The 56,315-nt window shown below is 67.3% G+C and carries 52 protein-coding genes and 1 riboswitch; of the genes, 25 read left to right on the top strand and 27 right to left on the bottom strand.

Annotated elements, in window-relative coordinates; all coding sequences use genetic code 11:
- Nucleotides 1-47 precede the first annotated feature (47 nt).
- A complete protein-coding gene (locus ACFXHA_RS25290; protein ID WP_379360819.1) occupies nt 48-410 on the bottom strand; it encodes a hypothetical protein in 363 nt (120 codons plus the stop codon).
- A gap of 152 nt (nt 411-562) precedes the next feature.
- Nucleotides 563-2,719, bottom strand: coding sequence for an ATP-dependent DNA helicase UvrD2 (locus tag ACFXHA_RS25285; protein WP_379361596.1), 2,157 nt, complete (start codon nt 2,717-2,719; stop codon nt 563-565).
- A 90-nt stretch (nt 2,720-2,809) separates the two neighbouring features.
- Between ACFXHA_RS25285 and ACFXHA_RS25280 the strand changes: the two genes are divergently transcribed.
- From ACFXHA_RS25280 to ACFXHA_RS25270, 3 genes are all read left to right on the top strand, one after another.
- Nucleotides 2,810-4,105, top strand: a complete 1,296-nt coding sequence (locus ACFXHA_RS25280) for a low temperature requirement protein A (RefSeq protein WP_379360817.1) — start codon at nt 2,810-2,812, stop codon at nt 4,103-4,105.
- Between the two features lie 106 nt (nt 4,106-4,211).
- A complete protein-coding gene (locus ACFXHA_RS25275; protein WP_379360815.1) occupies nt 4,212-4,748 on the top strand; it encodes a hypothetical protein in 537 nt (178 codons plus the stop codon).
- Between the two features lie 131 nt (nt 4,749-4,879).
- The gene (locus ACFXHA_RS25270) at nt 4,880-5,575 is read left to right on the top strand and encodes a hypothetical protein (protein WP_379360813.1); all 696 of its coding nucleotides are present in this window, start codon (nt 4,880-4,882) and stop codon (nt 5,573-5,575) included.
- A gap of 2 nt (nt 5,576-5,577) precedes the next feature.
- Here ACFXHA_RS25270 and ACFXHA_RS25265 read toward each other — a convergent pair whose 3' ends face one another.
- The 3 genes from ACFXHA_RS25265 to ACFXHA_RS25255 are packed head-to-tail and all read right to left on the bottom strand — an operon-like array spanning nt 5,578 to nt 6,886.
- Complete coding sequence (locus ACFXHA_RS25265; RefSeq protein ID WP_379360811.1) at nt 5,578-6,048, bottom strand: MarR family winged helix-turn-helix transcriptional regulator; 471 nt, start codon at nt 6,046-6,048, stop codon at nt 5,578-5,580.
- Entirely contained in the window at nt 6,045-6,467 is a 423-nt protein-coding gene (locus ACFXHA_RS25260) for an EVE domain-containing protein (protein ID WP_379360809.1), read from the bottom strand. Before ACFXHA_RS25260 ends, ACFXHA_RS25265 begins: the two co-directional genes overlap by 4 nt.
- On the bottom strand, nt 6,464-6,886 hold the full coding sequence (locus tag ACFXHA_RS25255) for an SRPBCC family protein (RefSeq protein WP_379360807.1): 423 nt from the start codon (nt 6,884-6,886) through the stop codon (nt 6,464-6,466). Before ACFXHA_RS25255 ends, ACFXHA_RS25260 begins: the two co-directional genes overlap by 4 nt.
- 109 nt (nt 6,887-6,995) lie before the next feature.
- Between ACFXHA_RS25255 and ACFXHA_RS25250 the strand changes: the two genes are divergently transcribed.
- A complete protein-coding gene (locus tag ACFXHA_RS25250; protein WP_369638003.1) occupies nt 6,996-7,247 on the top strand; it encodes a mycoredoxin in 252 nt (83 codons plus the stop codon).
- A gap of 83 nt (nt 7,248-7,330) precedes the next feature.
- On the opposite strand, the gene nudC is transcribed toward ACFXHA_RS25250, so the two are convergent.
- The 4 genes from nudC to ACFXHA_RS25230 all read right to left on the bottom strand — a co-directional run bounded on the left by nudC (nt 7,331) and on the right by ACFXHA_RS25230 (nt 16,871).
- Nucleotides 7,331-8,257: an NAD(+) diphosphatase gene (nudC, locus tag ACFXHA_RS25245; RefSeq protein ID WP_379360804.1), complete on the bottom strand. Its 927-nt coding sequence runs from the start codon at nt 8,255-8,257 to the stop codon at nt 7,331-7,333.
- A gap of 27 nt (nt 8,258-8,284) precedes the next feature.
- The gene (locus tag ACFXHA_RS25240; protein WP_379360802.1) at nt 8,285-9,343 is read right to left on the bottom strand and encodes a potassium channel family protein; all 1,059 of its coding nucleotides are present in this window, start codon (nt 9,341-9,343) and stop codon (nt 8,285-8,287) included.
- 134 nt (nt 9,344-9,477) lie between these two features.
- A complete protein-coding gene (locus tag ACFXHA_RS25235) occupies nt 9,478-13,152 on the bottom strand; it encodes an ATP-dependent helicase (RefSeq protein WP_379360800.1) in 3,675 nt (1,224 codons plus the stop codon).
- Nucleotides 13,149-16,871: an ATP-dependent helicase gene (locus tag ACFXHA_RS25230; protein ID WP_379361594.1), complete on the bottom strand. Its 3,723-nt coding sequence runs from the start codon at nt 16,869-16,871 to the stop codon at nt 13,149-13,151. The genes ACFXHA_RS25235 and ACFXHA_RS25230 overlap by 4 nt, the downstream gene beginning before the upstream one ends.
- A 130-nt stretch (nt 16,872-17,001) precedes the next feature.
- On the opposite strand from ACFXHA_RS25230, the gene ACFXHA_RS25225 reads away from it, so the two are divergent.
- Genes ACFXHA_RS25225 through ACFXHA_RS25215 form a run of 3 tightly spaced genes read left to right on the top strand, consistent with a single transcriptional unit; the run spans nt 17,002 to nt 18,890 of the window.
- Nucleotides 17,002-17,808: an alpha/beta fold hydrolase gene (locus ACFXHA_RS25225; RefSeq protein ID WP_379360798.1), complete on the top strand. Its 807-nt coding sequence runs from the start codon at nt 17,002-17,004 to the stop codon at nt 17,806-17,808.
- Between the two features lies 1 nt (nt 17,809).
- Nucleotides 17,810-18,112, top strand: coding sequence for an MGMT family protein (locus ACFXHA_RS25220; protein ID WP_379360796.1), 303 nt, complete (start codon nt 17,810-17,812; stop codon nt 18,110-18,112).
- A 34-nt stretch (nt 18,113-18,146) separates the two neighbouring features.
- Entirely contained in the window at nt 18,147-18,890 is a 744-nt protein-coding gene (locus ACFXHA_RS25215; protein WP_379360794.1) for a VOC family protein, read from the top strand.
- Between the two features lie 64 nt (nt 18,891-18,954).
- On the opposite strand, the gene ACFXHA_RS25210 is transcribed toward ACFXHA_RS25215, so the two are convergent.
- Together ACFXHA_RS25210 and ACFXHA_RS25205 are read right to left on the bottom strand one after the other, a co-directional pair.
- Nucleotides 18,955-19,233, bottom strand: a complete 279-nt coding sequence (locus tag ACFXHA_RS25210) for a WhiB family transcriptional regulator (RefSeq protein WP_379361592.1) — start codon at nt 19,231-19,233, stop codon at nt 18,955-18,957.
- 56 nt (nt 19,234-19,289) lie between these two features.
- Nucleotides 19,290-19,724 (bottom strand): hypothetical protein, encoded by a 435-nt coding sequence (locus ACFXHA_RS25205; protein WP_379360792.1) that lies wholly within the window; start codon nt 19,722-19,724, stop codon nt 19,290-19,292.
- Between the two features lie 220 nt (nt 19,725-19,944).
- On the opposite strand from ACFXHA_RS25205, the gene ACFXHA_RS25200 reads away from it, so the two are divergent.
- Nucleotides 19,945-20,844, top strand: a complete 900-nt coding sequence (locus ACFXHA_RS25200) for an alpha/beta fold hydrolase (RefSeq protein WP_379360790.1) — start codon at nt 19,945-19,947, stop codon at nt 20,842-20,844.
- 73 nt (nt 20,845-20,917) lie between these two features.
- Here ACFXHA_RS25200 and ACFXHA_RS25195 read toward each other — a convergent pair whose 3' ends face one another.
- On the bottom strand, nt 20,918-21,718 hold the full coding sequence (locus ACFXHA_RS25195; RefSeq protein WP_379360788.1) for a helix-turn-helix transcriptional regulator: 801 nt from the start codon (nt 21,716-21,718) through the stop codon (nt 20,918-20,920).
- Between the two features lie 354 nt (nt 21,719-22,072).
- Here ACFXHA_RS25195 and ACFXHA_RS25190 point away from each other — a divergent pair, with 354 nt between their 5' ends.
- A complete protein-coding gene (locus ACFXHA_RS25190; RefSeq protein ID WP_379360786.1) occupies nt 22,073-23,821 on the top strand; it encodes an NTP transferase domain-containing protein in 1,749 nt (582 codons plus the stop codon).
- A gap of 73 nt (nt 23,822-23,894) precedes the next feature.
- Here the strand turns inward: ACFXHA_RS25190 and ACFXHA_RS25185 are convergent, their stop codons facing one another.
- The 5 genes from ACFXHA_RS25185 to ACFXHA_RS25165 form a co-directional block, all read right to left on the bottom strand.
- A complete protein-coding gene (locus ACFXHA_RS25185; RefSeq protein WP_379361590.1) occupies nt 23,895-24,614 on the bottom strand; it encodes a helix-turn-helix domain-containing protein in 720 nt (239 codons plus the stop codon).
- A gap of 272 nt (nt 24,615-24,886) precedes the next feature.
- Nucleotides 24,887-26,599 carry a dipeptide ABC transporter ATP-binding protein gene (locus tag ACFXHA_RS25180; protein WP_379360785.1) on the bottom strand — a complete coding sequence of 571 codons (1,713 nt, stop codon included), beginning with the start codon at nt 26,597-26,599 and terminating at the stop codon, nt 24,887-24,889.
- Entirely contained in the window at nt 26,596-27,471 is an 876-nt protein-coding gene (locus tag ACFXHA_RS25175; RefSeq protein ID WP_379360784.1) for an ABC transporter permease, read from the bottom strand. The genes ACFXHA_RS25180 and ACFXHA_RS25175 overlap by 4 nt, the downstream gene beginning before the upstream one ends.
- Nucleotides 27,468-28,427: an ABC transporter permease gene (locus ACFXHA_RS25170; RefSeq protein ID WP_379360783.1), complete on the bottom strand. Its 960-nt coding sequence runs from the start codon at nt 28,425-28,427 to the stop codon at nt 27,468-27,470. Before ACFXHA_RS25170 ends, ACFXHA_RS25175 begins: the two co-directional genes overlap by 4 nt.
- Complete coding sequence (locus ACFXHA_RS25165) at nt 28,424-30,010, bottom strand: ABC transporter substrate-binding protein (RefSeq protein ID WP_379360782.1); 1,587 nt, start codon at nt 30,008-30,010, stop codon at nt 28,424-28,426. The genes ACFXHA_RS25170 and ACFXHA_RS25165 overlap by 4 nt, the downstream gene beginning before the upstream one ends.
- Before the next feature lie 137 nt (nt 30,011-30,147).
- Here ACFXHA_RS25165 and ACFXHA_RS25160 point away from each other — a divergent pair, with 137 nt between their 5' ends.
- On the top strand, nt 30,148-32,484 hold the full coding sequence (locus ACFXHA_RS25160) for an arylsulfatase (RefSeq protein WP_379360780.1): 2,337 nt from the start codon (nt 30,148-30,150) through the stop codon (nt 32,482-32,484).
- A gap of 829 nt (nt 32,485-33,313) precedes the next feature.
- On the opposite strand, the gene ACFXHA_RS25155 is transcribed toward ACFXHA_RS25160, so the two are convergent.
- Nucleotides 33,314-35,011, bottom strand: coding sequence for a DUF222 domain-containing protein (locus ACFXHA_RS25155; protein ID WP_379360778.1), 1,698 nt, complete (start codon nt 35,009-35,011; stop codon nt 33,314-33,316).
- A 425-nt stretch (nt 35,012-35,436) separates the two neighbouring features.
- Here ACFXHA_RS25155 and ACFXHA_RS25150 point away from each other — a divergent pair, with 425 nt between their 5' ends.
- Nucleotides 35,437-35,784 (top strand): hypothetical protein, encoded by a 348-nt coding sequence (locus tag ACFXHA_RS25150; RefSeq protein WP_379360776.1) that lies wholly within the window; start codon nt 35,437-35,439, stop codon nt 35,782-35,784.
- Here ACFXHA_RS25150 and ACFXHA_RS25145 read toward each other — a convergent pair.
- A complete protein-coding gene (locus tag ACFXHA_RS25145) occupies nt 35,768-36,211 on the bottom strand; it encodes a YdeI/OmpD-associated family protein (protein ID WP_379360774.1) in 444 nt (147 codons plus the stop codon). The genes ACFXHA_RS25150 and ACFXHA_RS25145 overlap by 17 nt on opposite strands.
- 323 nt (nt 36,212-36,534) lie before the next feature.
- Between ACFXHA_RS25145 and ACFXHA_RS25140 the strand changes: the two genes are divergently transcribed.
- From ACFXHA_RS25140 to ACFXHA_RS25115, 6 genes are all read left to right on the top strand, one after another.
- Nucleotides 36,535-40,275 carry a nitrate reductase subunit alpha gene (locus ACFXHA_RS25140; RefSeq protein WP_379360772.1) on the top strand — a complete coding sequence of 1,247 codons (3,741 nt, stop codon included), beginning with the start codon at nt 36,535-36,537 and terminating at the stop codon, nt 40,273-40,275.
- 11 nt (nt 40,276-40,286) lie between these two features.
- Nucleotides 40,287-41,987, top strand: a complete 1,701-nt coding sequence (gene narH / locus ACFXHA_RS25135) for a nitrate reductase subunit beta (protein WP_379361588.1) — start codon at nt 40,287-40,289, stop codon at nt 41,985-41,987.
- The gene (locus tag ACFXHA_RS25130) at nt 41,984-42,202 is read left to right on the top strand and encodes a hypothetical protein (RefSeq protein WP_379360770.1); all 219 of its coding nucleotides are present in this window, start codon (nt 41,984-41,986) and stop codon (nt 42,200-42,202) included. The genes narH and ACFXHA_RS25130 overlap by 4 nt, the downstream gene beginning before the upstream one ends.
- Nucleotides 42,199-42,879, top strand: a complete 681-nt coding sequence (narJ, locus tag ACFXHA_RS25125; RefSeq protein WP_379360768.1) for a nitrate reductase molybdenum cofactor assembly chaperone — start codon at nt 42,199-42,201, stop codon at nt 42,877-42,879. Before ACFXHA_RS25130 ends, narJ begins: the two co-directional genes overlap by 4 nt.
- Nucleotides 42,876-43,610, top strand: coding sequence for a respiratory nitrate reductase subunit gamma (gene narI, locus ACFXHA_RS25120; protein WP_379360766.1), 735 nt, complete (start codon nt 42,876-42,878; stop codon nt 43,608-43,610). The genes narJ and narI overlap by 4 nt, the downstream gene beginning before the upstream one ends.
- A 105-nt stretch (nt 43,611-43,715) precedes the next feature.
- Nucleotides 43,716-44,015 carry a hypothetical protein gene (locus ACFXHA_RS25115; protein WP_379360764.1) on the top strand — a complete coding sequence of 100 codons (300 nt, stop codon included), beginning with the start codon at nt 43,716-43,718 and terminating at the stop codon, nt 44,013-44,015.
- Nucleotides 44,016-44,031: 16 nt separating this feature from the next.
- On the opposite strand, the gene ACFXHA_RS25110 is transcribed toward ACFXHA_RS25115, so the two are convergent.
- The 6 genes from ACFXHA_RS25110 to ACFXHA_RS25085 form a co-directional block, all read right to left on the bottom strand.
- Nucleotides 44,032-44,610: a hypothetical protein gene (locus ACFXHA_RS25110; protein WP_379360762.1), complete on the bottom strand. Its 579-nt coding sequence runs from the start codon at nt 44,608-44,610 to the stop codon at nt 44,032-44,034.
- A gap of 98 nt (nt 44,611-44,708) precedes the next feature.
- Nucleotides 44,709-46,013, bottom strand: coding sequence for a DoxX family protein (locus ACFXHA_RS25105; RefSeq protein ID WP_379360760.1), 1,305 nt, complete (start codon nt 46,011-46,013; stop codon nt 44,709-44,711).
- 134 nt (nt 46,014-46,147) lie between these two features.
- Nucleotides 46,148-47,491, bottom strand: a complete 1,344-nt coding sequence (locus tag ACFXHA_RS25100) for an acyltransferase family protein (RefSeq protein ID WP_379360758.1) — start codon at nt 47,489-47,491, stop codon at nt 46,148-46,150.
- Nucleotides 47,488-48,426, bottom strand: a complete 939-nt coding sequence (locus tag ACFXHA_RS25095; RefSeq protein ID WP_379360756.1) for an SGNH/GDSL hydrolase family protein — start codon at nt 48,424-48,426, stop codon at nt 47,488-47,490. The genes ACFXHA_RS25100 and ACFXHA_RS25095 overlap by 4 nt, the downstream gene beginning before the upstream one ends.
- 93 nt (nt 48,427-48,519) lie before the next feature.
- A complete protein-coding gene (locus ACFXHA_RS25090) occupies nt 48,520-49,431 on the bottom strand; it encodes an SGNH/GDSL hydrolase family protein (RefSeq protein WP_379360754.1) in 912 nt (303 codons plus the stop codon).
- Nucleotides 49,432-49,442: 11 nt separating this feature from the next.
- Complete coding sequence (locus ACFXHA_RS25085; RefSeq protein ID WP_379360752.1) at nt 49,443-49,832, bottom strand: hypothetical protein; 390 nt, start codon at nt 49,830-49,832, stop codon at nt 49,443-49,445.
- A gap of 260 nt (nt 49,833-50,092) precedes the next feature.
- A riboswitch (cobalamin riboswitch) is annotated at nt 50,093-50,230 on the top strand.
- 39 nt (nt 50,231-50,269) lie between these two features.
- Between ACFXHA_RS25085 and ACFXHA_RS25080 the strand changes: the two genes are divergently transcribed.
- From ACFXHA_RS25080 to ACFXHA_RS25055, 6 genes are all read left to right on the top strand, one after another.
- On the top strand, nt 50,270-50,482 hold the full coding sequence (locus ACFXHA_RS25080; protein WP_379360750.1) for a CbtB-domain containing protein: 213 nt from the start codon (nt 50,270-50,272) through the stop codon (nt 50,480-50,482).
- A gap of 22 nt (nt 50,483-50,504) precedes the next feature.
- Nucleotides 50,505-51,344 carry a CbtA family protein gene (locus ACFXHA_RS25075; RefSeq protein ID WP_379360748.1) on the top strand — a complete coding sequence of 280 codons (840 nt, stop codon included), beginning with the start codon at nt 50,505-50,507 and terminating at the stop codon, nt 51,342-51,344.
- Entirely contained in the window at nt 51,341-51,913 is a 573-nt protein-coding gene (locus ACFXHA_RS25070; protein ID WP_379360746.1) for a histidine phosphatase family protein, read from the top strand. The genes ACFXHA_RS25075 and ACFXHA_RS25070 overlap by 4 nt, the downstream gene beginning before the upstream one ends.
- 535 nt (nt 51,914-52,448) lie before the next feature.
- Nucleotides 52,449-52,955 (top strand): hypothetical protein, encoded by a 507-nt coding sequence (locus ACFXHA_RS25065; RefSeq protein ID WP_379360744.1) that lies wholly within the window; start codon nt 52,449-52,451, stop codon nt 52,953-52,955.
- Nucleotides 52,956-52,986: 31 nt separating this feature from the next.
- Nucleotides 52,987-53,361 carry a hypothetical protein gene (locus tag ACFXHA_RS25060; protein ID WP_379360742.1) on the top strand — a complete coding sequence of 125 codons (375 nt, stop codon included), beginning with the start codon at nt 52,987-52,989 and terminating at the stop codon, nt 53,359-53,361.
- Between the two features lie 12 nt (nt 53,362-53,373).
- Complete coding sequence (locus ACFXHA_RS25055; protein ID WP_379360740.1) at nt 53,374-53,739, top strand: hypothetical protein; 366 nt, start codon at nt 53,374-53,376, stop codon at nt 53,737-53,739.
- Nucleotides 53,740-53,749: 10 nt separating this feature from the next.
- On the opposite strand, the gene ACFXHA_RS25050 is transcribed toward ACFXHA_RS25055, so the two are convergent.
- Nucleotides 53,750-54,286, bottom strand: a complete 537-nt coding sequence (locus tag ACFXHA_RS25050) for a hypothetical protein (protein WP_379360738.1) — start codon at nt 54,284-54,286, stop codon at nt 53,750-53,752.
- A gap of 140 nt (nt 54,287-54,426) precedes the next feature.
- Here ACFXHA_RS25050 and ACFXHA_RS25045 point away from each other — a divergent pair, with 140 nt between their 5' ends.
- Nucleotides 54,427-54,927 carry a hypothetical protein gene (locus ACFXHA_RS25045; protein ID WP_379360736.1) on the top strand — a complete coding sequence of 167 codons (501 nt, stop codon included), beginning with the start codon at nt 54,427-54,429 and terminating at the stop codon, nt 54,925-54,927.
- On the opposite strand, the gene ACFXHA_RS25040 is transcribed toward ACFXHA_RS25045, so the two are convergent.
- Entirely contained in the window at nt 54,924-55,352 is a 429-nt protein-coding gene (locus tag ACFXHA_RS25040; RefSeq protein WP_379360734.1) for a hypothetical protein, read from the bottom strand. The two genes, ACFXHA_RS25045 and ACFXHA_RS25040, sit on opposite strands and share 4 nt — an antisense overlap.
- A 106-nt stretch (nt 55,353-55,458) precedes the next feature.
- Between ACFXHA_RS25040 and ACFXHA_RS25035 the strand changes: the two genes are divergently transcribed.
- Nucleotides 55,459-56,313 (top strand): aldo/keto reductase, encoded by an 855-nt coding sequence (locus ACFXHA_RS25035; RefSeq protein WP_379360732.1) that lies wholly within the window; start codon nt 55,459-55,461, stop codon nt 56,311-56,313.
- The last annotated feature ends 2 nt before the right edge of the window (nt 56,314-56,315 follow it).

Raw genomic sequence — 56,315 nt, 5'->3', positions numbered from 1 at the left:
GGTTTCGCTTTTCGCGATCCGTGGCCAGGAGGTCTGGGAAGAGTTCCCTACCTGAGTCGACTTCGGTGTCGACTCCTGATCACGGTCGCTGGGTCGGTGGTGTGGGGGCGGACTGCCGGCAGATGGACCGGACGCTCGGTTCCGGCCAGGACTGCCGTGGCTTCGACGGCCGCATAAACGGCTGCCGACTGCCAGTCACCCTTGGGCTTGTCCTGCTTGATCACGATCTGCTGATCCGCTTGGGCTTTGCTTGCAAAGACCTGAAGACCAAGATCGGCGCTCACGCCGGACATACGAATCCCCTGCAATGCGAGGATCCCCCGGGAGGCGGAGGCCATGGACATGACAGGTGACGTCGCGAAACTGCCGGCGATATTGCCGGTCACGATGCTGTTCACGGTGTTGTTCATTGGTCTGCCTCCCTCCTTCACTCGTTGCGATCAGTGCTTGTGCACACGGGTTCTTCCCCGGTGCATGAGAAACACACTAGGTAGTCATACGGATGCACACAACCTATTTTTGACCTGCGCTTTTAGGGGCTTGCCCACATTTCCGGTAAGGACTAGGAAGAGTCGCGGAGCCGCGCGCGAACGATCGCGAGCACGTCCGCCCCGTATGTCTGCAGCTTCTTGGCCCCGATGCCCGGGATCGCCACCAGTGCCCGATCGTCGGTCGGCCGCTGTTCGGCGATGGCGGTCAAGGTCGTATCGCTGAACACCACAAAATGTGGCAGCTTCTGCGCGTCCGCCTTCTCACGACGCCAATCCTGCAGTGCGGTGAGCAGTTCGACGTCGACGTCCGCGGGGCAGCGGGCGCAGCGGCCGAGCATGGTGGCCTGGGTGTTGAGCAGCGGGCGGCCGCAGATGCGGCAGGTCGGGTGCACCCGCTTGGGACCGGCCTTGCGGTCGGTGGTGTGAGCGGCGATGCGGGAGGCCGGGGAATCGTCGGGGACCAGGCCGATGAGGAAGCGCGAACGCCGACGCACCTTGCGCCCGCCCGCGGAACGCGCCAGCGCCCAGGACAATTGGAGGTGCTCGCGCGCGCGGGTGACGCCGACGTAGAGCAGGCGGCGTTCCTCCTCCAGCGCGGACTCGTCGGAAACCGTTGCGTCGGGCCCGAGTACGTGCTGGATCGGCAGCGTGCCGTCGGCCAGGCCGACCAGGAACACGGCGTCCCATTCCAGGCCCTTGGCCGCGTGCAGCGAGGCGAGGGTGATGCCCTGCACGGTCGGTGGGTGCCGGGCCTCGGCGCGGGCTGCCAGTTCCCGCAGCAGACCGCTCAGGTCGAGTTCCGGTTCCTGTTCGGCGAGTTCCTCGGTGAGCTGGACCAGCGCCACCAGCGAGGCCCATTTCTCCCGCGCCTGCACGCCGACGGGCTCTTCCTTGGTCAACCCGACGCCCGCGAGGGCCGCGCGGACCAGGGTGACGAGCTTGTCGCCGCGGGCATCGGGGAGATCATCGCGGTTGGCGGCGGTGCGCAGCGCGGAGACCGCCTGCCGCACCTCGGGCCGGTTGAAGAACCCCTCGCCGCCACGCACCTGATACGGAATGCCCGCTTCGGTGAGCGCCTGCTCGTATACCTCGGACTGCGCGTTGATGCGGTAGAGGATCGCGATTTCCGCTGCGGGAACACCGTTTCCGAGGAGTTTGGCGACCGCCTTGGCCACCGCGGCGGCCTCGGCGGGCTCATCGTCGAATTCGGCGAAGGTGGGTTCGGGTCCGTCGGGGCGCTGGCCGATGAGGGCCAGCCGGGTGCCCGCGATGCGACCGCGAGCCGCGCCGATCACCCGGTTGGCCAGCGACACCACCTGTGGGGTGGAGCGGTAGTCGCGTTCGAGACGGACCACGGTGGCGTCCGGGAAACGGCGGGAGAAGTCGAGCAGATGGGTGGGGCTGGCCCCGGTGAAGGAGTAGATGGTCTGGTTGGCGTCGCCGACCACGGTCAGATCGTCGCGATCACCCAGCCAGGCGTCGAGCACCCGCTGCTGGAGCGGGGTGACGTCCTGATACTCGTCGACCACGAAGCTGCGGTAGCGGCCGCGGAACTCCTCGGCCACCGAGGTGTAGTCCTCGAGCGCGGCGGCGGTGTGCAGCAGCAGGTCGTCGAAGTCGAGCAGCAGACCGTCGGGTGTGGTCTTGAGCGCCTCGTAATAGGTGTAGACCGCCGACACCTTCTTGGCGTCGTAGGGCGCGTCGCGGTGACGGCGGCCGATCTCGCCGGCGTAGTCCTCGGGCGCGATGAGCGAGCCCTTGGCCCATTCGATCTCGCTGATCAGGTCGCGCAGGCTGTCGGTATCGGTGGGCAGGCCCGCGCGCCCGGCGGCCTGCGCGACGATGGGGAACTTGCCGTCGATCAGCCGCCACGGCACGTCACCGACGACCTGGGGCCAGAAGTACTTCAGCTGCCGCAGCGCCGCGGCGTGAAAGGTGCGGGCCTGAACCTGCCCGGCCTCACCACTCAAACCCAAGGCGCGCAACCGATTCCGCAGCTCACCCGCCGCGCGGGCGGTGAACGTCACCGACAGCACCTGATCTGCCCGCACATGTCCGGCGGCGACCAGGTGCGCGATGCGATGGGTGATGGTGCGGGTCTTGCCGGTGCCCGCGCCTGCCAGGACGCACACCGGTCCCCGGGGCGCGCGTACGGCCGCGGCCTGCTCGGCGTCGAGGTCGTCGAGCCGGAGCGGGGTCTGGGTGGGCGCGGCAGTCACGGGCTCCATCATGACAGCGCCCTCCGACAGGCGGGCCGGGCCTCGGCGTGGCGGCTTGGAAAGTGGGTGCGATCCGGTCGGTCGGATTAGCGTGCTGCTGTGGTCGATGAGACACCTGAGGCGAACTGCGCCGAGACGACGGAAACCCACGAGCGCCATGCCAGCTGGATAGAGCTGTTTTTCGACCTGGTCGCGGTGGCCGGGATCGGGTCGCTGACCCACCTGCTGCACCGGGGGCCATCGCTCGGCGATTTCGGCCTGTATCTGGTGCTGTTCCTGGCCTTCTGGATGGTGTGGGCCTGCGTCACGCTGTACGGCAATATCGCACGTGACCAGACACGAGTACCACTGATGCTGACCGCCATGCTGGGCCTGGGCCTGATGGCGGCGGCCGTGCCCGGCATCCCGGACCGGCACTCCACCACCTTCGCGGCGGTCTACGTGCTGGTGCGGCTGGGCTCCGAACACCTCTGGGGGCGCGGCAAGATCGTGGTCGACTGGCCTGCGGTCCAACTCACCATCGGCGTGTACCCGTGGATCATCTCGCTGTGGGTGCCCGAACCGGCGAAGTACTGGCTGTGGGTGGCCGGTCTGGCCCTGGATCTGTGGATCATGTTCGCGGTGAGCGGCGATCAGGTGCTGGCCGAGGCCCGCAAGCGGTTGCAAGCCGGAATCCGCCGCTTCCAGCAGAACCCACGCTTCGATCCGGAGCGCTTCGACCCGGACCGAGTACCGACAATGGAAGCGCTGCACGCTGATCCGGCGCACCTGGGTGAACGCCTGGGCCTGTTCGTGATCATCGTGCTCGGCGAGGGGGTCATCGGCATCATCACCGCTCTCGGCGACCAGTCCTGGACCGCCGCGGTCCTGGGCCTGGCCTTCGCCGCCTTCGTGATCCTGGCCGGGATGTGGGCTCTCACCCTGTTGTTCGGCTTCGTGCCGCGCTTGATCGCCGAAACCGGCACCGCGGAGGGCGAGCCCTGGCAGCGCATCATGCTCACCCACTGCGGCATCACCGGCGGCCTGGCCGCCCTAGCCGCCGGGCTGGGTCTGGCCATGGGGCACGCGCACGGGCATCTGAGCACCGGGGTCGGCTGGGCGCTGTGTGGCGGTGCCGCAGCCTATTTCGTGGTTGTCGGGTTGAGCGGCGTGCGCAGCGGTGGAGGCTGGCGGCGACAGCTGATCTGGCCGCTGCCCTGCGCGGTGCTGGCCGTGGCCCTCGGGTTCGCCGCGTCGCATCTCACCGCGCTGCCGCTGGTCTGCGCGGTGGCGGTGCTGGTGATCTGGCCGCTGCTGTGGGAGACGTGGTCGGCGGGCAAGTGGCGCAACGGCTCCGGCCCGGACCGGCCGCGGCGGCGTGCATCCCACCATGGCAGCACATCCGCAAATCAATAGCTCTCGCAAAAGGAGCGTTTGATACAGGCTTCAACTGCACCAAAATTGGCAAGTTGAGTCAATTCCTCATCCTGCGAGATTTTCAGCTACCGATTAGCATTCAAGAATGCTCACCGCGGCCGACCGGACCAGCGCAGGACTGCGCGGGCTGGCGGCCGGGTCGGTCTCGGGGGCGGTGGCGGTGCACGGCTGGTCGGTGGAGACCGCGAGCCCGAACCTGATTTCGGTGCCACTGCTCGCCCTGTCGTCGGCAGGGGTCGGCGCGCTGGTCACCGGCTGGGGCCCAGTGCGCCGCAGCCGCCTCGGCCTCATCGTCGCGCTGATCCTGGGGCAGACCCTCGGACACGTGGTGATCGGCCTGGAATCCGGTCACGCGCGCACCCACGAGTTGTGGCCGTCGACGACCTCGATGCTCGTGCACCTGTGCGCCGCCATCGCTTTGGCGCTGGTGATCTGCGGCATGGAGGCCGCCTACCGGTTCGCGAGTGCCGCCCTGTCGCGTGCGCTGCCGCTGCGCTATCACCCGCCCGCCATTCCGGAAGCACTGCGGCCGTTCACGATTCACCGTGACCGTGTCATTCTGCGCATTTTCGGTGTCGCGGCGCTGTACGGTCGTGCGCCCCCGCGCCTCGCACACGTCTGATCTTTTCGCCTCTCCCCATTTCTTGCGAGGTGGTGCCGCCGCATGCGCGCGGACCGCCGGACGCGTATGCAGCCATGGATCCGGCCGTGGCCGATACCGCTGCCGGACAACGCGATTCAAGGATCATTCCGATGAGAATCAATACCCTGGCCGCGGTCGCGGCCTTCATCTCCACGTCACTGGCCATGACCGCCCCGGCGGCCGCGAACTCCCCCGACCCCGATGTGATCGGCTTCAACGCCCACATCCGGGACAACTCCGCCGTCATCGTGACCGATGGCGGCTCGATGGCCGTGGAGGACGGCACCTTCACCATCCGCGCCGACGACGGCACCGTCCTCACCGGCACCGAATTGGCCTTCCGCGTCGACGATTTCGAGTTCCCGATCGACGCGAGCATCACCGGCCGCACCGCCACCCTCACCCCCGCCCTGGATATGACCCGGGCGGTATACAAACCGGTGGCCATGCCGTTCGAGGACAAGGCGGATTGGGACAGTCCCTACGATCGCGAGCAGGACGCCTGGAACCGCATGACCAGCACCATCGGCCTGGGCTTGTCGATCGGCGCGCTCGGCGGGGCACTCGGTGGCGCGGCCGTCGGTTGTGTCCTCGGCGGCCTCGCGGGCGCGGGCATCGCCTCGGCCACCCTGATCGGTCTGTTCGGCCCGTTTCTGCCGGCCGCGGTCATCGGCTGTATGGCGGGGGTCATCGCCCTCGGCGTCCTGGGCAGTGTCGCCGGGACGATCCTGATCAGCACCCCGATCGCGATCGCCGCCGCCGTCCAGTACTTCACCACCATCAATGAGCCGATGCGGGTGAGCTGAGCTCAGCTCTCGGAGTCGCGGTCTCGCAGTTGGCGGAGCGCAGCGGTGAAGCGGCCGGTGCGCTCCCCCAGCGGGGCGAAGAATTCGCGGTCGCAGGCTTCCACCGCGCCGATGGCCCGATTCACCAGGGCCGCACCGGATTCGGTGGGGACCAGGGATTTGGCGCGTTTGTCGGAGGGGTGGTCGCGGCGTTCCAACAGGCCCTTTTGTTCCAGGGTGCGTAGCACCTGGGAGGTCATCATGGGGTCGGTGGCGGCCTGGTCGGCGATGTCGCGCTGGGTGACCGGGTCACCGGCGGAGTGGCCGGTGAGCCAGGTCAAGGCGGCGAGCAAGACGAATTGAACGTGGGTCAGGTCGAAGGGGGCGAGGGCCGCGCGCTGCGCGGCCTGCCAGCGATTGGTCACCTGCCAGAGCAAGAGACCGGGGCTTTCGTCGGCGTCCTCGAATTCGGTGTGCAGTCCGCCATTCGTCACTGGCCGACCATAGCGCGGGAGATGAGTTCGAAATCGTGCTCGGAGAGTTCGATCAGGCCGCGTCGCAAGACGATGCCCCAGTTGGGGACGCTGGTCAGGTCGAGTTCGGTGCGCAGATCGTCGATCGGAACGTCACGGGCGTCGCGGTCGTAGTCGACCGCGCGCCGCCACGGGCGGAAGCAGCCGCCCTGTTCTTCGACCTGCCAGGCCGGGCCCTCGGCGATGGTGCCGAGGGCGGTGAAGGACTTGATCGGTTCGCCCTCGCGCATGCCGGTGCGGGGTGAGTAGTAGACGAGTCCGTCGCCGGCGGTCATGCGTTCCACGGCGGTGCGTTTGCCGTGATTGGCCTGCGCGAAGCCGAGTTCCACGCCGCGGCGGACGTGGTCGCGGGAGACGACCCCGAGCCAGTACCTGGTCATACCAGCACCGCCTCGGCGGCGGCGACCAGCGCGTCGACGTCGCGCTGCAGGGAGGCGGCGAGATCCTTGCCCATGATCTTGTTCCACAGGCCGCGCAGCGGACCTTCGAAGGAAACCCGCACGGTGACGGTGGTGATGCCGTCGGCGACGGTGACCTCGTGGGCGAAGATCAGCCGCGCGCCGATCAACTTGGACGAGTCGATGAATTCGGTGTCGGTGAGCTTGGTGACGACGAACTTGGTCTTGGGGCCACCCTTGGGCTTGAGGACTCCGGTCGCGCCCTGAACGAATTCGCCGTCGAGGCGGACCCATTCGGTGTCCTGGTTCCACTCCGGCCAGGTGGCCATGTCGGCCCACTTGGTGAAGAAGGCGGCGGGAGTGGCGGTCGAGGTGGCGGTGGCTGCTGCGATCTGCGTCATGAGAATAGTATGTGCGCTTACTATTCTTCCGTCAACCCCTGATCATCGATCGGCTCACAGTGGGCCCGCCGGGGGGAACACGATCAGGCGGGAGTATGTTGCACGACTCGTGACTGCAACCGACCTGACCATGTACTCGACGACCTGGTGCGGCTACTGCCGTCGGCTGAAGACCCAGCTCGACGAGGCCGGAATCACCTACGAGGTGATCGACATCGAGGACCACCCGGAGGCCGCCGAATTCGTCGGCAGCGTGAACAACGGCAACCATGTGGTGCCGACGATCAAGTACCGGGACGGCTCGACCGCCACCAATCCGAGCCTGGCACAGGTGAAGGAAGCGCTCGCCGCCATCGGCTGAGCCTCCCCGAGACAAAACAAGGAAGCCGCACACCGAGGGGTGTGCGGCTTCCTGTCGTCCTGATCAGACCCGGTTGACCCGGATCAGACTGCGGCAGCCCAGGATTCGACGATGGTCCGGGCGATCGAGATCGACCCCGGCAGCAGCAGTTTGCGGTCGGTGCCGACGAGCTCGTCGGACTCCTTGCGGCCCCACGCACCCGCGGCCAGCGCCTGGCGCACCTCGTCGCGGGTGAACCAGTACGCCTCGACGATCTCGCCGTCGTGGAAGGCCACCGGCTGTTCCGGGTCCGCCACGGCCGCGAAGCCCAGCATGAGCGAGCGCGGGAACGGCCAGGGCTGGCTGCCCAGGTAGCGGATGTCGGTGACATCCACCCCGACCTCCTCCTTGATCTCGCGTTCGACGCAGCGCTCGAGGGACTCCCCCGCCTCCACGAATCCTGCGAGCAGCGAGAACAGGCCCTCGGGCCAGGAGTTCTGGCGGCCCAGCAGGACGCGGTCGCCACCGTCGTGGATCAGGCAGATGACCGCGGGGTCGGTGCGCGGGAAGTCCTCGTGCCCGGTTTCGCTGGTGCGCGACCAGCCGCCGTTGGTCGATGTGGTGGGGGTGCCGTCGACCGCGCTGTAGGCCGCCTTGTCGTGCCAGTTCAGCAGGGCGATGGCGGTGGCGAGCAGGCCGAGACCGAAATCGTCGAGTTCCAGGCTGGTGCCGTAGGCGCGCAGGTCGACCAGCGTGCCCTCGATCGCGTTGTCGCGCACGGCCCACAGGTGGGTGCCGTCGTCGACGCCGAGGAAGACGGCCTCGGGGGTGCGTTCGGGGGCGAGGGTGAGCGCGGGCTCGAGCACCACGGTCCCGTTGTCGATGCGGACCTGGCCGCGCCTGTTCATGCGGAGGAGTTTCGCCTGCGCCCAGCCCTCTTTGAGGGCCTGCTCGTCGGCGCGTAGATCCTCGGCGCGGTCGAGCGTGGTACGGGAAAGCACCGGAACAGCATTCAGCTGGAAACCTGACACACTCCCGAGACTAGACGGGCGTGGTGGTCAGCCTTGGACGCGGCGCAGATAGAGGAGTCGGTCGCCGGTTTCGAGGGCGTCGGTCTCGGGGTCGCCGACGCGGATGAGCCGGCCCTCGCGGACCACGCCGAGCACGATGTCGCGCAGGTGGCGTGGGGAGCCGCCGACTTCCTCGGTCTCCACGTCGCGTTCGGAGATGGCGAAGCCGGCCTCGGGGGTGAGCAGGTCCTCGATCATGTCGACGACGGCGGGGGTGGTGGTGGCGATGCCGAGCAGGCGGCCTGCGGTCTCGGAGGAGACGACCACCGAGTCCGCGCCGGACTGCCGCAGCAGATGCGTGTTCTCGGCTTCGCGGACGGCGGCGGAAATCTTTGCCTTGGGATTGATTTCGCGGGCGGTGAGGGTGACCAGGACCGCGGTGTCGTCTCGGTTGGTGGCGACCACGAGCGCCGCGGCGTGCTGAACTCCGGCCAGCCGCAACACATCCGACCTGGTGGCCGAGCCGTGCACGGTCACCAGGCCCGCGTTGGCCGCGGATTCCAGGACCTGCTGGTCGGTGTCGACCACCACGATGTCGCCGTGCTGGACGCCGTCGGCCAGCATGGCGTCCACGGCGGTGCGGCCCTTGGTGCCGTAGCCGACCACCACGGTGTGATTGCGCACGGTGTGCCTCCATCGCTGAATCTTGAACGCCTGCCGGGACCGTTCGGTGAGCACCGACAGGGTGGTGCCGACCAGGACGATGAGGAACAGCACCCGCAGTGGCGTGACGACGAGAATATTGATCAGCCGCGCGGTGGGCGTGACCGGTGTGATGTCGCCGTAACCGGTGGTGGACAACGACACCGTCGCGTAGTACGCGGCATCGAGCAAACCCATACGGTCACGGGCATTGTCGTGATAGCCGTCGCGCCCGATGTAGACCACGGCGGTGGCCAGCACCAGCAGCAGCACCGCCAGACCCAGCCGTCGCGCCAGCGAATACCAGGGGCTGGACTGGGCTGTCGGGACCCGCAGGATGCCGACCAGCGCGAAGTCGGGCCGATCGTTCAGATTGCCCAGACCGCGCGCCGAATCACCGAACACGCGAATCACCGCTCACTCGGGAAGTCGACACGGTCAAGGGTTCTGGCTGCGGCACAGGTCCGGAGACTACCGGGCCACGCCGGATTCGCCCGACAACCCGGCACGGATCCGCACGTCATCCCGTGGCACCACGATCAATCGTGCAGATCCGGCGGCAGGGACTCGGGGTCCGGCGGGGGTTCGAAATCCCATGCCGCCGGGTCCGGGGGCGGCTCGTCCGCGGGCGTGGCGATGGGTTCGGGTCGGGTCGAAAGGTCGGCGGGGCGGAGCATTTCGACGTCGGTGGGCTCGGGTGGGCCGGGGTCGTCCTCGTCGGGGTCGGGTGGGAGTGGGGGTTGGGGTGGGGTGGGTGGGAGGCGGCGGGGGGCCGCGGTGGTGATGATGGCGGCGAGTTCGGCTGGGCCGGGGAGGTGTTCGGGGGCGATGGTGCGGCCGGTGCGGACGTAGTGGAAGGCGGCGACGGTGTCGGCGAGGATGTCGGCTTCGGGGGTGCCGGTGCGGGCGGCCTCGAGCCGGGCCCAGGCCAGGCGGTAGACGGCGAGCTGGATGGCGACCGAATCCTCTTCGGCGCGTGAGGGTTCGGCGCCGGTCTTCCAGTCGACGACGACCCAGGTGCCGTCGGGGCGGCGGAAGACGGCGTCCATGCGGCCGCGGATCACGGTGCCCGCGAGGGTGGTTTCGAAGGAGATCTCGACCTCGACCGGGTTGCGGTCGGCCCACGGGGAGGCCAGGAACGCCTCCTGCAGGCGCATCAGGTCGGTGTCGGTGTCGGCGATATCGGCCGCGCCGGGCAGCTCCTCGAAGCCGAGCAGGCGGGTGCCCGCGAACCAGCGTTGCAGCCAGGCGTGGAAGGCGGTGCCGCGGCGGGTGTAGGGGCTGGGCGGGTAGGGCAGTGGGCGGCGCAGGCGCGCAGCCAGTTTGGCGGGGTCGGCGCGCAGGTCGACCAGGGCGGTGGCGGCCAGCTGGCCGGGCAGTTCGATCTCGCGCACGGCTTGTTCGGCGGCGAGGTGTTCGGCGATGAGGGCGCTGACGTCCTCGGCCCAGCCCTCGTCGTCCTCGTCGTCGACGACGTCGGGTTCGGCTGGGGCACCGCCGAATTCGGGGCCGAAGTCGAGTTCGGTCTGCTGCGGGCGGGCCTCGTCGCGCAGGCCGGTCAGCGCGGACTTCACCAGTTCCGCGCCCTCCTCGACGAATTCGCGGCGGGAACCGAGCGGGTCGCGGGGCCACCCGGCGGTCTGCGGATTGTCGGTGAACGGGTTGACGGTGTCGGGCAGCGGCGGGTCGTCCCAGCGGTCGATGCGGACGGTGCGGGCCAGCGACGAGCCCGGGGCCTCCGTCTCATGCTTGAGCTCGAGCAGAAAACCCGAGGGCCCCTTGGGTTTCGAGCCGGTCTCCGACCAGTAGTGGGCGGAAACGAACAGGGCGCGTTCGGTACGGGTGAGCGCCACGTAGAACAGGCGGCGTTCCTCGTCGAGGCGGCGAGCGGCGAGCGCCTTCTTGTGTTGTTCGAGTGCGTTCTCGAGGTCGGCGCGGTCGTAGAGGTCGGCGAGGTCGAGCACCGGGACGCCGTCGGTGGCGTCCTCCTGCTCACGGTCGCCGCGCAGCATGGTGGGGAGTTCGGCGAGCGCGCCCATCCAGGTGGCAGTGCCGGTGCCGGAAGGGAAGGTGCCGTCGACCACGTGCGGGACGGCGACCACCTCCCATTCCAGGCCCTTGGCGGCGTGCACGGTCAGCACCTGCACGCGGTCGTGCGCGACCTCGACTTCGCCCGGCTCCAAACCGTTTTCGACCTCTTCGGCGGCGGCGAGGAAGTCGAGCAGGCCGGATAGCGAGGAGCGGTGGTCGGCGGAGTAGCCGGCCACCACCTCGGCGAAGGCGTCGAGATGTTCGCGGCCGGCGGCGGCATGCGCGCGGCGGGTCTGGGTCTCCACGCCGACACCGATGGTGCGTTCCACATCGGCGACCAATTCGGCCAGCGGCTGCCCGGCGCGCTCGCGCAGGGCCGACAACTCGCGACCCAGCGCCGTGATGCGCGCGAAGCCCTGCGTCGAATACTCTTCCGGCTCACCGGGATCCGCGATGGCGTCGCCGAGACCGGCCTTCTCGGCAGGTTCGGGCGCGACCTCACGCAATGCTTCGTTCAGCGTGGCGGTGTCGGTGATGGCATCGGTCTGCCCGGCGGGCCGCCGGATGGACAGCGTGCGGGCGCGCCGCGACAGCGCCGCGATATCGGAGACGCCGATGCGCCAGCGCGCACCGGTCAGAATCCGCACCGCCGCGCTACCGGCCGACGGGTCGGCGATCAACCGCAGCGTGGCGACGATGTCGGCGACCTCGGGAGTGTGCAGCAGCCCGCCCAAACCCACGATCTCCACGGGCAATCCGTGTGCGCGCAACGCTTCCGCCAATGGCGCGGCATCCGCGTTCCGCCGCACCAGCACCGCCGAGGTGGGTGGCGGCCGGTCGTCGTCGGCTGCCGCCGCCCACTCGGCCGCGATCCGCTCCCCCACCCAGTCCCGTTCCACCGCAACGTCTTCCGCCAGCGCCAAAGCCACCGTCCCAGCGGTGGCATCCGGCCGTGGCCGCAGCGCGTCGACCGTCACACCCCCACCCCGAGCCGCCCGCTCCCGCAACGGATCCGACACCAGATTCGCCAGATCCAACGCCTCGGGCGGATTCCGCCAGCTGGTCAGCAACGGCAGAATTGGCGCGGGAACCCCTGGCGCACTGGGAAAGTCGGTCGCGAACCGCGGCAGGTTGGCCGCCGACGCCCCACGCCACCCGTAAATGGACTGCATCGGATCGCCCACCGCCGTCACCGCCAGCGGCTGCCGGTCGCCCGTCGGTTCACCGGGTTCGAGGGCCGCAGGGGCGGCCGCGCCGAAGAGGGAGGAGAGCAGGATGCGTTGGGAGTGGCCGGTGTCTTGGTACTCGTCCAGCAGCACGAGGCGGAAGCGGTCGCGTTCCGCGGCTCCGACTTCCGGGTGAGTAGCGGCGAGGCGGGCCGAAAGGGACATCTGGGCACCGAAATCCAACGCGCCGCGGCGGCGGAGTTCTTCGGCGAGGCGGTCTACCAGGGGGAGCAGCGCGACGCGTTCGTGTTGGGCCTCAAGGAGGTCGAGGAGGGTTTTCTTGGGGCCGCCCTTTTGGCGGGGGCCCGCCGGGAGGGTGTGGACCAGGTTTTCCAATTCCAGGTGGGCGGTGGCCAATTGGTGGGGTTGGACCAGGTGTTCGGCGAGTTGGCCGGAGAGGGCCAGGACGGCTTCGGTGACGCCGACGGGGCTGCGGTCGGTGTCGAGGTCGCCGTCCCAGGTGGAGACGACGCGGTAGGCGAGCTGCCAGAGCTGGGTCTGGGTGAGCAGGGTGGCGGTGGGTTCGACGGGCAGCAGCAGGCCGTATTCGGTGAGCAGGCGGCCCGCGTAGGAGTGGTAGGTGCTGATCTCCGGTTCGGAGGCGGTGAGGAGGCCGCGCAACCGGCCGGTCGGGTCGATATCGCGTACGACCGGTGCGCCAGCCAGCCGGGCCAGGCGGGTGCGGATGCGAGTGGTCAACTGCTGGGCGGCTTTTCGGGTGAAGGTGAGGCCGAGCACCTGTTCGGGTTCGACCAGCCCGTTGGCCACCATCCAGACCACGCGGGCGGCCATGGTCTCGGTTTTGCCCGCACCCGCGCCCGCCACCACCAGCGTCGGCCCGGGCGGGGCGGCGATGACGGCGGCCTGTTCGTCGGTGGGCGGCGGCAGGCCCAGCGCGTCGGCGAGCTGACGCGGGTCGATGCCGCCCTCGCCGTCGGCACGCGGACCCGCGTTCACTCGTCCGTCACCTGCCGACCGGTGTCCTGGACCGGGCAGCTGCCCGCCACCTTGCAGTGCCGGCAGCCGTCATTGCGCATGGCCAGGTAGCTCGGCCCCTTGGAGGCGTCGGCGGCGTCATGGATGGCGGTGCGCCAGGTCTCGATGCCTTCGGCGTCCAGCGGCAACTGCATGCGCTGGGTCGCGCCCTCCTTGCTGCTGGGCTTGGCCACGTACACCAGGCGCGCGCCGCCGGGCTCACCCTCGCCGAGCGCGCCCTCCGCGGCGGCGACCTGATAGGTGGCCAGCTGCGCGTGATCCTGTGCGGCCTGCTTGGAGATCGGCGTCTTACCGGTCTTCACATCGACGATCACGAAGCGGCCCAGGGCATCTCGCTCCACCCGGTCCACCCGGCCGCTGATCCGCACCGGCTGTTCGTTCGGGCCGCGCGCGGGCAGCACGCAGTCCACCGGCACCTCGACGCCGATGGCGGTGAGCTCGTCGCGGGTATTGCGCAGCCAGGCCAGGAAGGTGTCGACCATGGTCTCGGTGCGACGCAGCTCCGCGCGGGAATGCCAGTTCTCGCCGTCGCGGGCGGCGGGGTCGATCTTCTTCCATGCCTTGGCCAGGGCCTGCTTGACCTGGTCCTCGTTGACCTGCCCGGCCAGTGCCTGCACCAGGGTGTGCACCAGATTGCCCTTGAGCGCGTGCGGGTTCTCGCCGTCGCTGCCGCCGTGGCGTTCCAGCGCCCAGCGCAGCGGGCAGGTTTTGAGCTGATCGACAGTGGAGGGCGAGAGCGAGATGGCCCCGTCCTCGCTGTCCCACAGAGGATTCGTGGAGGAGAGCTCGGCGGTGCCGTACCAGTCGTCGGGGTGCGCGCCACGCACCCCGGCGTCGGCCAACCGTGCCAGCTGCTTCGCCGCGCGCATGCGGCGCTCCGGCGTCGTCTCGGGATCACAGGCGGCCGAACGCAATTCGGCGATGAGGGCGTGCATGGCCAGCGCCCGGCCGGGATCCACGGGAGTCGGGATCCGGCCCGGAGCGCCTTCCCCGGCGTCGGCGTCCATTTCGGCGAGGAACCGCGACGGCACCAGATCCTGGTCCCCCGTCACCGATTCGACCGCGGTCACCAGCAGTGACCGCCGGGCCCGACTGCACGCCACCAGCAGCAGTCGCCGCTCCTCGGCCAGCAGCGGGGCGGCCCGGCTCACCTTCTCTCCCGAACCGCCCACGCCCGCAAGCAGATCCACCAGTTCCTCGACCCCGAGCAGGGTGCCGCGCGGCCGCAGGTTCGGCCAGATGCCCTCCTGCACGGCCGCCACCGCGACGGTGTCCCATTCCCGGCCCGCCGCGGCATGCGCGCTGCAGATGGTGACCGCCTCGCCCGGATCGGTGACCGGTGCGTCATCCTGCGGAATCTGCTGCTGCTCCAGGTATTCCACGAAGCCCTCGATGGTGGCACGCGGCAGCCGGTCCACATACGACGCGGCCGCCTCGAACAGCCCGACGACCGCGTCCAGGTCCCGGTCGGCCTGCATACCGACCGCTCCCCCGCGCTCGGACTGCCCCACCCATCGCCGCTCCAGCGTGGACGACGTCCACACACCCCACATCACGTCCTCGAGCCCACCCCGCTCCCGCCGGACCTTGCGTGCCCGCCCCATCGCCTTCAACACCCGCTGCAGCGGTGCCGCCTCGACCTTGGTCAGCTTGTCGTAGACCGCCCGATTCCCCACCCCGACAAGCAGATCCCGCAGAATCTCGGCCGACGACCGATCGAGATCCGCGAAACGTGCGGCGTCACCGTCGATTTCGGTGTCCCGCACGCCGCCGACACTGGATTCCGCTGCCCGCGAGACACTGTCCCCGGCGACCGGCTCCACACCGGCCTCGGCGTCGATATCCTCGGGCAACCGCTCCGGGTAGCCGAGTTCGAGCACCGCGCGCCGAATACCGCGCCGCAGGCGCCGCAGGCTGATCTGATCCGCGCCACCCAGCGGTCCTGCCAGCAGATCGAGCGCATCGTCGGCGGTGAACTCGATCGGCCGCGGATGCCGCACCGAGGTCGGATCCCCCGCTGTGACTGCCCGCAGCGCCAACAGCATCCACATCGCCCCCCGCCGCCGCGCCAACGGCACGTCCGCCGGCGGCTGCCGCACCGGCACCCCGGCCGCCAGCAGCGCCCGCCGCAGCGGCGCGAGCGACAACGGCACCGAGCGCACGATCACCGCCATCTGCGACCACGGCACCCCGTGTGTGAGATGCGCCCGCCGCAGCTGATCCGCGATCAGCGCCGCTTCCTTGGCAGGCGTGGTCAACACCTGCACCCGCACCTCGCCAACGGATTGCGCGCTATCCCAGGCGTTCTCGGCACGGACACCCCGGCCGAGCGCGGGCGCGGGCGATCCATTCGTCATCCCAGCGCGACGTGGCGGCCGGGCCGGGTCCTCGAGGTCGGTGGCATCGGTGCTCCAACCGTGGCCGTTCCTTCTCGTCCGGTCGCCGTTCCCGTCAGGGCTGTAGCCGTTGCCGGTCGGGTCACTGCCGTTCCCGGTCGGGTGGTTGTCGTTCCTGGCCGGACCGTTGTTGTCGGTGAGGTCGGCGACGATGTCTGCGAGGAAATCGGCGGTTGGGTGGGTGCGCCGGATGCCCGGCGGTGCGGTGCGGTGGGAGGGGGAGCCGGGGAGGCGGGCGGCGATGCGGTCGGCTAATTCTTGGATAGCGGGGGTGGTGCGGTGGTTGTGGCGCAGGGTGATTCGGCGGTCGCGGGGGGCTTCGGGGTCGGCGGCGAAGCGGGAGTCGGCACCGCGGAAGGTGTAGACGGCCTGGTCGGGATCGGCGGCGATGACGGTGGTCGCGCCGCCGCTGCCGAGGGCGCGGATGAGTTGGGCGGCATGAGGGTCGAGGTGCTGGGCGTCGTCGGCGAGGATGCAGTGCAGGCGATTGCGTTCGGCGGCAAGGAGTTCCGGGTCGACGTGGAAGGCGTCGAGGGTGGCGGTGACGAGCTCGGCGGCGTCGAGGGCGGGGGCGCTGGCCTCGGGCACGTCCATGCCGACCGACCAGCGCAGCATCATGATCTGCTCGTAGCGTTCGGCGAAGCGGCCCGCGGCAACCCATTCCGGGTGGCGGTGGGTGTGGCCGAGATCGATGAGATCCTCGGGCCCGAGACCGCGTTCGGTGGCCCGCAACATGAGGTCCCGCAACTGTTCAGCGAATCCGGCGGCGGGCAGCGCCGGATGCAGGCGTTCGGGCCAGTCGGCCGCGCCGTCGGCGAGGTCGCCGCGCAGCATCTCGCGAATGACGACGTCCTGCTCGGATCCGGTGAGCAGTCGCGGCGGCGGATTGCCGTGCGTGGCCGCGAACGTACGCAGCAGCCCGAAGGCGTAGGAGTGGACGGTGCGCACCAGTGGCGCACGGGTCGCGCCGGGAACACCGCCCAGTTCCGGGTCGGCCTCGGCGATGCGGGCGTTGATGGCGGTGCGCACGGCGGTGGCGGCCCGCTTGGTGTAGGTGAGCACCAGCACCGATTCGGGTGCGGCCCCGCCCAGGATGCGTGCGGCGGCGATGTCGACCAGTAGCGCGGTCTTCCCGGTCCCCGGCCCGCCGAGCACCTGCCAGGGCCGCCAGCCGGGGTCGATACCGATGTCCTCGAACAGCGGCCGGAGCTCGGCGTCCCACTCCCGCGCGGGGGTCTGGGTCTGCGCCCGGCGCACCAATTGCACCGAGCTATCCGATCGCATCACGTCGGCTATTTCAACAGATCGCCCCGACAGTTCTCGTTTGCCATGAGTTGTCCGTGCCGCCGGTCACACGGCGCGCTCCGTTCATCTCACGACGTGCGAGCCGTCGGCGTCGGTGCGAGGCAGCACAATGGGCGGGGTGGCGGAGCTTCATATTCATCGTTTCGGTCCCTCGACCGGTCCGGTCGTCCTGGCATTGCACGGGTTGACGGGCCACGGCCGGCGCTGGCAACAGTTGGCCGACGACCATCTCCCCGATGTCCGGATCCTTGCACCGGATCTGCGGGGGCACGGGAGGTCGCCCGGCGTGCCGCCGTGGGATTTCGAAACTTTGATCGATGATCTCGCGGCGCTGCTGCGGGCCGAGACCAGCGAACCGGTAGTGGTGCTCGGGCATTCGTTCGGCGCGGCCACCGCGGTGCATCTGGCGCACCGCCGACCGGAGCTGGTGCGCGCACTGGTGCTGCTGGACCCGGCCATCGGCCTCGAGGCCGACCGCATGCTGCACATCGCGAACGCCATGCTGGCGGCCCCGGACTACGCGAGCGTCGAGCAGGCCCGCTTCGACAAGCTGGAGACCGCGTGGGGTGAGCTGGACCCGGCGGTGCTCGAGGCGGAACTGGCCGAGCATCTGGTGCCGACCGCCGAGGGCCGTTTCGCCTGGCGCATCTCGATGCCCGCGATCATCTCGTTCTGGGGTCAGATCGCCCGCGACTACGTGCTGCCGCCGCGCGACCTGCCGACCGTGCTGGTGCAGGCGATGAAGGTGAGCCCGCCCCTGGTGTCCCCCGACTTCCGCGCGGCGATCACCACGCATCTGGGCGAGCGGATCACCGTGCGCGAATTCGATTGCGACCACATGGTCGCGCAGGCCCGGCCCGCCGAGACCGCGGCGCTGGTGCGCGAGGTGCTCTCGGCCGGTACGCGGGATCACTGAAATGCCAACCACGGAAGCCGAAGTCGAGCGAGTGCGCGAGTTGGTGGCGGCCATTCCGCCGGGCCGGGTGTCCACCTACGGCGATATCGCGGCCGCGGCGGGTCTGTCCACCCCGCGTACCGTCGGCTGGATCATGCGCACCGATGCCGCGGATCTGCCCTGGCATCGGGTCTTGCGCGCAAATGGTACGCCCGCACCGCATTTGGCGCATCGACAACTGGCGGAATTGGTCGCCGAGGGCTGCCCCATGGTGGACGGCCGGGTGGATATGCGCCGCGCCCGCCATCAATTCCCGCAAGCCTGAACTCACGGCGCGCCCGCCGGTTACCGTGGAAAACATGTCCACTCGGCTGGCATGCGTGGTGTTCGATGCGGAGCGACCCAGGTCGGTGGCCCGCTTCTGGGCCGAGTTGCTGGGCTGGGAGGTGACGGTGGACCGGCCCGGGGAGGTCGATGTGGCCGCGCCCGACCCGGACGGCCTGGACGTGGCGCTCACCTTCCTCCCCGCGCGGCGGCCGAAGACCGCCCTCAACCGCATTCACCTGGATCTGTCGGCCCGTTCCCTGGATCATCAGCGGCTGCAGGTGGATCGCGCACTGGCATTGGGCGCGCGCCGGGTGGATATCGGTCAGGGCGTGGTGCCGTGGACGGTACTGGCCGATCCGGAGGGCAACGAGTTCTGCGTGCTGGAACCGCGTGAGGAGTACGTGGACACCGGTGCGGTCGCGGCCATCGCGGTGGATACCCGGGATCCGTTGCGGCTGGCCGACTTCTGGTCCACCGCCACCGGCTGGCCGCTGACTCTCCGGAATGACCGCTACACCGGTATTCGTTCGGCCACGGGGCAGGGTCCGTGGCTGGAGTTCCTGCACCGGCCCGAGGCCGCGGGCAAAGGTGGCCGCCTGCACCTGGATCTGGTCGCCTTTCCCCGTGACGACCCCGCCGCGGAGGCGGCCCGGCTGCGGGCGGCGGGTGCGGTGCCCCTGGAGTCGGCTTCCGGCGCACCCGGTGTCAATGATCCGGTGGTGCTGGCCGATCCGGAAACCAATGAATTCTGTTTGCTACAGGCAACTATCGATTGACCGACATCGATCGAATGCCGCCGATCCGGTCCGCTTCCCCGCGGCCGGTCGGCCCGGGCATCACTCAGGCCGCGCCGCGTTCGTAGCGCCGGCGCTCGCGCGGCGATAGGCCACCCCAGATGCCGAAGCGCTGATCATGGCTGAGCGCGTAGTCGAGGCATTGCTTGCGCACATCGCACGAGGTGCAAATGCGCTTGGCTTCCCGGGTGGAACCGCCCTTGTCGGGGAAGAATGCCTCCGGATCGGTTTGCGTGCACAGCGCCTGCTGATGCCAGGATTCGCCCTCGGATCCGTCACGTCGGGCGAGGGATTCGAACATGGCGTCGAAATTGGTGAATAGCATCTTCACTTCCATATCCCTTCAATCAATGGCCACTAAAAGAAAACGGTCGGTACGTTTTAACCCATCGAGCAATCGCCGGAGACCGCGGCCAGCCGGGCCTGCTCGCCATTGACGAAGATGCGGCGCGCGTGCACCGCCGCCGGTGTGCCCGACCAAGGCGCGAGTGCGGTGGTGAACATGAGTTCACACCAGCTCAATGCGGGCACCGCACCGCCGGCGAGCGTATTCAGCAGGGAAAGTTCCTGATCGCTGTCGTTCCAAGCGGCAAACAGCCACGAGGCGTCGAGTCGCCCGAGAAATTCTTCGGCGTCCTCCGGAATGCCGAGCGGGGCATCGACCGCGAGGTGCACGACCGCGGAAATCGCATGCCGCATACGCGCATCCAGGCCGACGCCGTCGTGCAGCAGCAGCCCTTCGAGCGACTCCCGCAAACCGGCGCCCCGGTCGATCCGGAAGTCGTTACGGCGGGCCGCGGTGGTGATGTCGAACATTGTTTCCTCCCTTGGAATTGCGCTTGTCCCAAAAGCGCCACGGCCTGATTAAAAAGGCATTGTGATCTTGTTGTCCAGTTTTGAGGCAATCTGGGGCAAACCCCTAGCAGTACTGACACTGGCGAGTGTGGGTACCCGTCGGGAACCTCACCGGAGGGTGCCTGGCACCACACGGGCAAACATCTAGGGAGCGACCACTTCCGCCGTTTAGGGTCCGACCATGCCTTATGTGCGATCCGGTTCAGCCACCGTCCATTTCAACTTCGACCAGCACCGGAACACTGATTCCGGGAGTGCCCCGACGCTGCTGCTCGCCCATGGATTCTTCATGGACGAGTCGATGTTCGAGCCCATGCGCGAACCTCTGGCAGCCGCTGGCATCAATCTCGTAACAATCGATGCCCGGTGCCATGGGCGGACCCAGTCACCCGATGGCGAACCGTTCAGCTATTGGGATCTGGCCGCCGACGGATTGGCCGTGCTGGACGAACTCGGAATCGAGAAGGCAGTGGTCGGCGGAATGAGCCAGGGCGGGTACGCGGCTTTACGCATGGCATTGCTGGCCCCGGAACGGGTGCAGGGGCTGGCGTTGATCGATACCGAGGCCGGCGCGTGCAGTCCTTCGGAATTGGCCTTCTATCGCGAATTCTTCGATCGCTGGACGAGTTCGGAGCCGATGGCCCCGCTGGTCGCCGAATTGGCCCCGCAGATCATCGGGGGGACCGATCCGCGGCTGTGGCGGGCGTGGACCAGCCGCTGGTACGGCTCCGACCGGCAGGCCATCGCGCCCGCGGCCCGCTGCCTGATGGACCGGCGCTCGGTGCTGCACCGACTACCGGAGATCACCGCCCCGGCGCTGGTGGTTCGCGGCAGTCATGACGCCACCAGCACCGCCCAGAAGTCCGAGGCGATGGCCTGCGGGCTGTCCGGCGCGGACGGTGTGGTGACGATTCCCGGCGCCGGGCACGGCGCGGCCTGGACCCATCCGGAAGTGGTTGTGCCGCTGCTTATCCGATTGGTGGAGCGGACCACCGCGAAGCGGGAGAGCAAGCTGGCCCAGGCCCTGGGCGCGCCGTGGCTGAGCCGGCGCGCGCTGCCCGAGATTCAAGCCGCCCAGTGAGGGATTCGGGCCACCCGGTGAGGGATTCAGGCCACCCGGTGACGAGCTGACCCGCGGGCCGTGCCCATGGCGGTCACGGCCGGTTGGTCTCCTGATCCTCTTGCCAGCTCGGAATGCCGAGGAAGATCTGAATCTGGCTGGGGTAGGCGGCATTGAACACGCTGAACAGCTGCACCGCGATGTCGAAGCGGCGGCCGCTGTCGCGTTCCCGCAGCCGCATGGTGGCGCGGGGCCGGCCGTAGGCGGCGACGCCCTCGTCCCACATTTCCCGAAAAAGTCCGAAACGTCCGAGTTCGGCGAGGAATTCGACCGACCAGGCGGTGTCGCCGGAGCTCGCGATCAGCCCGCGCAACCAGTGCACGGTCAGCCGGACCTCCTCCTCCCACTCGACCATGGCGTCGCGGGCCATCTCATTGCCCAGCAGCCAGCGCAGGATATTCACATCGCGGGCCAGTCCGGGGAAAGCGCGCGCGTAGCTTTCGTTGCAGGCCAGCACATTCCAGCGGGTGTCGACGTAGGCGGCCAGATTGGGCTCGTGCAGTTCGAGCGCGCGGCGCATGTCGTCGGTGATTTCGGCCCGCAGTTGTTCCACGGTGGGGAATTCGCTGACCCCGAGTCCGGCCAGATCGAGCAGATGCCGGCGCTCGACGGCGGACAGCGGTGTTATTCGATCCAGATATCGCAGCAGCGCATCCACCACTTCCCGGGTGGGGTGGCCGCGATCGCCCTTCTCCAAATGGCTGATGTAGCTGGCGCTCACACCGGCATTGAACGCGAGCCTTTCTCGCGATACAGCACGGGCATCACGCAGGCGGCGTAACAGCAGTCCGAATGTCGGGGGCTTCAGATCGTCGGAGTCCCTATCCGGTTTCACGCCCAGCACCACGCCGTTCCCTCTCCACAAACATTCAGCAAACCAACCTTCATCGCTCTGAGTCCTCCTGGTACCGGACAGTGGGACCCGGTGTGACGCCTGGTGTGAACTGTGACGAACGCCGCGTTCTTCGTCAGTTCTCAGGTCGGATACTGCCATATGAGGTAGTTCCCAACGTTAAAACAAGGCCATTTCTACTATGTGTCGTACCACATCTCATAACGTAACGAGTATCGGCAATTGCATAGCAAGCGTGCGTTTCCGGCGCGCCCGACAAGCCCGCAACGGCATGCCACTACGATCTTCAACCATGCCCAGTGACCTATCCGCGCGCACCGTACCCGGAGCCGACTCGTGACACCCGTCGACGCGATCGTGCTGGCCGGTGGGAAGGCGAGCCGGATGGGCGGCGTGGACAAACCCGCGCTGGTGGTGGGTGGGCAATCCATGCTGGACGCGGCGCTGACGGCGGTCACCGGGTGCGCGCGGACAGTGGTGGTCGGGCCGCATCGGCCGGAGTTGCCGCCGGAAATCCTTCAGGCACAGGAGATACCGGCCGGGGCGGGTCCGGTGGCGGCCATCGCCGCGGGGCTGGGCGCACTGGCCGGATGCGAGTTCCCGGCCGGGCTGATCGTGGTGCTGGCCGCCGACATGCCCTTCCTCACCGCCGCCGCGATCGACGAACTGCTTTCCCACGCACGGGATTCCGGCAGTGACGCGGTGTTCGCCGCCGACGCCTCGGGTCGCCCCCAGTACCTGGTCGGGGTGTGGCGGCGGGCCGCGCTCACCGAGGCGCTGGCGGGCCTCGATTCCCTGGTGAATCGGCCGATGAAGGCGCTGGTGCCGGTGGAGACCGCGATGGTGGCGCTGCCCGGGGTGGAGGATTGCGACACCCCCGAGGATGTCCGGCGCGCCCGGACCGGCGCGGCTCGCGGCGCGGAGCCGCTGTGGCTCGATGAGGCGCGAGATATGCTGCGCGGGAGCATTTCCCCGCTCCCGGCCCGGCGCGCGGCGCTGCGGGCCGTCCGGGGCGCGACCCTGGCCGAACCGCTGCGGGCCGGGGATGCCTTGCCGCGCTTCGATGTTTCGGCGATGGACGGCTACGCGGTGAGCGGCAACGGGCCCTGGCAGCTGCGCCGAGATATCGGATTCGCCGGCGGCGAGCGGCCGGTCGGCCTGCTGGACGGGGAGGCGGTGCGGATCGCCACCGGCGCACACGTGCCCGACGGCACCTCCTCGGTGGTGCGCGACGAGTTCGTGCGCATCGATGCCGACGGCACGCTGTATCGCCTGCCGGACACCCCGATTCGCGAGGATGTGCGCCGCCGCGGCGAGTATTGGATGCCCGGCGACGAGGTGGCGGCCGCGGGCACGCCCGTCACCGCCGCGCTGATCTCGGTCGCGGCCAGCGCCGAGGTGACCGCCGCCACGGTGCGCGGCCCGGTGCGCGCGCGAATCGTCATGACCGGCGACGAGATTCGCGGCGACGGACCGCTGCACACCGGCCAGACCCGCGACTCGATCGGGCCCATTCTGCCCGACCTGCTGTCCTGGTACGGGGTCACCACCATCGATCGGGTTCACCTGCGCGACACCGAGAATGCCTTCGACGAAGTGCTGGCGGCGGCCACCGACTGCGATCTGCTGCTCATCGTCGGCGCGACCGGCGGCGGCGCGGCCGATCAGCTGCGTGCGGCCCTGGACCGCACCGAGGCCGAGATACTGCTGCGTCGGCTGCGGCTGCGTCCCGGCGGCTCCACCGTGGCGGCCCAATTGGCGACCGGCACAGTGGTTCTCGGATTGCCCGGCAATCCGTTCGCCGCCGTCGCCACGCTGCTGAGCCTGATCGCCGCGACGGTGGAGGGCATGACCGGGGCGACCCCGGCCAACCCCATCATCGGGCCGCTGGCCAACGCCGCGGAGCTGACCGCCCCGGTGGCCCGGATCGTCCCGGCCCGCGCGTTGCCCGGGGGCGGCTTCCACGGCGATCTGCGGCTGCGGACGGCACATCTGGCGGATCTGCTGCACCGCGACGGCGTCGTCATCGTCCCGGCGGACGCGCAGGACGGCGCGCTCGCCGAGTTCATTCCGCTGCGCGGCTGATATTCGGTTCGCTGCGCGGCCGTTCGGTCCCGCTCTACGGCCGGGCTGTCCCGCTGTGCGGCCGATAATCCGCTCAGCCGGGCAGTCCCAGAATCGTCAGTAGTTGTCCGGGATAGGCCGCGCCGTCCAGCCGCCCGGTCTGTGCGTATACGCGACGGCGCAGCCCGGTTACCGGATTGCACAGATGCAGGGTCCACACGTGCGGCGCGAACTCCACACCGCCCTCCGACCACGCCTGCCGGAATTTCGGGAATTCGCCGAGTTCGCGAATGAGATCGGCGAAACTATCGGTATTGCCCGACCGGCCGATCAATCCGCGCATCCAGCGGGCGACGCGGCGGGCATCCTGCTCCCAGTTCACCATGACCCGGGTGGCCACTTCGTTGCCGAAGAACCAGCGCAGCATATTGCCGTCCTCGTGCAGGCCGGGGAAGGCTTCGTTCCAGCTGTCGTTGCTCGCCAGCAGATTGGCCTGAATGTCGAGCAGCGCCGCCAAATTCGGGCTGTGCAGTTCCAGTGCCCGGGTCATCTCCGGGGTGATGGCGGCGCGCAGTTCTTCGGGGGTGGGCAGTTCGCCGAGGCTCAGACCTGCCAGGTCGGTGATCTGGCGACGGTCGGCGATCGAGAGCGGGACCAGCCGGTCGAGGTAGCGGGTGAGCGCCTCGACCACCTCGCGGGTCGGATTGCCCCGGTCACCTTTCTCCAAATGTGTTATGTAACTTGCGCTTACACCGGCATTGAATGCCAGCCGTTCGCGGGAAACACCACGATTGTCACGCAGTCGCCGGAGCAGGTTTCCGAAGGTGGGTGCCTCGAGTTCCCGAGAATCCTGTCCACATGCCGCTCTCGCGCCCACCTGGTTTCCTCCTTCACGGAATCTCCGGGGCCCACCACGCCTCCCACTTGGAGGCACCTCCGAGATCTCCTTCAGAACGGAAACTTACACAGATTCAGTTACGAACTGTTCACCCTGACAAATCCAATCAGTATCACCGGATAACCCTCTTGGTATAAGTCCGGTGCGACGGCGGTCATAACCAGGGAATGCCACTCATTGAATTATCCTCAAGCCCCCAGTGCCAGGGGCACGTTGGGCGAGTGGTTTTCCGCACGCCGCGCCCGCACCGGGTCGGGGGCCGGGACCGCGTCGAGCAAGCGCCGAGTGTACTCCGCGCTCGGGGCCCCGAAAACCGTCGTGACCGGGCCTGATTCGACGGCACGGCCCGCCTGCAACACCACCACGCGATCGGCGACCTGATGCACCACCGCCAAATCGTGGCTGATGAACAGGCAGGCGAAACCGTATTCGGCACGCAGGTCGGTGAACAGGTCCAGCACCTGTGCCTGCACCGAGACGTCCAGCGCACTGGTCGGCTCGTCGGCCACCAGTAATCGGGGTGCGAGGGCGAGCGCGCGGGCCAGCGCGACCCGCTGCCGCTGCCCGCCGGACAGCTCACCCGGCCGACGGGTGGCGTAATCGCGTGGCAGTCGCACGGACTCGAGCAGATCGCCGACCCGGGCCCGCAACAGCGCCCCCGAGGCCGCCCGGTGCACCCGCAACGGCTCGCCGATGGAATCCTCGACGCTGCGCCGCGGATCCAGGGAGGCCGTCACATCCTGATGTACCAGCGCGACCTGCTTGCGCAGCCCGCGCAGCTCACGACGAGGCAGCCCGGTCAGCGAGACGCCCTGCAGCAGCACGTCTCCCGTCGCGGCCGGAATCAGCCCCAGCGCCGTCCGCCCGAGCGTGCTCTTCCCCGACCCCGACTCCCCCACGAGCCCGACGACCTCGCGCGGCGCGAGACTCAACGAAATGTCGTGCAAGGCTTGAAAGTCGCGGCCACGCTGGCGATACACGACCGACACCCCGTTGATCGCCAGGACCGGCTCGGCCACCGGAGCGGGTTCCGCCGCCCCCACCGATACCGCGGCGGCCGTGGGTACTGGTCCGGGACGTAGTGACTCGGCGGCGGGTTCGGTAGGCGCGGCCGACGGTTCGGGCAGGACCGGGACCGCGGCGAGGAGTTCGCGGGTGTAGGGGTCGCGGGGGTTGGCGAAAAGTTCTCGGACCGGCTGGGTTTCGACGACTCGGCCGGAGCGCATCACGACGACGCGGTCGGCGATGGCTGCGACGACGCCGAGGTTGTGGGTGATGAACAGGATCGCGGTGTTGTTGCGGTGCTGGATGTCTCGGAGTAGGTCGAGGATTTCGGCCTGGACGGTGACGTCTAGGGCGGTGGTGGGTTCGTCGGCGATGAGGAGATCCGGGTCGCCGGAGAGGGCGAGCGCGATGACGACGCGCTGTTTCTGGCCGCCGGAGAGTTGGTGGGGGTACCAGTCGACGCGCTTCCCGGGTTCCGGGATGCCGACCAGGCCTAGCAGTTCGACAGCGCGGTCGCGGGCCTCGGATTTGCCGATCGACCGGTGCGCGCGCAGCGCCTCGGTGATCTGGGTTCCTATGCGTTGCACCGGGTTCAGGGCCGTCTGGGGTTCCTGGAACACCATGGCGGCGCGGGTGCCGCGCAGCGGGCGCAGGTCGGCATCGGCCGCGCCGATGATCTCGGTCCCGACGAGCGAAATCGAGCCGGTGGCGGTCGCGCCGGTGGGCAGCAGGCCCAGCACGGCTCGTGCGGTAAGTGACTTGCCGGAGCCGGATTCTCCGACGAGAGCGACGGTTTCGCCCCGGGCGACGTGGACATCCACGCCATCGACGACGGTCCGCGTGCCGAATCGCACGGTGAGATCGCGGATTTCCAGCGGGTTTTCGTGGTGGCTCATCCGATTCTCCGGGCGCGGCCCAAGGCTTGGGCGATCAACAGGAAGCCGAGGGTCAGCGCCGAGACCACCAGTAGCGGGCCCACCGCCATGGCCGGATTGGCGTCGAGATTGCGGGTGGACTCGGCGATGATCGACCCCAGGGACGGGTCCGGCGGGCGCACCCCGATGCCGATGAAACTCATGGCGCTCTCGACGAACACCGCCAGCGACAGCGACAGCGCCAACTGCACCGCGAGGGGCTCGATCACGTGGGGCAGTACGTGTTTGCGCAGCGTCCACCCGGTGCTCGCACCGATGATCTCGGCCGCCTCGACGAACGGCTGCTCCCGCACGGCCAGCACGGCGGTGCGGATCTGCCTGCCGAAGATGGGAAGTTCCGCGGCGACGATCACGATGATGACCGCGTGCGCGCCGGGACCGGTGATCGCGGTCAGGGCGATGGCGAAGACGAGCGCGGGGAACGCCAGAATGAGGTCGAACACGCGCTGCGCCACCACATCCGCCACCGGATTGATGGTCGCTACCAGCCCGATCGCCGAGCCCAGTACCGCGCCGATCGGCACCGCTACGAACGCAATGAGCAGATCGATGCGGATGCCGTAGAGCGTGCGGGTGAGGACATCGCGGTTGACCTGGTCGGTGCCGAGCCAGTGGTCACCGCTGACACCGAGCAAGTTAGCCCCCGGGATCTGCTCCAGCGGGCCATATTCGGTGAGCAGCGGAGCCGCGAGTGCGGCGATGGCGATGACGGCGATCAGGGTCACGCCGGCGAGCCCCTGTCCGCGGGTCAGCGCCCGCAACGGTGTCCGACTCGGGTTCGCCGCGCGACCCGGGCTGTTCGCCCCGGCCTCGGCGACTGCGAGGTCGCTCATGCCCCACCTCCGATACGGATGCGTGGATCCAGGTATGCGTGCACGATGTCGGTGGTCAACTGGATGGCCACGAACACCGCCACCGAGAACAGCAGCAGCGCCTGCACCACCGGATAGTCGCGCCGATTGATGCCCTGCTCGATGAGGTGCCCGATGCCGGGCCAGGCGAACGCGGCCTCCACCAGCACCGCACCGCCGAGCAGGTTGCCGGTCTGGATACCGAGCGTGGTCAGCAAGGTGGGCAGGGCATTGCGCAATGCGCCGCGAGTGACGATGCGGCGCTGCGGGATACCCAGCGCGCGGGCGGTCAGGACGTAAGGCTTGGACAACTCCGTGCGCAGCGATTCGGTGAGGAATCGGGTCAGCGCGGCCGCGACCGGCAGCCCCAGGCAGACGGCGGGCAGCAGCAGGTACTGCACCGCGATATCCGGCCGGGAGAGGAACCCGTCCGGCGGCAGCCCACCGGCGGGCAGGATCGGGACGGCGATGGCGAACACCAGCACCAGCAGTACCCCGGTCACGAAGACCGGGACCGCGACCGCCACCGTATTGGCCGCGGCGACAAGGGCATTGAGCCAGCGTCGATCCCACAGCACCGACGCGATCGATACGCTCAGGCTGACGATGACGGCCAGCAGCAGTGCGGCAGCGGCCAGGATCAGGGTGTTGGAGAGTCCCCGGCCGATGAGATCGGCGATCTGGCCGCCGATGATGTAGGAGCGGCCCAGGTCACCGGTGAACACGCCGTGCAGCCAGGACAGGTACTGCGCCGGGATCGACCGGTCGAGCCCGAGCTGATGACGAATGGCCGCAATGGTTTCCGGCGTAGCGTCGGGTCCGGCCAGGGTGGTCGCCGGATCGCCGGGGACCAGTCGCAGCAGCAGGAAGATGAGCACCGACGCGCCGAACAGCACCGCGATCGCGGACGGTATCCGGCGCAGCAAGTAGGTGATCATGCCAGGAAGGTCTCGGTGAACAGATGCTCACGCCGCTTGGTCCAGTTGAAGCCGTGCACCTTTCGGCTCGCGGCGTCCTGCGGGTAGTGCACGCCGATCTCGATCAGGAACAGGCTGTCCAGCAGCTGATCGCTGAGCGCCTGATAGGCGCGGGTGGCGTCGGCGCCGGCGGGTTGCGGTAGCTGCCAGGCGGCGTCGGCGGCCTTGACGTAATCGGCGGACTCGTAGCGGGACGCGTTCTTGCGGGCATTGAACGGGTAGGCACTCACGGTCAGCGTGGCCGGCTGCAGCTGCGCCCAGGAGTGGTCGGTGATCCACAGGCCCGGGAACTGTGCGGAGATCAGCTGTTTGATGAAAGTAGCGTTCTCGGTGGGGACGAGCTCCACCTCGATACCGATCTCGGCGAGATTGGCCTGCACGATCTGGGCGGTGTTCTCGAAAATCGAGTACGAGGAGTTGTAGGCCAGGGGCAGCTTCGCCGGTTTCGGCAGCGCGGACAGAATCTGCTTGGCCTTGGCCGCATCTCGCGTGTAGCGGGTGTTGCGGGAGTCGTCGAAGGCGGGAGAACCCTTGGGCCACGGCAGGTTCAACGGGTAGCCCGCGCCGCGGAAGACTTCCTTGATGATGCGGTCGCGGTCCAGCGAGTAGGCGATGGCCTGGCGCACCCGGACATCGGCGAGCGAGGGATCCTGGACGTTGACGCCCACGTAGACCTGCAGCTCGGCGCCTTCGAAGGCGATGACCTGATATCCGTCGGCCTTGGCCAGGTTCTCGTTGTCACGGTAGGTGATGCCGTCGGCGAGATGGATCTGACCGGTCTTGAGCGCGTTGAGCTGCGCTTGATTGTCCGAGATGACGGTGAACTCGACCCGGTCCAGATACGGGCGATCCGGGATCCGGTAGTCCGGGTTCCGCTCGAAGACCAACTGCTGGTTCGGGATTCGTGAGGCGAAGCGGAACGCACCGGTGCCGATGATCTTGTCGCCGGTGGCGAGCGCGTCGATGGATTCGCTGTCCAGGATGGGGACCGTGTCCAGCAAATCGAACAGGTTGCTGAGCGGGTGATCGAGGGTCAGCGTGATCTTGTGCGAGTCACTGGTGTCGAAGCCGGTGACGGCGGCCGCGGTGCTCTTGAGCTGGGCCGACCACTTCGGATCGGCATAGGTGCGCAGCGAGAACTCGACATCCTTCGAGGTGAACGGGCGTCCGCTGTGGAATTTCACGTCGTCGCGCAGCTCCAGCGTCACCGCCTTGCCGTCGGGTGCGACCGTCCAGCTCTTGGCCAGCAGCGGCTGCGGCTCCAGCTTGTCGTGCGGGTAGCGCACCAGCGACTCGAAGACCAGGCCCACCACATACGGCGTCGTGCCGGTATTGGTGAGCAGGTTGGCGGGCACGAGATCCACCAGGACGCCGTACTTCAGGGTCCCGCCGCGCACGGGTTGCGCATTGTCGCCGCCGCCGCGCTGCTGACTCACCGCGGACGTGCAGGCGGCCAGCGCCCCGCCTCCGAGGATCGCCAGCGCGGCGACGGCGGAACTGCGCAGGAAAAGACGGCGGTCGTGACCGCCGGGGGACGTATGCATGTGAAGAAACCTCGAGTGTCGACCGGGCCTTGATCGTGTGCGGCGACGCTATCGGCCGGTGCATGACGGATCACCGGTTGCACGCAGCGAGAGTGAAACCCTGGCCGCGAATGGGGCCCGGCACCTTTGCTGTGAGCATGTCAGTCCCCGACAGTGCCGACGGCTATGCGAAAAACAATGCCCGTGGCTATGAGAACTTTCCCGGCGAAATCGGCCGCACCACCGCCGATTCCACACCGGATTGGCTGTATCCGCCGACCGCGCCCGCGGGTGCGCCCAATGTCATCGTGGTGCTGGTCGACGATATGGGGTTCAGCGATATCGGGCCGTTCGGCTCGGAGATCGAAACGCCGACCCTGGATCGACTGGCCGCCAATGGCTTGCGGCTCACCAACTTTCACACCACGCCGCTCTGCTCGCCGTCGCGGGCCGCGCTGCTGACGGGCATCAATTCGCATCGGGCCGGATTCGGATTCGTCGCCAATGCCGATCCCGGCTATCCGGGGCTGCGGCTGGAATTGGCCGACGACGTGCTGACGCTGCCGGAAATCCTGCGCGCCAACGGATATGCGACGTACGCGGTCGGCAAATGGCATCTGGTCCGCGATGCCACGCTGCATCCGGCCGCGCACCGGGATTCCTGGCCGACACAGCGCGGATTCGACCGGTATTACGGGTCGCTGGAAGGGTTGAACTCCTTCTATCACCCCAATCAGCTGGTCTCGGACAGCTCGCCGGTGAATGTCGACGAATATCCGGAGAACTACTACCTCACCGACGATTACACCGATCGGGCCATCGGCTACCTCAAGGAGTTGCGCGCCCACGACGCGACCAAGCCGTTCTTCCTGTACTTCGCGCACACCGCCATGCACGGGCCGTTGCAGGCGAAGCCGGCGGATCAGGCCAAGTATCGAGGCCGGTACCGCGAGGGCTGGGATCGGTTGCGGCAGAGCCGATTCGCCGAGCAGATCGCACAGGGCCTGTTCCCCGAGGGGACGCAGCAGAAGCCGCGCAATACCGAGCCGGGTTACGAAGCGCAGGAATGGGATTCGCTGACCGATGAGCAGCGGTCGCGATTCGAGCGGTACATGGAGGTGTACGCGGGCATGGTCGACAGCATCGACCAGAGCCTGGGGCGGATCGTGGACACGCTCGAGCAGTTCGGCGAGCTCGACAACACCATCATCGTGTTCACCTCCGACAATGGTGGCACCGCCGAGGGCGGGCCGGAGGGGACCCGCACCTACTTCGCGCAGTTCGCGCAGGTCGACGAGCCGGACTGGGAACGCGATGTCCCGCACGATGACTCGCTGATCGGCAGCGCCAAGCTCGGTGTGCACTATCCGCGCGGGTGGGGCCAGGCCTCCAATACACCGTTCCGGTTCTACAAGGGCCAGACCTTCGCGGGCGGGGTCCGGGTGCCGTTCGTCCTGTCCTGGCCGCAGGGGCTGCCTCGCACCGACGAGGATTCCGGGGTCCGCCAGGAGTACGTCTACATCACCGACCTCGCACCGACCCTCCTCGAGCTGATCGGGCTGCAGCAGCCGACAGTGCGTAACGGGTTGCCCGCCAAGGATTTCGACGGCGTATCCGCCGCAGCGGTGCTGCGTGATCCGGCCGTGGTCTCCCAGCACGTGGAGCAGTACTCCGAGATGACCGGTCATCGTGGGTTCTACCGCGACGGCTGGAAGCTCCTGGCGCTGTACGAACCCGAACGCGGCATCGACAACCCGCGTTGGCAGCTCTTCGACGTCCGCACCGATCCCACCGAACTTCACGACCTGTCCGAGCAGCTTCCGGACAAGGTCGCCGAACTCTCCGCGGCCTGGGACGAAGCCGCCTGGCACAACACGGTTTTCCCGCTCGTCACCCGCAAGGACTTGGCGAATCGACGGCCGGAGGAAGCTCGACTCAGTGACCCGGTCCGCATTCTCCCGGGCACTCCGACGCTGGAGCGCTACCGCTCCCAACGCCTGATCGCCTACCGGGACTTCACGATCACCGTGGATCTGGACGGCTACCAGCCGGGTGACGCCGGCGTCCTGGTCGCCCACGGCGATCCCTTGGGCGGCTACCTGCTGTACGTCGAGGACGGTCACCTGATCTTCGGCTACAACGGATACGGCCGGTACGTCGCCGTCGATGCCGGCGAAATTCCGCCGGGGAGCCGACTTTTCACCGTATCCGCCGTGGTTCGGCCTCACCTGCGGTGGGATTTCAGCATCGGGATCGATGGTGTGCGCGCGGCTGAGTTGCCGGACCAGGTTCAACTGGTTGGAATGTCGCCCTGGACCGGTATCTCCGTCGGTCTCGACGCGCGCGGACCGGTGTCCTGGGATCTCCGCGACCGCCACGGCGTATTCCGATACACGGGGTCTCTCCGATCAGTGACCTATCAGCCTGGGGCCGTGGGGGTTTCCGACGATGATCAACGAGCACTCGACTCAGAGGCCGAATTGATCGCGGAGTAAGAGCTCAAAAGACAAGAGCCAGAGAACAAAAGACAAAAGCGGCCTGGAGGAGGAGATAGGACGGGGTTGGGTTGGGCTCGCCGACCGGCGGTCCCAGCCGCCTCACCGACCGGCCGCTCGTCGTCTCGGGGCGGTTGAGAACAAGACCCCGTGGGCGGCAGCGGAGCAAGGGGGCGGGGCGGCGGAGCCGCCGTTTACGCACCAGCTGGCAGGGTTGCGTGGCAGGCGGCGTAGCCGCGTTCTCGGATCACTGATCAGTGCTCTGCGAAGTCGCCGAAGATCAAGAGCCAGAAGATTATCCCGACGTGGGCTGATGGCGGACGAGCGCGGGTAGGCGGTGAGCCGCGTTTACGGACCGGCTGGCGGGCTCGAGCAGGCGGCGTAGCCGCGTTTACGGACCCGCTGGCAGGGGTGGGTGGGTGGGTGGGGCACCCGAGGCAGACCGACCGTTCGGTGGGCAATCGGTGCTCTATGGAATCGGTGCTCTGTGGAGTTGTCAAAGACCCTCGAGATGTCGCCGAAGGCGCACTGCCCGATGGTTTTCGCCGAGTGGCACATTCTTGGGCGATTTGCACTGTTCCCCCCTCGAAAATGTGCCACTCGGCGACAAGGGGGGCGGGGTTGGCGAGTCCTACCGGGAGTCTTCGGCGTTGTTGTGTTGTTTTGTCTTGTTCTGTTTTGTCTCGAGAAGGTGATCCGTGCAGTCCGTGGGCCGGGATCGGCGGGTCACGGCTCCCGACCCGGCGTCAGCCCAAGTCCGGTAGGGCAGGCGACGCAACCACACCTCCCCTGCCCTGCGAACGCCAGCTGTACACCGGCTGCCCGCGTTTCACGCCACCCGTGAACCCCACTGCTGGCAACTGGAATCCACCGCCGCGCCAACTTGCTCAGCCAAGTGATGACGCTGGTTGACCTTCGGCGTGCCGGTCGGATCCACATGCTTCGGTGCGATCCAACCGCAGCGGCCCGGGTGGGCCGAATCCTTGTCCATGACTACGGTTTTCCAGCCATCCACACTGTCGTTGACCAGGGCGTGGCAGTGATCGCATGCCAGAGCAAGATTCGACAGATCCGTCGGGCCACCGTCGGCCCAGTCGGTGATGTGGTGGACCGCGCACATCGAGGCGGGTGCGTCGCAGCCCGGGCGGGTGCAGCCCTTGTCCCGTGCGATCAAGGCGAGGCGCTGACCGGGGCTGGCGAGGCGCTTGGCCCGGCCCAGGAACAACGGGATCCCGTGCGGGTCGAGCACTGCCAGGACGGGGCGGGTGCCCGCAGCCATCTTCAATGCTTCGTTGATGGAGACGTGCCCGCCGGTGGCGGTGGACGCCAAGCCCGCACCACGCTCCAGGTCGGCCAGCGACATGGTGAGGATGACCTGGGTCTTGAGGCCACGGTGATGACCAAACGTCGCCGCGGCGGTAGGCATGTCGAACACGGCAGGCGCAGCAGCTGACTCCCCGAACACGGCAGCCGGGGCGACAGGCTCGCCGCATGCTGCAACCAGGCCAGAGGGGTCACCGAATCCGACAGTCGGGCAGCTGGACCCGCTGATCGCGACCGCGAGGCCAGTTGAAGTGCCAGACAAGGGAACTGCCCCGGCGGTCTTGGGTTCGCAAGGCGCGGTAGCCGAGCCAGCGGGCGCGGTGGCGCGCTTACCGGTGGACGCAACCGGCTGCAGCAGGGCGAACAGGGCATCATGGGTGCGCTGACCGGCATCGCGGCGATCACGGCGAGCAGCGGCCTCCAGCGTCTTGGAGTCGAACGAGTTCGACGACAGGGCAAGGGGTTCCAGGTCGTCGAGGTTGCACATACCCGGGCGGGCGTACTTGGCGAAGAATGCATCCAAGTAGGCACGCAGTTCCGGGGTCAGCCAGCCCTCGATCTTCGACATGCCGTCCACACCCGGACGGCCGATCGTGATTCCGCGACGGCGGCGACGGTCGGCATCAGAGATCACCGTGCCGGTCGGATCCAGACGGGCGAGGATTTCGCGGCCCATCTTGGGCAGGTCGTCGGGCTGGCCGGTCAGGCAGTGCTCGACCAGGTGCTGCTCGGTCTCAGCGTAGGTCTCGGCCGGAAGATCGGCGGGCAGGTGCGTCATCACGTCCACGATGTTGCGGGCGTGATCACGCGAGATGTCGCCTGCCTCATAGGCTTCCGCCGTCGCGGACAAGGTATCGGTGAGCGGCTGACCCTTCGCGTCGAGGAGGCCACCGCAGGAGCGGGCGATCTTCACACGACCGGCGGCGTCGTAACGCGACAGGCCCAGGGTTTGACGCAGGAAAGGGACCAGGGCACCGGCACCGGTGGACTGCGGCAGGCCACGCTCACCGATTTCGATGATGAGACGTGAATCCAGCGCGGAGAGTTGACGCTTGCAGATCTCGAGCTGCTGGAGCATTCCGATGAAGTTGGCGTCGCTGATGGGCATGAGGTTGTCGTGCAGGATGGTGGTCGAAAAGTTCTGCACTGCGGTCACCAGGGCGGTGATGCCGCAGCTGTCGAGTGATTCCCCCTTCGAATTCATGTGCTAATTCTACCGCTGAAATCAAGGGCAAGGAACCCGAAATGTCCAGTTGCACAAGATAATTCAAAATCCTGGATCTCTCCCGTGCCTCAATTGGATTCACATTCACGCGATTGTTATCGTTGCGTCCGCGTTATCCCGGGAGAGCGTTTCCCGGGCGCTGGAAAATGGGGAGGGCTCAGATGGGTCTCGATGCGGATCGGTCGACTGCGGACGATTCTGTGCCGCACACGCAAATTCCGTCCGGCACTATGGAGTCTGGTGCTCCGCGCAAGTATGTCGCTCCGCGCAGGGCTGAGCGCAGGGCTGAGCGCAGAGCCAACGGTGCGCTTCCGGACGATGGCGACACCCAGCGGCGGCCGGCCCCACCACCGGTCACGCAGCGCCGGGTCCGGCGCTCTCAAGTTCCACCGCCCCCGACCCCCATGCCGAACTCGGTCCGTGCGGCACAGGTGATCTCGTTCCTGTTCGGCGGGCTCGGGTTACTGATCTCGATAGTCGTGGGACTCGTCTCGGGAGGCGATCATGCCGCCGCCACTACCGGAAGATTCGTGCTCCCAATGATTCTCGCGATGCTGGCTTTCGGCTTCGGGAGCGCCGGCAACGGCCTCCGAGGCACGGCGGCCGCCGTCGCGACGCTCGAGGCGTTCCGCTCCCTGGGCAGTGTGGTGACGAAGCAGCCGCCCGGCTTCCTCGGCGTTGTCGCCTGCGTCGCCATCGTCTGCGCGCTGATCCAGCCCAGTGCGGCGGAGTGGTTCAAGCGCCCCCGGTGAGGGATTCGACGATCTTGGTGATGCGCCGTACGCGGGTTTCGGGCTTCTTGGCCTCGGTGACGCCGGTGACATGTTCGCGGCGGTTGGTGTAGGAGAGGGCGTCGAAGGCTTCGCGGGCGCCTGCGGTGGCGAGGGCGGCGGCCAGGTCGTCGGGGATGGTGACGGTGCGTTCGGCGGTGTCGCGTTCCAGGGTGACGGTCACCTGGTCGCCGGGGCCCTTGCCGAGTTCGGTGCGGATGGCCTTCAACAGGCCGAGGCAGGGGCCCGAGCCCATATCGGCGATGGACCCCCGGTAGGCGATGCCGTCGAAGGTGGCCTGGACGGGGATGCGACCGCCGCCGCCGAGGGCCTCGATGATTTCCGGCGGTACCGGGATGTGCGCGCCGCCCCCGCGAGCGGTCTCGATGACTCCGTCGAATCGCTGCATGAATGCACCATATAGCGATCTTCCAGCTATCCGAAGGTGTGTTAACAAATATTAAGTAAGCGAGAACCGACCGTTTCGGAAGCATCACCGCAGTGCCCCGGAAGCACCTTCCCGCGTATGTATTTCCGCACAAAATTCACTGTTTCCCCAGGTCGCCACCGAGTGTGACACGCATTGCCGCTACCCCCTGGTGACCGGAAGATTTCTTGGATCTCACAGCTCACAAAGTTCCTCCGAGCATTGTGAGAGAACCGTTTTGATGCCTCCCCCGACGTCCCTACAGTCGAGCCAGCAGCCCGATTTTCCAGCTCGAAGGGGGCGTTATGGCTATCTCGCAGAACGGACACTCGTCCGCCGATGCGCTGCTTCGACTGGGGAAGTACTTCAACCGCGGCGAAGTTTCCGACGATCTGCGCACCCTGCATCAGGTAGGTGGGCGTGAGGCGGACGAGTTCTACCGCGAGCGGTGGTCGCACGACAAGGTGGTGCGGTCCACGCACGGCGTGAACTGCACGGGCTCGTGCTCGTGGAAGATCTACGTCTCCGACGGCGTGATCACCTGGGAGTCGCAGCAGACCGACTATCCGAGCGTCGGCGCGGACAAGCCGGAGTACGAACCGCGCGGTTGTCCGCGTGGCGCGTCGTTCTCCTGGTACACCTACTCCCCGGCCCGCATCCGCTACCCGTACGTGCGCGGCACCCTGCTGGAGATGTATCGCGCCGCGAAGGACAAGCTCAAGGATCCGGTGCTGGCGTGGGGGTCCATCGTCGAGGACCCGGAGCAGGCCACGGCCTACAAGTCCGCGCGCGGCAAGGGCGGGTTCGTGCGGGCGGAATGGTGGGAAGCCGCCGAGATCGCCGCCGCTGCACACGTTTACACGATCAAGCAGTACGGTCCGGACCGGGTGGCGGGGTTCTCGCCGATTCCGGCCATGTCGATGGTGTCGCACGCGGTCGGGGCGCGGTTCATCTCGCTGATCGGCGGCTCGATGCTGTCGTTCTACGACTGGTACGCCGACCTGCCGGTCGCCTCCCCGCAGGTGTTCGGTGATCAGACCGACGTGCCCGAGTCCGCGGACTGGTTCGACGCCGGATACCTCATCATGTGGGGCTCCAACGTCCCGGTGACGCGAACCCCGGACGCGCACTACATGACCGAGGCCCGCTACCGCGGCCAGAAGGTCGTGGTGGTCTCCCCCGACTACGCCGACAACACCAAGTTCGCCGACGAATGGGTGCCCGCCCGCCCGGGCACCGACGCCGCGCTGGCCATGGCTATGGGCCACGTGGTGCTGCGAGAGTTCTTCATAGAGAAGCAGACTCCGTACTTCACCGACTACGTCAAGAAGTACACCGACCTGCCGTACCTGATCACTCTCGACGAGCACGAGGGCGGCTGGTCCACCGACGGCGACTACTCCGGCCACACCTTCACACCCGGCAAGTTCCTCACCGCCGCCGATCTCGGCCACACCGGCGAGGGTGTCGAGCATCAGACGGTGCTGCTGGACGCGGACGGTATTCCGCAGGTGCCCAACGGCTCGCTCGGCCATCGCTTCACCGAGGCGGGCAAGGGTCGCTGGAACCTGGACCTCGGGGACACCGATCCCCTGTTGACTCTGCACGGGCGCACCGATGATGTTGCGGCCGTGCAGTTCCCCCGCTTCGACGGGCCCGCCGGCGAGCTCGAGGACGGCGGTTCCCCCGTCCTCACCCGCGGCGTGCCGACCACCGTCATCGCGGGGCGTCGGGTGACGACGGTGTTCGATCTCCTGCTGGCGCAGTACGGAGTAGCCCGGTCCGGCTTGCCCGGCAGCTGGCCGACCGGCTACGACGATGCGACTCAGCCGTACACGCCCGCCTGGCAGGAATCGATCACCGGCGTCCCCGCCGTCCAGGCCGAACGCATCGGCCGCGAATTCGCCGACAATGCGGAGAAGTCCAAGGGCCGCTCCATGATTCTCATGGGCGCGGGCACCAACCACTGGTTCCACTCGGATCAGATCTACCGCAGCTTCTTCACCCTGACACTGCTCACCGGCTGCCAGGGCGTGAACGGCGGCGGCTGGGCCCACTACGTAGGCCAGGAGAAATGTCGCCCTGTGACCGGTTGGGCCACACTGGCTTTCGCCTCCGACTGGCAGCGCCCACCGCGGCAGATGCAGGGCACCGTGTTCTGGTATCTGACCAACAACCAGTGGCGCTACGACCCGTTCACCAGCGAAACCTTCGCCTCGCCGCTGGCCAAGGGGCAGTTCGCCGGACGCACCGCGGCCGACAACATCGCGCTCGCTTCACGTTTGGGCTGGATGCCCTCGTATCCGACCCTCAACCGCAACCCCCTGGACCTCGTCGACGAGGCCGAGCAGGCGGGTAAGCCGGTCGCGGATTACGTTGTGGACGGCCTGAAGTCGGGTGATCTGCGGTTCGCCTGCGAGGATCCCGACGCCCCCGAGAACTTCCCGCGCGTGCTCACCGTGTGGCGTGCCAACCTGCTCGGCTCCTCCGGCAAGGGCAACGAGTACTTCCACAAGCATCTCCTCGGCGCGGACTCCAACCTGCAGACCGGGGAGACCACCGGCATCCGCCCGCAGGAACTGGAATGGCGCGACGAGGCCGCGACCGGGAAGCTGGATCTGCTGCTGTCGCTGGACTTCCGCATGACCTCCACGACCCTGTTCTCCGACATCGTCTTCCCCGCCGCCACCTGGTACGAGAAGCACGACCTGTCGTCGACCGACATGCACCCGTTCGTGCACGCCTTCACCCCGGCCATCTCGCCGCCGTGGGAGGCCAAGACCGACTTCGACGCCTTCCACCGGATCGCCCGCGGCTTCTCGTGGCTGGCGGAAAAGCATCTGGGTGTGCGCAAAGACGTAGTGGCGGTCCCGTTGCAGCACGACACCGCCGATGCGCTCGCGCAGGCCGGTGGCAGGGTGCTGGACTGGAAACACGGTGAGTGCGAACCGATTCCGGGTGTCACCATGCCGAAACTCGTGGTGGTCGAACGCGATTACCCGAATGTCGCGGAGAAGATGGCCGCGCTGGGACCACTGGTCGAGACGCTGGGCCTGACCACCAAGGGCGTCACCACCCTGCCCGATCAAGAGGTGGAATATCTGCGCGGCGTCAACGGCACCGTGGTTTCCGGTATCGCGCAGGGCCGCCCGTCGCTGGCCAAGGACATCCATGCGGCCGAGGCGATCCTGTCCCTGTCGGGCACCACGAACGGCCGGCTCGCGGTGGAAGGGTTCCATGCGCTGGAAAAGCGCACCGGAACCGAGCTGGCCGACCTCGCCGCCGAGCATGAGGGTAAGCGAATCACCTTCGCCGACACCCAGGCTCGGCCCGTCCCGGTCATCACCTCACCGGAATGGTCCGGCAGTGAGACCGGCGGCCGCCGCTACTCCCCCTTCACCATCAATGTCGAGCGCAACAAGCCCTGGCACACCCTGACCGGACGTCAGCACTTCTACCTCGACCACGACTGGATGATGGAACTCGGTGAGCAGCTGCCGATCTACCGGCCGCCGCTGGATATGACCGCCTTGTTCAGTGAGCCGGGCATCGGCAAGGTCAGTGACAACGGTGTCACCGTCCGCTACCTGACCCCGCACTCGAAGTGGTCGATCCACTCCGCCTACCAGGACAATCTGCACATGCTGACCCTCTCCCGGGGTGGTCAGGCGATCTGGATGTCGGACAAGGACGCCGCGAAAATCGGTGTCGCCGACAATGATTGGATCGAGGCGATCAACCGCAACGGCATCGTGGTGGCGCGCGCGATCGTGTCGCACCGCATGCCCGAGGGCACGGTGTTCATGTACCACGCCCAGGACCGCGCGGTGAACGTGCCGCGCATCGAGGGCGCGGCGGATACCAAGGTGGGCAAGGGTAAACGCGGCGGCATCCACAATGCGCTGACCCGCATCATGATCAAGCCCTCGCATCTCATCGGCGGTTACGCACAGCAGTCCTTCGCCCTGAACTATCACGGCCCCACCGGAAATCAGCGCGACGAGGTCACGACCATTCGTAAGCGCTCGCAGGAAGTTGAGTACTGATCATGCGTGTTATGGCACAACTGGCCATGGTCATGAACCTGGACAAATGCATCGGCTGCCACACCTGCAGCGTCACCTGCAAGCAGGCCTGGACCAACCGCTCGGGTACCGAGTACGTGTGGTTCAACAATGTGGAAACTCGTCCGGGACAAGGCTATCCGCGTCGTTACGAGGACCAGGAGAAGTGGAAGGGCGGCTGGACCCTCGACAAGAAGGGCCGGTTGACCCTCAAGTCCGGGTCGCGGTTGAAGCGGCTGCTCAATATCTTCGCCAACCCTGATCTGCCCACCGTGTCGGACTACTACGACCCGTGGAGCTACGACTACGACACGCTGCTGTCGGCCCCGCAGATGGACACCACCCCGGTGGCCCGGCCGAAGTCGCTGATCACCGGCGAGGACACCAAGGTCACCTGGGGTGCGAACTGGGACGACTCGCTGGGCTCCGGCCCCGAGCAGGTCGGCAAGGACCCGTTGCTGGCCAAGCTCTCCGAGCAGGTCAAGCTCGAGTTCGAAGAAACCTTCATGTTCTACCTGCCGCGCATCTGCGAGCACTGCCTCAACCCCTCGTGCGCCGCCTCGTGCCCGTCGGGCGCGATCTACAAGCGCGCCGAGGACGGCATCGTGCTCGTCGATCAGGACAAGTGCCGCGGCTGGCGGCAGTGTGTGACGGGCTGCCCGTACAAGAAGATCTACTTCAACCACAAAACGGGCAAGGCAGAGAAATGCACGTTCTGCTACCCGCGCGTGGAGGTCGGCATTCCCACCGTCTGCTCGGAGACCTGTGTCGGACGGCTGCGCTACATCGGCGTCATGCTCTACGACGCCGACAAGGTCCTGGAGGCCGCGTCGGTCACCGATGACAAGGACCTGTACCCGTCGCAGCTGGGCGTGTTTCTCAACCCGCACGATCCGCGCGTGGTCGCCGAGGCCGAGGCCGCCGGGATCTCCCCGGAATGGATTGCCGCCGCGCAGGATTCGCCGATCTACAAGCTGATCGTCGAGTACCAGATCGCGCTGCCGCTGCATCCGGAATACCGGACCATGCCGATGGTCTGGTACGTGCCGCCGCTGTCGCCGGTGGTCGACACGCTCACCCAGACCGGCCACGACGGGGAGAACCACAACAATCTCTTCGGCGCGATCGACGCACTGCGAATCCCGTTGGAGTACTTGGCCGAATTGTTCACCGCCGGTGAGATCGGCCCGGTGCGTGCGTCTCTGCAACGCTTGGCGGGCATGCGTTCGTTCATGCGCTCGATCAACCTGGGCCAGGAACCCGACCTGTCCATCCCGGACGCGATCGGCCTCGAGCCCGAGGAGATCGAGGCCATGTACCGGCTGCTGGCCATCGCCAAGTACGAGCACCGCTACGTGATCCCGTCCGGCGCGACTTCCAAAGCCCACGAACTGGATTCACTCGCCACCGGCTGCTCCCTGGACACCGACGGCGGCCCCGGCATGACCGCCTTCGACTACATGGCCGAGAAGTTCCACCTCACCGACACCAACGGTGCCGCCTCGCCCGAACAGAAGAGCAATCGCATCAACCTGCTCAACTGGGACGGCAAAAGCACCTCGGGGTTGGTGCCCACTACCGCCAACGGCAATGGCGCCGCTGGTAATGGCAACGGCGCCAATGGGAATGGGCACCACTCCACCGAGATCGACACCCCGTCGATCGAACCCGAGCCCACGGGAGCGGCGCGATGAGCCTGCTGCGATTCCGGCGGAACCGACCCGCCGTCACCTCTCACGATCACGACCGGCATCGGGCCTGGCGGCTGGAAGCGCTGCGGCTCGACTACCCGAAGGCGCACACCGTGGTCGCCGAATCCGATGCCGCAGCAACGCTCGACGCAGCCGATGCCACTACTGTGCTCCACGGGGCCGATCCCGCGTCGGAGCCCGCGGGGGCCGCACGATGAGTCTGCTGAAACTGCGGCGGCGGCCCGAACCGGCCGTGGCCATGAACGATCGGGATCGCCGCCTGGTGTGGCGGCTGGCCGCGCTGCTGCTCGACTATCCGAGCGCGCAGACGCTGGCCATGCTGGACGAACTCGACGCCGCCGCAGCGGAATTGCCGGAGACGGTGCGTGCGCTGCTGGCCGGACACCTCGCTCACCTGCGCGCCGGTGAGCCGATCGCGCTCGCGCAGGAGTATGTCGAGACCTTCGATATGCGCCGCCGCGCCAGCCTGCACCTGAGCTACTACGCCTACGGCGACACCCGCAAACGCGGCATGGCGCTGTTGCGTTTCAAGCACGCCTTCCGTCACGCCGGGGTCGAACTCGGCGATGAGGAACTCCCCGACCATCTGCCCGTGCTGCTCGAATTCGCCGCCACCGTCGACCCCATCGGCGGCGAACGACTGCTGGGCGAACACGTCCCGGTGCTGGAACTGCTGCGGTTGTCGCTTTCCGACAGCGGATCTTCCTACGCCGGGGTGCTGGCGTCGGTGGTGGCGACCCTGCCACCGGTCACCACCGCCGACCGCCGGCGCATTGCCGAACTCGCCGCCGAGGGCCCACCCGAGGAGGAGGTCGGCCTCGACCCCTTCGCCATGGATCCGCTCGCCTTCACCGGACAGGAGGCCCGCCGATGAGCTCCGCGCTCTGGCTGATGCTGCCCTACATCGCCTTCACCTCCTTCGTGCTCGGCCATCTGTGGCGCTACCGCACCGACCAATTCGGCTGGACCACAAGGTCTTCCCAGATCTACGAGTCCCGGCTGCTGCGGCTGGGCAGCCCGCTGTTCCACTTCGGCATGCTCGGCGTGATCGGCGGGCACGTGCTCGGCGTGCTCATCCCGCAGTCCTGGACCGAGTTCGTCGGGATCTCCGAGGAGACCTACCACGTGGTGGCCGTATCGGCGGGATCGGTTGCGGGAGTGGCGGTTATCGCCGGGATCAGCATTCTGATCTACCGCCGCATCAAGTTCACCGCCGTGCGCCAGGCCACCACCACCAATGACAAGGTCATGTACGTGCTGCTGGCGGCGGCGCTGATCACCGGCCTGCTCAATACCTGGGGCAGCAATCTGCTGTGGGGCACCTACAACTACCGCGACACGGTCTCGCCGTGGTTCCGCAGCCTGTTCACCCTGCACCCGCATCCGGACCTGATGGTCGGCACGCCCTGGACCTTCCAGGTGCACGGCCTGATCGTGTTGTCGCTCATCGGTTTCTGGCCCTACACGCGCCTGGTGCACATGTTCTCCGCCCCGGTCGGGTACCTGGTCCGGCCGTACGTGGTCTACCGGGCCAAGCCGCAGAAGTCGGCCGACAAGACCCGCTACGCCCGCGCCTGGGAAACGCCGTCCATTCCGCGTCGTTAGGGAGTCGGCGGTCGTCGAATAGTGCGTGGCGGACCGCACCGACCTTTGTTATTGTTCGCCCCGGCCCGACCGACCGGTCGGGCCGGGTTTGTCCTCGGGGGATCCATGTTCAACTGGTATGTCATCCTGCTCGCCGTCAGTGGCGCGATCATGCTCGCGCTGGCCGTCGTCCAGCAGGGGCAGAGCAGCACGTCGCGCACCATCAACGGCATCTTCGGCGCGGGCTACCTCTGCTACGCCTTCTACCTGGCGTTCCTCTTCGACGGTGACTCCTACCTGGTGTTCTTCCAGGCATTCATCGTCCCGGTCGTGGTGGTGGTCAACTTCTTCCGCAACCGCACTCCGAAGCCGAAACTGACCGACACCCAGAAGGCGTGGCGCGAGCACCAGCGCACCCAGCAGTAGACAGCGGGTGACGCCGCTAGCGTGCGGCGTATCCGACTCCCTCGACGTTGTCGACGACGTCCCCGCGCAGGACCGCGATGGCTTCGCGCGTGGCCTCGGTCGGGTTGTCCTGCGCCAGTAGCTCTTCGAGGTAGGCGTCGGGCTCGAGCAGGCGCAGGGCGCGGCGGGCCAGGGTGTGGACGCGGCGGGGCAATTCGACGCGAACGGCCTCGATGTCCCCGGGCTGGATGTGACCGGGCTGGTACGGGTCCAGCCGCACCGACCACAGCTGTTCGGGGGCCTCGGGCAGGCCCTCCCCGCTCAACAGGCCCGGACCGGTGGCAGCCTCGATCGCGATGGGCGACAGGCCGAGTCGCTCGTTGCGCCGGTTGTGGAACTCCCACCAGGCGGTCGGAGTGGCCCAGGAGCCCAAGCCGAAGGCGAGCACCTGCTGACCGCCGGTGAAGGTGCGGAAGATACGGGTCCGGGTCACGGTGGCCACACCCTCCGGCTGCACCCGCACCCAGGTCGGTTCGGCCCCCTCAAACCCGTACGGCTGCAGCAGCTTCCCCGTGTCGCGCATCAGGCGGCGCAGTGCCGAATCCGGTTTGACCATCCCCGCAGACTAGCGGCGGGAACCGACAGGGTCCCGCACCCGACCTATCCGCGCAGGACACGGCGCGTCGCCGGGACACGCCGCGTTCGGGTGGGAGGTCAGCGGAGGTAGGGCACCGGCTGAACCCAGTGGAAGCCGCGGGAGACCAGCTGGAATCGATCGAGGTCGCGGCGGGTCAGGGTCATGCGCACCGGGCGGCCCGAGAGGCGGCCGTCCAGTATCAGATGATCGGTGTCCGGCTGCTCGTAGGTCAGCGTGGCGATCGGCCACAGGTGCGCCGGATCCCGGGTGATGGTGATCGTGTGCCGGTCGGTGTCGATCAGCACCGGCAGGTCCTGCAGCGCATCGTCCGGGCGCTGGGTGGTGACAGCCTGCGGAAGGTCGAAGATGATGCGCCGCAGGCGATCCCCGGGATTGCCGCTGTAGTCGGTGACATCCCAGATGCCGTAGAGCGCCGAGTGCGGACGGCCGTCACCGTAGTGCGCCCAGGCGTCGTGGCCCTCGGACACGGTGGTGCCCAGCAGCCACACCCCGATCAATACCTGGGCGGCCAGCAGGATCCGGTGCGCGCGCACGCCCGTGACCAGCCCCTCGGGCTTGCGCACCGGCACCGCGCGGCCGATCAGCGCCCGCAGGATCCGCACGATATCCGGGGCCGCGAGCACCACCGCGTACACCAGCAGCTGGAACGCGAACAGTTTCACCAGCACATCGAAGGTGAGATTGAGCAGGAATACCTGCGCGGCCACCACCACCGCCAGCACGGCACCCACGCCCGCGGTGATCGGCAGGATCAACAGCAGACCGGCGGTGACTTCCGCTGCACCCAAGGCCATCTCGTACGGTTGCGACGACGCGGTCTGCGACCACAGCACCGCCATCGGGCTCATATCCCCGAACGGTTCCACCAGCCGTTCCAGGCTGAAGGCCATCTGCGAGGGCAACAGTTTGGTCATCCCGTACAGCAGCAGCGCGCCGACCAGCGCGAAACGCAGGATCAGCCGGAACCAGCCGTAGAGGCGCGCGTAGTTCGGCCGGGCGCGATCCAGCACCGACCAGACGGCCGTGATCGGCACCGCGATGAGCAGCCAGGTGAATGCCGACACCCAATTCGCCGCCGTATCACCGCTTCCGGTAGCAGCCCAGCTCACCCGGGTACCGAAGACATGCTCGCCGATCCAGTCGGTGAGCGGATGCAGACTCGTCCACTCGGCGACATCCAGCACCGTCTGCGTGGGTACCCCGAGCGAGCGCAGCAGCGCGTGAAACACCAGCACCCCGGCCATACCGACGCCGAGCACCACGAACCCGTATCGGAAAACCATGCGGAGCAGCGGATTCCAGCGCTGCTCCGAGGTCTCGTCCGTCTCCTCGGTCGCCTGGACGACCAACTCCGCAACCACGCCGTTCCCTCCGTCACCGCCACAAAGTCCTTGCGGCGGTGAACGTTAGGTCGGCGGCCGGTGGGCCGGTACCCGGTAAATCCGGTGCCCCGACGGGTGTTGGCACCACACCCGGTGCCCCGGGAATCGGGGCGTCAGCGGCGTTTGGGGCGGGCGAAGCGGCGCATGATCGGCAGGTCCACCCAGTGGTAGAGCACCGCGGCCAGGGCCATGGAGACCGCCATGCACAGCACCGAGAATCCGGCCCAGCCGAGAATGCCGAACTCCTTGCCGCCGATGAGGTATCGGGTGACCACGACCATCACCGGGAACTGGATGAGATAGAAGGCGAAGGACACATTGCCCAGCCACACCACCCACCGATGGGAGCTGATGCCACGGATTCCGGCCAGATCCCGGGTGGCCATGGTGGCGACCACCGCGGTCATCGGGGCGAGCATCAGCGCCGACATCTTGAAGTTCACCGGCACCACCCAGGTCGCCGCGAAGGAGATGGTCAGCGCGATCAGCGGCCAGGTGAGTTTGGTGTTGCGCCAACGGCCTTCGACCACCATGCGGGCAGCCAGCACGCCGAGGAAGAACTCCGGCAGGCGCGAGAGCGGGAAGGTGTAGCTCAGCCAGTAGGAGCGGGCCACCGGGATGTCGGGCTGCTGGAACCAGGCCGGGGAGGCGTGCAACTCGTAGTGCGGCGAGACATTGCCGGGCACCAGGCGCGGGGCGAACGCGTTCGCGATACGCGAGGACGAGAAGGCCTCCGACAGGCTCGACGGGCCGTTCACGAACAGGAAGTACGAGGTGTGCAGCGCCAGAATGCCGAACATGAGCAGGCCCGCGGCCAGCATCAGCCGGTGCGTCGGAATGCGCATCACCAGCGGCAGGACCAGCGGAAAACTGAAGTAGAACAGCACTTCCGCCGCCAGCGACCAGGACGGCACGTTCAGGCCGCCGACCGTCGTCCACTTCGGCACCCAGGTGTGCACCAGCAGCAGGTTCGGCACCCACACCACCAGGCGATGCAGCGGCACGCTCGCGGCCACGATGAACGCGGCGGCACCCAGCAGATGCGTCGGCCAGATCTTGAACACGCGCCGCCGGTAGAAGTCGCGCATGCGCATGCCCGGGCGGAACGACCAGTAGATGATGAACCCGGACAGCACGAAGAAGAACGTGACGCCCGCGGCCCCGAGCTGCATGGGGATCCACTCGTGGATGTGGCGGAACAGCTCCGACTTCTGGAACGGGTAGACCGGCAGGAACACCAGCGCGTGCAGCACGAAGACCGCGAACGCCGCCCACCAGCGGCCGCCGGTCAGCGACGGCAGGGCCGGCCGGCCGCGCTGGGTTGATTCCGGGGGTGTTTCGACGGGCCGCGGCGGGGCGGTCAGTATCGGCGAGATCGGCTGGGCGGCAAAGGCTTCCGTGACACCCGGCGCGGCCTGCGCGCGGGTCCCCGGCATGACTTCGGGTGGACGGGTCATCGTGCGTACCTCTCGTACAGTGCGTTGGCGATCACCGCGTCGCCCTGGGGAGCCGGGTGGAAGGGCAGGCCCGCGAGATTGATCTGCGGGTCGAACACCCCGTTGACCCACTGCTGCGGTGTGCACAGTCCGTGTCCGGCGGTGAGCGCGCGCGAGTCGAGGAACTCGACCTGCGCCTGCGTGGCCGCCTCGCGTTCCGCCTGGTCCATGCGGTTGAAGTACTCGACAACCGTGCGGCCGTTGGGCTGGATGAAACCGAGTCCCGCGAGGTCGACGCAGATGGCGTCCGCGTCGGGCCGGAACAACTCCGGGTAGCCGACGATGACGATGTGCGCGGCGGGGGCGTAGTACCTGATATAGGTCACGACCTTGCTGATGCGCGCGGCGTACTCGGCGCCGGTGATGGTGTGCGGGTCGGCCATTCGGCCTTCGGTCACCGCGTCGGGGCCGCAACCGCCGGTGACGTCGTAGAAGCAGCTCTCGGTCGACTTCCAGGGGGACAGCTCGGCGTCACCCCACTGGTCGTTGAAGCCGAATTGCACCGTGACCAGCTTGGTGGCGGGCCCGAACGCGCCCGCCTTGGCGGCATTGGCGGCCTGGACGGTCAGCGTGTAGCTGTCACCGCCCGCGATCGCCGCGCCGGGACAGGACTGATTCCAGACCTGATCGCTGTCGCCGGGCAGGCCCATCAGCGCGCTCAGCTGCGCGGGCCAGGCCGTGTCGCCGTGATCGCACTTCTTCTCGCTGGAGAACGGGGTCCAGCCGTTGGCCGAGAACGAATCGCCCAGGATGACAAGCTGTTTGCCGGCCGGGGCCGGATCCTTGCCGGCGGCGGTCGAATCGGCGTGCGCGCCCGCGGTTCCCGTCATGGCCGCTGCGATGGCCACGACCGCGGCGCACAGCGAAGCCGATGCGCCTGGGAAACGGAACTTCATGAAACCCTCGAATCGCAAATTGAACAGTGAGTCTTTCAGTTTTGCGCGGAGTGTACAGAGACGAGTGGTGGACGTGAGATCCGTTGCGGTGGATCAGTGTCCGAATCGGTCGTAAACGGCGTTGGCGACGACGGCGTCACCCTGACTCGACGGATGGAAGGGCAGGCCGTCGATATCGGTGTGCAGGTCGAAGACCCCGTTCAACCACGGCTGCGACGAGCAGAGACCATGGCCGGTAGTGAGCGCGCGGGCATCGAGGAAGTCGATACCCAGCAGCTGAGCCGCTTCGCCCTGCGCCTGTTGGATGCGGTCGAGATACTCCACCACCGCGCGGCCGCGCGGATTGACGAAGGGCGCGACCCCCAGAATATTCAGACAGACCGTGCTGCTGCCCGGCGTGAAAAGCTCCGGGTACCCGACGAATACGATGCGCGCGTTCGGCGCGTAGTACTTGATGTAGGTGACCACATTGCTCATACGTTTGGCCATCAGCGCACCGGAGACACCGTTGAAATCGGTCATCCGGCCCTGGTCCACCGCATCCGGATCACAGCCGTCGACGAGGTTGAACACGCAGTTCTGCAGCGAATTCCACAGCGTCTGATCGGATTTGCCCCACTTGTCGTTGAGTCCGAACTGCAGGGTCACCAGTCTGGTGTTCGGGCCGAAAGCGCCCTCCTTGTCCGCACGCTGCGCCTGCTGGGCCATGGTCCAGCCGGGGCCGCTGTCGATCGACGCTCCCGGGCAGGACGGGTCGTCGACCGCGTCGGTGCCGTACACGCCCATCAGCTTGGCCAGTTGCACCGGCCAGGCCGTGCGGCCGTGCAGGTTGCAGTCGTCCCGGCCGGTGAAGTGGTCCCATTCGTTCGCAGAGAACGAATCACCCAGCACCACAAGTTCTTTCCCGGCGGGAGCCGGATCGGCTCCCGCACCGCCCGCGGCCGTCACCGACGCCGCGAGCGCCACCGCGGTGACGCACAGCCACCGCACACTGTTGCCTAGCACCACTGTTCCGCTCAGTACCCGGCGCGCGGCTCGAATCCGGGCGCGTCCAAGGTCGGCGGCGCGGCGGGCTTGGGGGCCTGGGTCTGCGGCGCGGGCTTGGGCGCGGCGGGCTGCGGCGCGGCCTGCGCCGGCTCCGGTGCGGGCGCGGCGGGCTCGGTGACGGCGGGCTGCGCGGCGGGCGCCTCCGTGGTCGGGGCCGGGGCCACGGTCGTCGGGGCGGGAGCCACGGTGGTCGGGGCGGGTGCGACGGTCGAGCTGACGACCGCCGAGGTGGTGCCGCCCTGAGACCCGTCGGATGACTTGTCGCTGCCGCACCCGGTTGCCCCCGCGAGCACTATGGCCCCGCCGATCACAGCTGCCGCGGCTCGCACGACGAAAACCCCCGGTGTAGCAGACTTCATGAATTACCTCGCCTCTGAACTGAAGTGCCATCTGTTCACTTCAGCGGGGAGTGTATTCAACCCGCCCGGCCCAGCCACACCGATTCGGAAAACTGCCCCGAATCTTCCGGGCATACGCACCGATTCCGCTGGTCAGCGCGTTCGCGCCGGGTGGAACCCGTCCCAAAGGGCGGACACCGGAGCACCCGGAACGACTCCATCGAACAAGATCGAGGACCGGCCCGGGGGCAAAACGCCCGATTCCATACCGTGGACGCGCGTTTGACCAGTTTGTTCGTGGTTTCGTATCTTTATGTGATCGGCGATTCGTGGAATCCGGTGAGAGTCCGGAACGGTCGCGCCACTGTGAGCACCCCTCGGGTGTGAGTCAGACCCCGGCCGCCGAGATGTCATATCGGCCGAGGGGCGCGAATACCCCTCCCACACTAGGAGTTCCCGTGGCGACGTCCTACGCCCCCCGTTCCGGTCTCGGAGCAGTCTCCCTCTCGATCCCCACCCCCGTATGGCTGATCGGCACCACCCTGGTGGCCCTGCTGGCGATCTACTTCATCGGCATCGACCAGGGCGCCGTCTCGATCTTCGGCAGCGACATGCACGTGCACGAATTCGTCCACGACGGCCGGCACTTCCTCGGATTCCCCTGCCACTAGTCGCGGGAATCGAGTCAGCACAATGGAAAAACGAATCATCGGCCGTGGCGTCCTGTTGGGCGCACTCGGCGGACTTCTCGCATTCATTTTCGCCCGGATCATGGCCGAGCCGATCATCAACCGGGCCATCGACTACGAGTCCGGGCGCGATGACGCCCAGATGGCCTTGGACAAGGCCGCCGGAAAACCCATGGGAGACATGGGGCCCGACCTCTTCACCCGCTCCCAGCAGCAGAACCTCGGCCTGTCCTTCGGCATGATCGTGTTCGGCGCGGCGCTGGGCGGGCTGTTCGCCGTCGTCTACTACCTGGCCATGCGCCGGGTCGGGAAGATCACCGCCCGGAACCTGGCACTGCTGGTGTCGGGCGGCATGTTCCTGACGCTGTACGCGGTGCCGTTCCTGAAATACCCGGCCAATCCGCCGTCGATCGGGCATCCGGACACGATCAAGGAACGCACGGGGCTGTATGTCCTGATGATCGTGCTCAGCGTGGGATTTCTCCTCGGAGCGATCTGGTTGGGCCGCACACTGGCCGCACGCCTGGGCAACTGGACCGCGAGCATCGTCGGGGCGGTGTCGTTCGTCGCGGCCATGGCGATCGTCATGCTGATCCTGCCGTCACTCGGACACCTGTCGGCCAACAAGTCGTTCGGCGACTTCGCCACCGAAACCCCACAGCCCCTGAAGGATCCGACGGGCACCATCGTCTACCCGGGCTTCCCGGCCGACGACCTCTACCACTTCCGCCTGTACTCCTTCACCGCCCAAGCCATCCTGTGGCTCGTCATCGGCGTCGGCTTCGCCTGGCTGGCCCCCCGCCTCCTCGGCGACCGCACCCCCGAAACCACCCCCGCCCCATGAGCGCAGTAACCCGCCTCACCCTGATCACCCACGCGATCACCGACGCCGTCCAGGCCGCCCGCTTCCCCGCCGACGAACCCCTCAACCCCCTGGGTGAGCGTTCCGTCGCGGCCGCGGGCGGCCTGCCCGCCCTCGACCCAACCCTGATCCTCTGCGCCCCCGAACTCCGCACCTCCCAAACCGCGAAAGCTCTCGGCCTATCCGCCACCCCCGAACCCGCACTCCGAGACCTGAACTGCGGCACCTGGTCCGGCAAATCCATGGACGACATCACCCCCGACCACCTGATGTCCTGGCTAACCGACCCCACCCACAACTCCCACAACGGCGAATCCCTAACCGCCCTACTCACCCGAGTCCGCACCTGGCTCGACACCTTGGCCGGATCCGGCGACCGCATCCTCGCCATCACCCACCCCGCCGTAGTCCGCGCAGCAATCCTCACCACCCTGACCGCTCCCCCGGAATCCTTCTGGCGCATCGACATTCCCCCACTGACCGCCACCACACTGCACCACAGAGCTCCCACCTGGACCCTCCGCACCACCGCCCACGCCCTCACACCCTGACCATCGACCGGGCTCTGGCCGAACTCGGAGCCGATCGAGACGAGATGGCCGCGGCCAGAGCTGAAACCGAGAACATCACGCGGGGCACCGTCTGGTTCGAGAAGGCTCCGGCACTCTTGGGCGATCCGCTGTCACTGGAAACCGAAACCTTCGAGCCGGATTCCAAGGGTCGCGTATTGACCCGCTCTTCAACCGTGGACGTGCCTGTTCAGCGAGGTCGTCGAGCACTGTGGCCAGCCGGTCGAAGAGCTCGAAAGCTGGTCTGCCTGTGCGGAGTACATCTTCGCGTTCCCAACCACCAGCCCCGACCCCCGCCACTTCAAAACGACCTTCCAATTCAACCTGCTACACAAGGTGCGCTGGCTCTGACCGTCCCCCAGCCTGTTTCAAGATCAGGGTGTACTCAGTGCGGGAAATTCGGACAATTTCCTCGATGAGTACTCCCTGACCTTGATGCCACGGCCGACCGATTCGGATTGTCCTGATTGTCTGATAGAAACCTCCCGGCATGACTGTTGGTAGTGGAGGGGCCGAGATGGACGAGACGCGGAGTGGGTGGGAGCCGATTGCGCTGCCGCAGGATCAGGTGGGATTCGATGCGGGGCCGGGGTATTGGAGCGGTAGCGGGAAGGCGGTGTGGGCGGCGATCCTGGCGATGGTGTTCGGGGGAATTGTGTTGTCGTTCGGGCTGATAGCGGTGGCCGAGCACCGGCTCCTGAAATTGCCGATCTACGGCTATCTCCTCTTCGCCCTGGTGCTGCTCATCTCGGCGAGCCTCTGCGTCGGCGGCATACTGCTGCTGTTCCGGCTCGCCATCGGCAAATACGCCATCATCGTGACGAGTGCGCTTCTCGTCACCTGGGGTGTCGTCGGCGCAATCATCAGCGGAGACATCACTCGCTCCCCCACGACAACCCTGGTCATCGCGACGATATTCGGCGGCATCGTCGCCCTGAGTGCCAGCAGGACCACGAAGCGCTGGCTGGCCGAGGGACGCGCGGTTCGGGAGCGTAAACGCGTTGTGCGCCATGCGAATGGGTAGCCGGTGGGCCGCTTACTGGCGCGGCAGTGGCATGGCTGTGTCGGCGGCGATTCTCGCCATGATGTTCGGCGGGGTGGTGCTGTCGATTGCCCGTGAGGGCACGATCCACGCCAGGTCTCTATCGGGGCAGATTCTTGCCTTTTTCATGGCGGGGTTTGTTGTCCTGGCCGCCGCCACCCTCTTGGTAGGTGGAGCACTGCTGCTCTTCCGGCTACCCGTCGGCAGGCACGCAATCGTCTGCGCCTGTGGGTTTCTCATTGCCGGGGCCGCCGTAGGCGGCCTCAGCAGGGCGAGCTTCACCGACTCCGCAGGCGACTTCGTCAAGATTCTGGTGATGCTCGGCGGAACCGCCGCGCTGGCGGCGAGCAAATCGACGAAACGGTGGCTGGCGGCCGGGAGGGCGTGAAAGATCGGGAGTATGCGAATCTTCATGCTTCCGATTGCCGTTGGCGCGACCATGATCTTCTTCGCTCCTACCGCGGCTGCTGATTACTCACTCGACAGCGTTTCGATTTCTGCGCCTACCGGGAACTATGGGACCGGGTGTACTTACACGCTCACCGCGAAAGGCATGTACGCGTACTACACCCGGTTCTGGGATAACGGGGTGGCTGTGCCGACCGAAGGTGTAGTCGACGGGTCGGTGATGAATCAGCCTTGGACGCCGACCACGAGCGGGCCGCACACACTCGTCGCGCACGTGAACGGCGACCTCACGGACAAGTCGATCGTGCTCACCGTTGGCAATGGGATCAACCTCGGTAGTGCCTGTATCGGCATGTAACCCGCGAGAATTATTGGGCGGGCAGGGAATAGCCGTAGCCGCGTTCGGTTCCCTGCTCGGCCATCGCGGCTAGGGACGCGAGGGCGCGGGGGTTGGCCCAGCGGGTCGAGATGAAGCCGATGAACATGGTCGCCGCGAGCGGAAGGCCGGCGAAGTCGAAGCCGAGGCCCTTCAAAGTGTTGAGGGCGACGACAAAGAGTAAGAGAACTCCGATCGCCAACTGGACCCAGGCGGTGGCGGAATCGACACTGCGACGGCTGCGTTCGCTGACGATCAACTGGTTCCAGCGGACGACTTCCTCGGGTGACCCGAGAGATGGCAACTGCCGCACACGAACGGCGTCGTAGAACCGGCGCATCTCGTGCCGACCACCGAAACGTTTGCGCGCGTGCGCGATAGCTAGGCCCACGATCGTAGTCAGGATCACGATCAGCGCCGCCCCGAACCAGCCGAGTCCCATCGCCGCTACGTAGGCCGATTCGGCGGCGGTGAGAACGAGGATGACCAGCCACAGCGGCCCGTAGATGAAGTCGCGATAAAGCTTCATGGAAGCCCCCTCCCTTGTTACCCGCCCAGTATTCCATGGACGGGGTACAATCTGCTGCACAATGTGCGCTGGCCCCAGCATGTTTCAAGATCGTCTGATAGAAAGCTCCAGTCACGATCGTCAGTAGTGGAGGGGCCGGGGTGGGCGAGACTCGGGGTGGGTGGGAGCCGATTGCGCTGCCGCAGGATCAGGTGGGATTCGATGCGGGGCCGGGGTATTGGACCGGGAGTGGGAAGGCGGTGTGGGCGGCGATTCTCGGGTCGCTGCTCGGGGCGGGGACGCTGTGGATGCTTGTCCACGGGATTGCGTGGGAGAAGCTGGCGCAGGTGCCGGTGTGGAAGTATCCGATCCTCGCTATCCCGTTCTTGGTGCTCGGGGCATTTCCCGTCGGTGGCTTGCTGCTCCTGTGCCGTCTGCGGCTGGGCAAGATCATGCTGCTCACCGTCACCACGACCGTCACTGTTCTTTTCCTCGAGGAAGCCATCCGCAAGGGAGAACTCAGCCAGGAACCTCGGGCCATCATCGAGATGACTCTGCTGCTGGTACTCATCGCGGGCCTGACGGCGAGTAAATCCACGAAGCGGTGGCTGGCGGGGTCGACCACGGTAGTGCCCGTATCGGGATGTGGGCGCGAAAGTTAATGGGCAGGAAGGGAATAGCCGTAGCCACGGGTGGTTCCCTGGTCGGCCAACGCCGTGAGGGACTCGAGGGCGCGACGGGCGGTTAGGTGGGCCTTGGCGAAGCCGACGAACCAGATTGTGGCGAAGAAAAGCCAGGAGAATTCGAACGGGAGTCCCTTCAGGGCATTGAGCACGATGACGAGCACGATGAGGACCCCCACCGCCAAGTTGAGCCAACCGGTGACGAATTCACCACGTCGGTTGTTGCGTTCGCTGATAATCAGGCGGTTCCAGCGAACGACTTCATCCGGTGAATCCAGCGTCGGCAGTTGCTGCGCGCGGAGGGCGTCGAAGAACCGGCGCATCTCGTCCCTGCCACCGAAATGCTTGCGCCTGCGCGCGACGCCGAACCCGACGATCGGCGCTCCGATCACGACCAGTCCCACAGCGGCCCGTAGATCAACGGACGAACAAGCTTCACGGCTCCCCCTTCACTGCCGGTCAGTATCGCATCGAGAACGGCGTTTCGCAGGAGGCGTAGGGTCCGAGAGCATGACCTTTCTTAGCGGGAGTAGCGGAGTTCCGGAGACCGTGCTGAACGATGGGAAGACGATTCCCTCGTTGGGGTTCGGGGTGTTCCTGGTGGAGGAGGGGGATACCTTCGGGGCGGTCGGTAGTGCGCTCGAGGCCGGGTATCGGCATATCGATACGGCTGCCATCTATGGGAATGAAGCCGAGGTGGGGCGGGCTGTTCGGGAGTCGGGGGTGGGGCGGGACGACGTGTTCGTGACCACCAAGCTGTGGAATTCCGAGCAGGGGTACGAATCGACGTTGCGGGCGTTCGACGCCAGCATGGAGCGGCTCGGGCTGGAGCAGTTGGATCTGTATCTGATCCACTGGCCGGTTGCACAGGCCGACAAGTATGTCGACACGTTCCGGGCCTTCCAGAAGTTGAAGGCGGAGGGGCGGGTTGCCTCGATCGGAGTCTCGAACTTCGGCCGGGCCGAACTGGAGCGGCTGATCGCGGAGACCGGGGAGACGCCGGTGCTCAATCAGATCGAGTTGAGCCCCAACCTGATTCAGGCCGAGCTGCGGGAATTCCATGCCGCGCACGGGATCGCGACCGAGGCCTGGAGTCCACTGGGACGTGGTGCGGCGCTGAAGGATTCGACGATTCTCGGGATCGCACAGGAGGTCGGGCGGACACCCGCTCAGGTGATCATTCGCTGGCATCTGCAGCTCGGGAATGTGGTGATTCCGAAGTCGGTGACGCCCAGCCGGATTCGCGAGAACTTCGACGTGTTCGGCTTCGAGCTGACCGAGGCGCAGGTGAATGCCATCACCGCCCTCGACGCGGGTACCCGCGTCGGCCCGAACCCGGCCACCTTCACCGCGGGACTGCTCTAGGC

The sequence above is a fragment of the Nocardia sp. NPDC059240 genome (assembly GCF_042753865.1).
GTDB lineage: Bacteria > Actinomycetota > Actinomycetes > Mycobacteriales > Mycobacteriaceae > Nocardia.
This window is presented reverse-complemented; position numbering and strand designations above follow the sequence as displayed.

What these genes read in the sequence shown, in the direction of transcription:
- ACFXHA_RS25290 (WP_379360819.1), bottom strand. Translation starts at nt 410, where the DNA reads ATGAACAACACCGTGAACAGCATCGTGACCGGCAATATCGCCGGCAGT.
- ACFXHA_RS25285 (WP_379361596.1), bottom strand. Translation starts at nt 2,719, where the DNA reads ATGGAGCCCGTGACTGCCGCGCCCACCCAGACCCCGCTCCGGCTCGAC.
- ACFXHA_RS25275 (WP_379360815.1), top strand. Translation starts at nt 4,212, where the DNA reads ATGCTCACCGCGGCCGACCGGACCAGCGCAGGACTGCGCGGGCTGGCG.
- ACFXHA_RS25270 (WP_379360813.1), top strand. Translation starts at nt 4,880, where the DNA reads ATGAGAATCAATACCCTGGCCGCGGTCGCGGCCTTCATCTCCACGTCA.
- ACFXHA_RS25260 (WP_379360809.1), bottom strand. Translation starts at nt 6,467, where the DNA reads ATGACCAGGTACTGGCTCGGGGTCGTCTCCCGCGACCACGTCCGCCGC.
- ACFXHA_RS25255 (WP_379360807.1), bottom strand. Translation starts at nt 6,886, where the DNA reads ATGACGCAGATCGCAGCAGCCACCGCCACCTCGACCGCCACTCCCGCC.
- ACFXHA_RS25230 (WP_379361594.1), bottom strand. Translation starts at nt 16,871, where the DNA reads ATGCGATCGGATAGCTCGGTGCAATTGGTGCGCCGGGCGCAGACCCAG.
- ACFXHA_RS25225 (WP_379360798.1), top strand. Translation starts at nt 17,002, where the DNA reads ATGGGCGGGGTGGCGGAGCTTCATATTCATCGTTTCGGTCCCTCGACC.
- ACFXHA_RS25220 (WP_379360796.1), top strand. Translation starts at nt 17,810, where the DNA reads ATGCCAACCACGGAAGCCGAAGTCGAGCGAGTGCGCGAGTTGGTGGCG.
- ACFXHA_RS25215 (WP_379360794.1), top strand. Translation starts at nt 18,147, where the DNA reads ATGTCCACTCGGCTGGCATGCGTGGTGTTCGATGCGGAGCGACCCAGG.
- ACFXHA_RS25210 (WP_379361592.1), bottom strand. Translation starts at nt 19,233, where the DNA reads ATGCTATTCACCAATTTCGACGCCATGTTCGAATCCCTCGCCCGACGT.
- ACFXHA_RS25205 (WP_379360792.1), bottom strand. Translation starts at nt 19,724, where the DNA reads ATGTTCGACATCACCACCGCGGCCCGCCGTAACGACTTCCGGATCGAC.
- ACFXHA_RS25200 (WP_379360790.1), top strand. Translation starts at nt 19,945, where the DNA reads ATGCCTTATGTGCGATCCGGTTCAGCCACCGTCCATTTCAACTTCGAC.
- ACFXHA_RS25180 (WP_379360785.1), bottom strand. Translation starts at nt 26,599, where the DNA reads ATGAGCCACCACGAAAACCCGCTGGAAATCCGCGATCTCACCGTGCGA.
- ACFXHA_RS25175 (WP_379360784.1), bottom strand. Translation starts at nt 27,471, where the DNA reads ATGAGCGACCTCGCAGTCGCCGAGGCCGGGGCGAACAGCCCGGGTCGC.
- ACFXHA_RS25170 (WP_379360783.1), bottom strand. Translation starts at nt 28,427, where the DNA reads ATGATCACCTACTTGCTGCGCCGGATACCGTCCGCGATCGCGGTGCTG.
- ACFXHA_RS25165 (WP_379360782.1), bottom strand. Translation starts at nt 30,010, where the DNA reads ATGCATACGTCCCCCGGCGGTCACGACCGCCGTCTTTTCCTGCGCAGT.
- ACFXHA_RS25160 (WP_379360780.1), top strand. Translation starts at nt 30,148, where the DNA reads ATGTCAGTCCCCGACAGTGCCGACGGCTATGCGAAAAACAATGCCCGT.
- ACFXHA_RS25155 (WP_379360778.1), bottom strand. Translation starts at nt 35,011, where the DNA reads ATGAATTCGAAGGGGGAATCACTCGACAGCTGCGGCATCACCGCCCTG.
- ACFXHA_RS25150 (WP_379360776.1), top strand. Translation starts at nt 35,437, where the DNA reads ATGCCGAACTCGGTCCGTGCGGCACAGGTGATCTCGTTCCTGTTCGGC.
- ACFXHA_RS25145 (WP_379360774.1), bottom strand. Translation starts at nt 36,211, where the DNA reads ATGCAGCGATTCGACGGAGTCATCGAGACCGCTCGCGGGGGCGGCGCG.
- ACFXHA_RS25140 (WP_379360772.1), top strand. Translation starts at nt 36,535, where the DNA reads ATGGCTATCTCGCAGAACGGACACTCGTCCGCCGATGCGCTGCTTCGA.
- narH (WP_379361588.1), top strand. Translation starts at nt 40,287, where the DNA reads ATGGCACAACTGGCCATGGTCATGAACCTGGACAAATGCATCGGCTGC.
- ACFXHA_RS25130 (WP_379360770.1), top strand. Translation starts at nt 41,984, where the DNA reads ATGAGCCTGCTGCGATTCCGGCGGAACCGACCCGCCGTCACCTCTCAC.
- narJ (WP_379360768.1), top strand. Translation starts at nt 42,199, where the DNA reads ATGAGTCTGCTGAAACTGCGGCGGCGGCCCGAACCGGCCGTGGCCATG.
- narI (WP_379360766.1), top strand. Translation starts at nt 42,876, where the DNA reads ATGAGCTCCGCGCTCTGGCTGATGCTGCCCTACATCGCCTTCACCTCC.
- ACFXHA_RS25115 (WP_379360764.1), top strand. Translation starts at nt 43,716, where the DNA reads ATGTTCAACTGGTATGTCATCCTGCTCGCCGTCAGTGGCGCGATCATG.
- ACFXHA_RS25110 (WP_379360762.1), bottom strand. Translation starts at nt 44,610, where the DNA reads ATGGTCAAACCGGATTCGGCACTGCGCCGCCTGATGCGCGACACGGGG.
- ACFXHA_RS25100 (WP_379360758.1), bottom strand. Translation starts at nt 47,491, where the DNA reads ATGACCCGTCCACCCGAAGTCATGCCGGGGACCCGCGCGCAGGCCGCG.
- ACFXHA_RS25095 (WP_379360756.1), bottom strand. Translation starts at nt 48,426, where the DNA reads ATGAAGTTCCGTTTCCCAGGCGCATCGGCTTCGCTGTGCGCCGCGGTC.
- ACFXHA_RS25085 (WP_379360752.1), bottom strand. Translation starts at nt 49,832, where the DNA reads ATGAAGTCTGCTACACCGGGGGTTTTCGTCGTGCGAGCCGCGGCAGCT.
- ACFXHA_RS25075 (WP_379360748.1), top strand. Translation starts at nt 50,505, where the DNA reads ATGGAAAAACGAATCATCGGCCGTGGCGTCCTGTTGGGCGCACTCGGC.
- ACFXHA_RS25070 (WP_379360746.1), top strand. Translation starts at nt 51,341, where the DNA reads ATGAGCGCAGTAACCCGCCTCACCCTGATCACCCACGCGATCACCGAC.
- ACFXHA_RS25065 (WP_379360744.1), top strand. Translation starts at nt 52,449, where the DNA reads ATGGACGAGACGCGGAGTGGGTGGGAGCCGATTGCGCTGCCGCAGGAT.
- ACFXHA_RS25060 (WP_379360742.1), top strand. Translation starts at nt 52,987, where the DNA reads ATGGCTGTGTCGGCGGCGATTCTCGCCATGATGTTCGGCGGGGTGGTG.
- ACFXHA_RS25055 (WP_379360740.1), top strand. Translation starts at nt 53,374, where the DNA reads ATGCGAATCTTCATGCTTCCGATTGCCGTTGGCGCGACCATGATCTTC.
- ACFXHA_RS25050 (WP_379360738.1), bottom strand. Translation starts at nt 54,286, where the DNA reads ATGAAGCTTTATCGCGACTTCATCTACGGGCCGCTGTGGCTGGTCATC.
- ACFXHA_RS25035 (WP_379360732.1), top strand. Translation starts at nt 55,459, where the DNA reads ATGACCTTTCTTAGCGGGAGTAGCGGAGTTCCGGAGACCGTGCTGAAC.